Below are 57,671 nucleotides of genomic sequence, written 5' to 3'. Positions count from 1 at the left end.
GTCGTCAAAAGGTAACGAGGATGATTACGACCGATAAATCCGGCTTGCGAGAGGACGTCAAACGGCGCTGATACATTTTGCTTTTTTCCACTTTCTGATTTTTCCTCGAAAACTCATAAACGGGGCGACCGAATTGATGTGAAGCCACTTCCATACCAGCCATTTACTTGGCGTCGAGCTTGCCCACTTTCGTTGATTTTCGCCAAATAAAACCTTCTCGTCTAACGAGCCGATCCAATCAACAAAATCGTTTTTGCCGCTATCAAATTTTTTCAGCAATTCCGACAAAGATAATTGTTTATACGCATCGTAAAAACGCCGATGCAACTTCCCAATCTCGTTCCATTTCATATTAGGCGCGGGCGTTTCGACCTTTTTACCGGCTAACTCGTCCTTTTCCCAAGATAGTAGCAAATTAAGCCAACCGATTTGATACGCCAGCGCTTCAGACGGAGTTTTATCGATTCCTATAACTCTTTCGTGAATGTCTTTATTGTTTATTTCGGCAAATTCCGCAATAAACAAATTATAGGTTTTGTTAATTTCGTCTATTAAATCTTGCTTTGTTTTATAAACCTTCATCGCGTTTCCTTATAATTATTATTGCATAGTTTAGCAAATCTCAATATATGCGAGCGCGAGGCTGGGCATAATCGCGCCGATTTGCCAATAAATTATCGGCGAAGCGCAAACAAAACGGCGTCGATAGCGAGCGTCAAGAAACGCCGTTTAGCTTTTGTCCGAAGGCTTGCTTACGCGAGTCCTCTGCCCGTTTTTCATTTTGAGTTTCGCAAACTCCTGCATATCTTCCACCTGATCGTATTCGTCCATAATATCAACGTCCAGAAGTTGCTCGATCGCGTCCTCCAAAGTAACGATTCCAGCGGTCTGTCCGTAGTTGTCAATCACCAAAAACAGATGCTCTTTACGGCGTATAAATAGATCGAGCGCCTTCAAAACGGGAATGTTTTCGGAGATACGAAAGATCGGCAACATAATTTCCTCTATTTTACGATCGCTATGCTCTAGTATCTCCTCTTCCATTATCTTTTTGCTATGCACCACGCCGATTACGTCGTCGATACTCTGATCATATACGGGAACGCGCGATCGAACAAAAATATCCGGTTTTTTCGCCGCCGCGCCGACGCTTATATCTTTCTGCAGCGCAAAAACTACGCTGCGAGGCGTTAAAATATCTTTTACTTTATCCGCATCAAGCGTCATTAGGTTTTCAATTAGATCGGCTTCCTGCTCGCGCACCGCGCCGCTCTGCTCGCCAAGCTCCGTAATCGCTAATATCTCGTCGCGGCTAATTTTGTGGCTGTGAGCGCTATCCTTGCCAAAAAGCCTGCTGATTAACGTCGCAAGCAGCGTAAAAGGATAGGTGATCGTAATAAGCGCGACGATAATTTTCGCCGACGCGGGCGCAAAGGCTTTCCAATATCTCGCGCCAATCGTCTTAGGCGCGATCTCCGAAAGGTAGAGGATTAAAAGCGTTAAAATAACCGACGTAAGCGCCATATATTTGTCGCCAAAGAGCTTTTGCGCTTCCGCGCCTACTCCCGCCGCGCCGATCGTATGCGCGAACGTATTTAACGTAAGAATCGCGGAAATTGACTTATCTACGTCTTTCTTGACTCTTTTAAGCGCGGAGGCGGCGCTTGGATTGCTCTTGCTAAGCGATTGAATATAGCTGAATGTCGTCGAGAGCAAAACCGCCTCTAAAATCGAGCATATAAACGAGATAATCAGCGCCGATAACAGATATACAAGCAGAAAGGTCATCGAGGGTTAACCTCGCGCCTACTATAAGGGTCAGACAAGATTCTCCTTTAACATTGAGCGTCGCGTCCTAAACGGCACGCGTATATCATAGAAACGCAAGGCTTAAAGTTGCGAATAAAAGGCAAAAAAACGCGCAAAAACGCCTTGCTTCGACCGACCGCGCTCCGCCTTTGCCCGCAAATTTCGCCGTCTCTTTATCCTCTCTGTGATAATATCGAAAACTTTTCTTGATTTGAAAGCGTTGCATGAAAATATGTTTAATCGGTTTGGGTTACGTGGGGTTGCCGCTTGCGGCGGAGTTTGGCAAATATTACGATACGATCGGCTTTGATATAAACCAAAAACGAATCGACGAGTTACAAAACGGCTACGATCGCACCTTGGAGCTAACGAGCGATCAGCTAAAGCGCTCGGCGCGGCTTAGTTTCAGCGCCGACATCGAGGATATAAAATCCGCGAACATCTATATCGTTACCGTCCCGACGCCGATCGACAGCCACAAAAACCCCGATTTAGCGCCGCTACTCAAAGCCAGCGAAACGGTCGGCAAGGTTTTAAGCAAGGGCGATATAGTCGTCTATGAATCGACCGTATATCCGTGCTGCACCGAAGAGGAGTGCGTCCCCGTTTTGGAAAAACATAGCGGTCTGAAATTTAATCAAGATTTTTACTGCGGCTACTCGCCGGAGCGTATAAACCCGGGCGATAAGGAGCATACGGTCTCCAAAATTCGCAAAATCACGAGCGGCAGCACGCCCGAAACGGCGCAAAAGATCGACGATCTGTATAAAAGCGTTATTACCGCCGGCACCTTTAAGGCTTCGTCGATCAAGGTCGCCGAGGCGGCTAAAGTGATCGAAAACAGCCAACGCGACATAAACATCGCCTTCGCGAACGAGCTGGCGCTGATTTTTGGGCGGCTTGGAATCGATACTAACGAGGTGTTAGAGGCGGCGGGAACAAAGTGGAACTTTCTGCCCTTTCGCCCCGGGCTTGTAGGCGGGCATTGCATAGGAGTCGATCCATACTATTTAACCCACAAAGCCGAATCGGTCGGCTATCACCCGCAGGTGATCTTATCGGGACGACGCATTAACGACGGAATGGGCGCGTATGTCGCCTCGCAGACGATCAAACTGCTTATCAAAAAAGGATCGCCCGTTAAGGGCGCTACGGCGCTAATTTTAGGAATTACTTTTAAGGAAAACTGCCCGGATATTCGCAACTCCCGCGTGATCGATATTATTCGCGAGTTAGAGGAGTTTGGCGTGCGCGTTACCGTCTTCGATCCGTGGGCGGATATAGAGGAAGCCAAGCGCGAATACGGCGAAATTGAGATTTTCAAAACGCCGCCTAGCGAAAAATTTAACGCGTTAATCGCGGCGGTGGCGCATAAAGAGTTCAAAAATCTTGATCCGCGATCGTTTGTTGACGAAAACGGCGCGATCTACGACGTTAAGGGCATATATGATCGTTCGCAAATCGACGGACGATTATAATTTGGCGGCGTTTATTTACGCGATCGGCGGGTCGATCGCTCGTTAAGGTAAGGATAAAATATGCGCGTATTTGAACGGCTTAAAGCCGCCCTATCAACGCTTTGCCCAATCGCTTCCGTCCGTCTTTTCGCCATAGCGTCGCGTTATCCTAAGTTTGCCGCCGTCCAACAAACATGGCTTTCGCAAGTAAGATCTTTCGCTATAAACGCAAAAAACTTCGCAAGAACGCCTTCTAGGAGGGGGGGGGGGGGGCGAACTTTCGCCGTCAAACCCTTCAAGCCGATTTTTAGAGTTAGACTTTATAAGAGGAATAGCGGCGCTCTCGGTAGCGATCTATCATTGGCTAGGCTCTTGGCATGGTTATTCCGTAGATATGATTTTTTTTAGAGGCGCTCCGTTTGCCGTAGATATATTCTTTATCCTTTCCGGTTTTGTGATGAGTCACGCTTACGGCGCCAAGATCGAGGAGGGCAAAATTGGTTTAGGATCGTTTGCTTTGCTCAGGCTTGGCAGATTATATCCGCTTATATTTGTAAGCTCCGCGTTAGCCATAACCGCGTTTTGGATCGTTAAGGGGCGATTTTTGATTCAGGATTTGTCTATCGCGGATAGCATACTAATGAACGTCTTTATGTTTCAAGGAATATCGGGCAAACTTGACGGATTTATCGGCGTTTTTTGGAGCGTGGGTATTGAATTTTGGGTTGGATTAACGTTATTTTACGGCGTAGTTAGACATAAAGCCTATTTTGCTAATTTTTTAATTGTTTTAGCGTTGTTGTTCTATCTTTACGGCGGCAAAGACAGCCTGTTTTTCGGAATTGACGCCGGAGTCATAAACGACAATATCCGTAGAGGGCTGCTAGGCGTAGGTTTAGGCATTATCGCCTATCGAATCTATTTAACGTATAAAGATACGACGTTTTCCAAGCGAACAAATATCGCTCTTAAAAGCCTATTCTATTGCATTTTTGCCGCGACGCTTTTTTATATGATTGCGCCCCAAGAAAACGCGAACGTCGTCGGTAAAGTTTTTGTCGAAATATTAGTATGCGCGATGATAACGCTTGGCGCTTTGCTCAAAAACCAATGCAAACTATTTTGCGCCAAATGGCAAAGCTGGCTTGGCGACGTTAGCTATTCGTTATATATTTTTCATACGTTCATAATTTGGCTCGCGACGCGCTTGCTTAAGCGGTTTGATTTCGGACCCTTAAGCGGAGCGATTATTGGCGCCATATTTGTAGCGGTTGTTACCTTGATTATCTCTCATTATTCGCATAAATATATCGAAAAGCCCGCTTATAAATGGTTTAGGGCAAAAATTGGGCGGTAGAAACATCTTAGCCGCGTTTACTCGTCGAAACGTCGCGCTTAAACGCCCGACGCGGAGAACTAAAGCCGACAAGCGCGTTTTCGGCAAAAATGCGCTTTATATCGTTGTTGGGTATAATTTTACCGATTTGAACTCGCGAAAAACGGGCGAACATAATTAGGAGTTGGAACGGTGAAAGCGTTTTTTATGGACGGATCGGCGGCGTTAATCGGTTTTTGTTCGATTGCGCTTTCGTCTTTGTTTGGCGCTAAAAAGGCGTTTGATCGCGCCGCTTTAGCGCGTAATTGGAACTTCGCCGCGCGCGAGATTGTTTAACGCTTATGCAACCAAATATGCAACCAAACGATTCGCGTACGGTCGATTTCATACTCAAGCGAGGCGGCGAGATTTACGCGGCGCAAAAACGCTTCGGCGCCGATCCGTCGGCGCTGTCGAGCGATTCGGCGTATTTTAACGCGATAGCGACGGGCTTGTTGCAGATTAGTATCGCCGCTAAAAAGCTCTCTAAAACATTCCGCGACGGGCGCGAGAAGGTCGCGTGGAAGCAAATCGACGATTGGAGCGCGGCGATAATCGATCGCTTCGATACGCTGACGGCGCTCGATCTTTGGACGATGTTAGAAGACCTATCCGAACTTTACGGCGTTTGCTACGTCTATGAAGATTCGAGATAATGCCCTCGAAAATCTACGACGCGCGCGCTAAACTTAACGTCTTTTTGAAAATAATCGGCAGGCGCGAGGACGGCTATCATCTGATCGTTTCGCGTTTTGTCCGATACGACGCGCTAAGCGACAAGCTGTGGTTTGAAAAAGCGGGCGCGAACGGTTTTGACGTAACGGGGGACTTTAACTGTCCGCTTGAAAGCAACGCGATCTATCGCGCCTATACCCTTCTTATTCGCGAGTATCCGTCTAAAGAGCTTTTCTCTTTCGCCGGCGCGCACAAAGTCGTCGTGTATAAAAATATCCCAAGCGGCGCGGGGCTTGGCGGCGCGAGTAGCGACGCGGCGACTTTTTTAACGATGATTAACGAAGCCGCCGACCTGAAGCTCTCTAACGAGGAGTTATCAAACATTGGCGCGGAGGTTGGCGCGGACGTTCCGTTTTTCTTGAGCGGATACGAATCGGCTAACGTAAGCGGCATAGGCGAAAAGATCGAGCCGTTTCTCGAAACGCCGCCGCCTTTCAAGTTGAAAACAACGCCTATTCTATGCGAAACGCCAAAAGTTTATTTGACTTTCCGCAGGCATTTTAGCGACAAAATGGCGAAGAGCGAACAACTTGCCGCCGACTTGACGACAATGAACTCCCGCGATATTCTGCGCGAGTTTGAACCAGAGAGGCTAAACGATCTGCTAGAACCCGCGTTGAAAAGCTATCCGGAATTACGCGAATACGAAGAGGAAGGCTGGTTTCTTAGCGGAAGCGGCGGAACGTTTTTCAGGAGCGAAGTTTAATGACTATAGAAAACCGCAAAGCGCGTTATAGGTTTGATATACTAGAAACCTACGAGGCGGGAATAGAGCTTGCGGGCAGCGAGGTAAAAAGTATTAGAGCGGGCAAAGCGAGTTTAAACGAGGCGTTTGCGCGAGTTATACTCGAAAAAGAGATATGGCTGTTTGGCATGCATATCGCCCGATACGAAAACGCCGACCCGCGCTTTGCGCCCGACGAGAACCGATCGCGCAGACTGCTTCTGAAAAAAAAAGAGACGGCTAAGATCGCCGAGCGCGTAAGGTTGGAAAAACTCGCTATTACCGCGCTAAAACTCTATTTCAACTCCAAAAATCGCGTCAAGATATTGATCGCGCTCGCTCGCGGCAAGAAGCTCCGCGACAAACGCGAATCGATCAAAGAGCGCGATGTAAAAATAAACCTCAAACGGATTATGAAGCGAAGCGCGTAATGCGTTGCCTGCTTTGTTCCAAATTAAGCCTGCGTTTTATCTGCCGCGAATGCGAAGAGGCGATCGCGGTTTATCCGCGCGTTTATAGTTTGCGCGATCTAAACGCAATCGGTTTTTACGATTACGACGATATTGCGCCGCTGACCAACGCGAAGTATTACCCGTTTGGCGCGTTTATATTAAAACGGCTTGCGCTCAAAGCGTTTAAGCCGTTCTTTTGCGATTTAGAGTTAAAAGACAGAGCCGCCTTAATCCCCATAGACGATCGCGTCGGCGCGTGGTATTCGCATACCGCTGTTTTAGCGAAATTCGGCGCGAGCGGCGCGGTAACGCCCAGATTTGGCAGGCTTCGCGCGCGATCGCAAGAAAAATACGCGGGGCGAACGCTTGCGTTTCGCCAAAGCCGTCCGCGCCGCTTTATTTTTAAGGATTTCGCGGAGCAAAACGCGATTTTATTAGACGATCTAATCACCACCGGAACCACGCTGTTAGAAGCGCGCGAGACGCTTGAAAAAAACGGTAAAACCGTCCTCTTTGCGATAGCTTTAACCCGCGCGCTATAGCGAGCCGCCGCGCTTTTGTTTGTCTCCTTAAAGATCAACTTGGTTTTAACACTTTTGGCAGCGTGATGCCCCTCTGCGCCTGATATTTGCCTTTGCGATCTTTATACGAGATTTCGCATACCTCGTCGCCCTCGAAAAATATCACCTGCGCGATCCCTTCGTTGGCGTATATCTTCGCCGGCAGCGGCGTGGTGTTGGAGATTTCAATCGTGATATGCCCCTCGAACTCAGGCTCGAACGGCGTAACGTTGACAATAATGCCGCACCTCGCGTAGGTGCTTTTGCCAAGGCAGATCGCGAGCGCGCCGCGCGGTATTCTAAAATACTCTACGGTGCGCGCCAGCGCGAACGAGTTAGGCGGGACTATGCAAACCTTGCCGGTAAAATCCACTACGTTAGCCGTCTCGAAACGTTTAGGATCGACCACCGTCGCATTGATATTGGTAAATATCTTGAACTCGTCGCTTACGCGAATATCGTAGCCGTAACTCGATAACCCGTAGCTTACGATCCCCTCGCCTTCAAGCCGATCGACAAACGGTTCGATCATCTTCTCTTTAAGCGATTTTTCCCTAATCCAGCTATCCGCTTTCAATCCCATACTTGCCTCCGTTTCGCCATTATGCCGAATTTGATCTATATAGCGCCAAGCCGTTCGCGCCGATTAACGCGCGGAGGCAAAAGAGCGCGCTTTGAAATAAAACGTTATTCGCGCGCTTAACTGCGTTTTAGCTATTATGCCGAACTTTTATACTCGCGTAAAGGATAAGATCTTGCTAACCCTCGAAGAAATTAGATCGCTCGCGGACTATCTGGATAAAAGCTCGTTATCAAAAATCAAAATCCGGCAAGACGGTTTTAGCGTGACGTTAGAGCGCCGCGTCGCCGCCGCGCCGGTTTTCGCAAGCGCGGTCGCCGAGCGCCCGATCGCGCCGCCAAACGCCGTCGCGCTAAGCGCGATTGACTCCAAAGACGGCGAAACAATATCGAGTCCGATGGTCGGCACGTTTTACCGATCGCCAAGCCCCGATTCGCCGCCGTTCGTCAGCGCCGGCGATCAGATCGCGAAGGGCAAGCCGCTGTGCGTATTGGAGGCGATGAAGATATTCAACGAGGTTGAAGCCGAATACGACTGCGCGATCCTTGAAATTTTGGTCGAGGACGGACAGGTAGTCGAATACGATACGCCGCTTTTCAGAGTGAAGCGAAACTGATATGGCGACGATCAAACGAGTATTGATCGCCAATCGCGGCGAAATCGCCCTTCGCGCCCTTCGCACGTTCAAAGAGATGGGCAAAGAGGTCGTGTGCGTCTATTCTACCGCCGATAAAGAGGCGAGTTATTTAGAGCTTGCGGACGCGGCGGTCTGTATAGGAGCGCCCAAAAGCGCGGATAGCTATCTGAATATCCCCGCGATTATAACTACCGCGGAGGTTACCGAATGCGACGCGGTATTTCCGGGTTACGGATTTTTAAGCGAAAACGAGCATTTTGTCGAGGCGTGTTCGCGCCATAAAATAAACTTTATCGGTCCAAGTCCAGAGACGATGGCGCTGATGGCGGACAAAGCCAAAGCCAAAGCCGCCATGCAGAAGGCGGGCGTTCCCACGATTCCGGGCGTGGAAGGCACGTTAAAAGACGCGCAAGACGCGAAACAAAAAGCCAAGAGCGTCGGGTATCCCGTCATTTTGAAAGCCGCGGCGGGCGGCGGCGGGCGAGGAATGCGCGTCGTAGAGGACGAAAGCTATATTGAAAACGCCTTTTTAGCGGCGCGAGCCGAAGCCGAAAACGCCTTTGGCGACGGATCAATCTATATGGAAAAGCTGATCAAAGAGCCGCGCCATATCGAGGTGCAGATAATGGGCGACAAGCATGGAAACGCGATCCACATCGGAGAGCGCGACTGCTCGATGCAGCGACGGCATCAAAAGGTGATTGAGGAGGCGCCCGCGATCTACCTCAAACCAAAAACGCGCGAAAAACTGCTTGAAACCGCCGTGAAAGCCGCCAAAGCGCTTAAATACGAAAGCGCCGGCACGTTGGAATTTCTTGTTGATAGCGATCAGAACTTCTACTTTATGGAGATGAATACCCGCTTGCAAGTTGAACACCCCGTTAGCGAGTCGATTAGCGGTTTGGACATTATCGAGTTGATGACGCGCGTAGCCGAAGGCGAAAAACTGCCTAAACAAGAGGATATTCATTTTAGCGGACACGCGATCGAGTGCCGAATCACCGCCGAAGACCCCGTTCGTTTTCTGCCCTGCCCCGGAAAGATAAAAGAGTGGATCGTCGCGGGCGGACGTAATGTGCGCGTCGATAGCCACTGCTATGCGGGCTACATCATACCGCCTCATTACGATTCGCTGATCGCCAAGCTGATAGCTTACGCGCCGACGCGCCCGCAGGCAATCGCGAAGATGAAAGAAGCTCTGCGAGAGACGAAGATAAGCGGCGTTAAAACCACCGTTGAGTTTCACGCGAAAATGCTCGAAAATCCGGATTTTATCGCCAATAAATTCGATACAAAATACCTTGAACGCCGTCTGACCGATTTAGTTTAGCGACCGCCGCGCGCTCAAACAAAGCCCGTTTCGCCGCGGGACGAGCGCGCGTTAGACCTCTAAACAACGGCTTCAAAAACGATCGCGCCCGATGTATTGATTTGACGCGCTTACGAGGGAGTAAAAACGATCTGTTTAAGGCTTTACTCCCGCTAATTTGGCGCGACGGGCGGCTGTTTGTCCGTTTATATTGCGAGACGTCGAGAGCGCGGTTCAATATCGGCGACAAGCCGCGTTTGAAACTCTAAGCGCGGTAAAACAAAAAATTTGTATGATCTTGTAACGATTATTTTGCAAGCGGGGATTTTTTGACAAAGCGGTTTAAACTTATCGGAACGCTGTTAGCCAAAAAATTCGCTTACGTCGCGATTATGTTGCTTGCGATCTCGATTCTAAGTTTTGTCGTCGTAAACGCCGCGCCGAATAATTTCTTCTACGGCGGCGATCTTAACCCGAATATGACTCCCGAAAACATCGAAAGGCTAAAAGCGGTTTACGGGCTGGATAAAAGCGTCGCGGAGCGGTATTTTGCGTGGATAGGGGCGATTTTGCGGCTTGACTTCGGCGTTTCGTTTTCGAGCGGCAGACTTGTTCGCGACGAGATTATAGACAGGCTTGGAGTTACGATGAGCATCAGCCTAATCTCTATGGCGCTTATATTCGCGCTTTCGCTGTGGCTTGGGATCAAAGCGGCGTTAAACGGCGGGCGCGTTTTTGATCGTTTTTGCAAACAAGCGGCGCTTATCAGCTACGCGTTTCCGTCGTTTTATCTGGCGCTTTTGCTGGTTATGATTCTGTCCGTTTGGCTGGGCTGGTTTCCGATCGCGGGGCTTGAAGGCGCGGAGGCAAAGGTCGGCGTTTGGCGTTACGCGGATATGGCATGGCATTTAGCGTTGCCGATCGCGGTGGCGGTATTGGGCGGCTTTGGCAGTTTAACGCTATATATCCGCGCCTTGACGATCGAGATTGACAAAAGCGACTATATCTTTTACGCGCGCGCGAGGGGATTAAAACGAAACAAGATTGTCCGCCGTTACGTGATACCGAACCTTTACCCGCCTATCGTTACCACGCTGGGTCTGTCGCTGCCGGGCGTGATCGGCGGGAGCGTCATACTTGAAAGCGTATTTTCAATTAACGGAATGGGTCTGCTGTTTTACCAAAGCGCGTTGAGTCGCGACTATCCGACGATTATGGGCATACTGATTATTGGCGCGTTTTTAACGCTGCTTGGGAATATAATCGCCGATTTAGTTTTAATGAAATTAAATCCATACTATCGCGCCGGAGCGGCAAATGGTTGACAACGTAAGAATAGAGAGCCTTTCAAACCCGCGCTTCGTGCAACCGTTGCGCGTGTTTTACTCCGAAAACGGCGTAGAAAAAAGTTGGGAGATGATCAAAGCGCACGATAGCGTCGCGATTTTGATCTACAACCGCGATCAAAACTCGTTCGCGTTCGTTAAGCAGTTTCGCCCCGCCGTATTTTTAAAAAACAACGACGGTTTTACTTACGAGCTTTGCGCGGGCATTTTAGACAAGGACAAATCGGAGGAATTAACCGCGATCGAGGAGATCGAGGAGGAGACCGGCTATAAAATCTCCGTTGACAGAATCGAGAAAATCACCTCGTTTTACTCGTCCGTAGGTTTTGCCGGCAGTCGCCAGACGCTGTTTTTCGCCAAAGTGAGCGACAACGATCGCGTATCTCGCGGCGGCGGCGTGGATACGGAAAACATCGAGGTCGTGCATATACCTAGAGAAAAAATTACGGGGTTTGTGTTTGACGAATCGATTGCCAGAACGCCCGGTTTGGCGTTTGCGGTTTCGTGGTTTATGGAGCGCGAAAGGAACGAAAATGTTTAAGGATATTTTGCAAAAAGAGCAGAATTTGATCATAGCGCAGCTTGGTATTTTTGCGTGCGTAGTCGCTTTGTTTTTGGTGGTGGGCGCGGCGGTTTATAGCAAAACGAGCATTCACGATCGCGAAGAGGCTATAGAGCAAAAGCAGAGCATTACGGGCGGCTTTCGCAATCTTCAGCAATCGACGGAGTAAAGTTTGGAAGCCTCGCGCGATTGGCAAAGCCAAAAACGAGACGGCGTAATAACCGCCGTAAGAGCCGCGATCGCTAAGCTCGAAAAGCAAGGCGCGGCGATCAATTTTAGATCCGTCTCGCAGATAAGCGGCGTTTCGCGCAAAACGCTATACGCCGCAAGCGAAGCCAAAGCGCTGATCGCGTCCTGCCGAAGCGGCGGCGAAACCGATCTGTTTGCCAAAGTCGCCGAGTTGGAAGCGGAGAACAAACGACTGAAAGAGATTCTGCGCGCCGTTCGCGTCAGAATTAGATCGTTGGAGCTTGACTCCTAGCTCGCGCTAGAGGCGAAAGCTCATACCGCGCGCCGCCGTATTCGCTCGCGCGCGTTGATGATTTATCTCGCTGAACGCCTTTCGCGTCAGGCAAGAGCGTCGGCAAAACGTATCAAAAACCCTTTTTTGCCTTCTAAAAGCGCGATGGAGCCGCCGTGCGCCTCGATAATCTGGCGCGTTAGAATCAGCCCCAGCCCGTGCCCTTTGGTTTTGCTGGTGTAGAACGCCTCGAATAGCCGCGCGTTACTTTCAAACGGCTTTCCGTCGTCGATAATCTCCAATATATGAACGCCGCCCTCTTTCGCGTGGCTTACGGCGATCGCCCCGCTTTCGCCTTCGCGCTCCTCGATCGCGTCGATCGCGTTGAAGATCATATTCTGAAGCGCGAGTGCGATCAGATCAAAATCCGCGTTTATAGCTTCGTTCGGCAGGTTGAAATCAAACCCGATCGACTTTGAATACGAATAATTCGCTACGCCGCCCTCTAGCTCAGCGACCAACTCGCGCAAATTAAAACGCTTTGGGCTTAACGTAAAACCTTTGGAAAAAAGTAGCGTGGCTTTAACGATCCGCTCCACGCGCCATATTGATTTTTTGATTTCAAACACGATCGATTTAGCGCGAATATCTACCTTGTCAAAAAGCGTAGAAGCCAAAATCGCCGCCGCGCCGATGGGATTGCGTATCTCATGCGCCAAATGCGCCGCCATCTGACCCATCGCGATCAGCCTCTCGTTTCTTTTGTTTTTGGTGTTGTCCGTCGCGGTGATGATCGTTTTGCCGTTTTGCCGCGAAACCTGCAAGAGATAGAAGCGATCGCCTATTTCGATCTCCGTGTCGTTTTGATCGGCGCGGATCGCTTTAGGGTCTATGCTCGTCTCTCTCGCCTTTTCGTTATTGACGTATATTGAGCCGTCGGAGTTTAAAACCCAAAGCGCCGTCGGTTGAACCTCTACCACCTCTTTTAATAAGGCGCGCTGCTCCACAATATTTTTCTCAAATTCGTCGATCTTGCGGATTAGATCCGGCAACTGCTCTAACAGCTCCTGCGTTTCAGGACTGTATTCTCGCCGCTTGTTTTGGTTGTCGCCGTCTTCCGAAAAGCGCTTATGCGGCATATATAACTCCGCGATCTGGTTTATAACGCCTAAAAAAAATGTCGTATTTGGTGGGTTCTGCAGGATTCGAACCTGCGACCAGCCCGTTATGAGCGGGCGGCTCTAACCAACTGAGCTAAGAACCCTATTCAACTGAACGAGGGGCGGAAGTATATAAAAAATAAAATCTAAAAGCAAGCAGATTTTCTACGATAGCAAATAGAATGATAAAGTTTACAAACGAGCTTCCCCCGTGGCTAAAAAGCGGCAGAGGCACGCCCACGACGGGAGCCAGCCCCGTAGTCATAGCGATATTCACCGCCATATACAAAAATATCGTTATCGCCACGCCCGTAATCGTAACCGTCGTTAGATAATCGCCGTGCGCCTTGGCGTTCAAACTGAACAGATGAAGGACTATCATAGCGTATAACGCGATCAGCGCCAATGCGCCCATAAAACCAAAACGTTCCGAAAAGTAGGCAAAGATAAAATCGCTCGCGGCGATCGGCAAGAATCTTAGCTGCGTTTGCGTCGCCTCTTCGGGCTGTTTGCCGCTTATCCCTCCGCTTCCGATCGCGATTAGCGATTGTTGCACGTGATAGTTGTTGTCGTCGGATAGGAAATCGTTGATTCTCTTTTTTTGATAGTCATACATCATATCGTAGCCAAAAGCGTAAATAAAACCGCCGCCTAGCGCGAATACAAGCGCCAGCGTAGCCCAGATTTTACGTTGCAAACCCACCGCGATCATCACGCCGCCGCCGACAAGCGCTAACAGTAGCGCCGTGCCAAGATCGGGTTCTTTCAAAATAAGCGCGAACGGCAGAGCGATATAAAACAGAAGCTTTAAAAACGCCAGCCAGCCGTATCCGCCTTTTGGCGGCGGTCTTTCGTGGATCAGATAGGCAAGCATCAAAATAAAACAGGGCTTGAAAACTTCGGAAGGCTGGATCGTCAGTCCCAAAAACGGCAACTCCAGCCATCTTTGCGCGCCCATACGAGTAACGCCGATAATATCGACAAGCGCCAGCAGACCTATGCCAAGCCAATAGACAAACGGAATCATCCAGTAAAACCTGCGAAGCGGCAACAAGAAAACGACGACAAACAGACAAAACGCCACCGCCGTATAACCCATCTGCTTATACGCCAGATCAACGTTGATCTCTCGTATCAAAAAAAGCGACGCGGCTATAATCGGCGCGATCATCAGCATCAACGCCCAATCAAAGTGATTAAATACCCTGCGATCGAAAATGGAAAACTTCATTAGCGTTTCTATGTCAATATTTGTCGTGATTGTTACAAAAAAAGGATTATAAATGACGGCGATTGGTTCATTTGCGAGCGAGTTTAGCCTGCCCAATCAGGACGGCGTAGAGATAAGTTTGCGCGATCTCAAAGGCAAATGGGTAGTTTTATATTTTTACCCTAAAGATAACACAAGCGGTTGCACGAAAGAGGCGTGCGATTTTACGGCGAATTTGAGCGAGTTTGAAAAACTTGGCGCGTTTGTGATCGGCGTTAGCCCCGACAACGTCAAAAGCCATCAAAGTTTTGTCGCTAAACAAAACCTAGCGCATACGCTACTAAGCGACGTTGAGAAAACGGCGCTGGAAGCCTACGGCGTATGGAAGGAAAAGTCGATGTACGGGCGCAAATATATGGGCGTGGAGCGAACGACCTATCTAATCGATCCGCAAGGCAAAGTAGCTTTCATTTGGCAAAAGGTAGGCGTAACGGGACATAGCGAGGCGGTTTTAGCAAAACTGCGCGAGCTAACCGCCGCATAAAACGGCTTTACGGCTCCCGCCGCGTCTATAAAAAAGCGTTCGCGCGTAATTTAATCCGCAAAGAAGAGAATACGAGCGGCGGCGCTTTAAGAGGCGCGATCGCTCCGAAGCCGCGTATAAAGGAGACGATCTTGGAGCGTCTTGGAAGCGATCGAAATCGACCTAAAAACGGCGGCGGGGCGCCTCCCCTCTCCTTACAATCGTTAATCTCTTAGCCTCTTGTAATAAATGGGCGCGATCAAACAAAGGAACGCGCAATGAACGAAACGCGAGAGCCGTTAGCGGAGATCGCCGAGCGCATAAACCCGCTCAACGACTATGTATTTAAGCGGGTTATAGGCGAACAAGAGGATGAAAAATGGCTATTGGCGTTTGTAAACGCCGTGTTGGCAAAAACGGGCGGCGGCAATATTGTATCCCTAAACGTCGACAACGATAAAGAGATACCGCCCGAATATATAGCCGACAAAGGCAACTACCTAGACGTCCTCGCCGTAACCGATAAAGGCGATAAGATCAATATCGAGGTTCAGCTGATTAATGCCGGCGATATGGCGAAACGAAGCCTTTTCTATTGGAGCAGGCTATACGTCAAGAACTTCAGCAAGGGAAAGAGTTACGACGTTTTACAAAAAGCGATAACGATCAACATTCTAAACTATGAGTTTATAAAAGAGTTGGACGCTTTTCATACCAGTTTTCATATAAGAGAGGACGAGCATAAGGATTATGTCTTGACGGGAGAGCTTGAAATCCATTTTTTGGATATGGTAAAGTTCCGAAAGCAAAAAGCGGATATCGACAATCCGCTCCATCGCTGGCTGTTGTTCTTAGACAAGAATACAAAGCCGGAAGCGTTAAAGGAGGCGCTGGAAATGGACGCGATTATTGCGGAAGCGGAGGCGAAATTAGAGAGCCTTGCTAAAAACGAAAAGGATATGGGTCTTTACAGAATGCGCGAGAAGGGTCTGCTGGATATTATCAGCGGCATGCAAAGCGCAAAAGCGGAGGGAATAGCCGAGGTCGCTAAAAGCCTTAAAATATCGGGTCTCCTAACCATAGACCAGATCGCCGACGTATCGGGATTATCCAAAGAAGACGTTGAAAAACTCTGAAACAGACATGGCGGCGCTTAAGCAAGCTAACCGCAAACGGGCGATAGGGCGTAAATAATTGTCGTCGTCGCGCTTCGACGCTAAACGGGATAATTTTAGGCGGTTTGTAATCGCCGTCGCGAACTATTTTACTACGCGGCTAAACCGCCGAAAAATAAAGGTTTAGCTTCATTTTTCTTAACGAAAGCCGCGACTTTAGCGGGGGACGGCTAGGTTAGCCGATTAGAAAACGCCGCGACAGACGCTAGTAAAGCGCGCGAATCGTTAAAGTTATGACAAAAACCGAAAATCGGTAATTAACCGCGCGTCAAAACATAAGCGGGTCAAAAAAGTTTTAGCGGCGATAAAAGAACGGGCGCGCTCTATCCGACGCGCGCGAAAGAGCAAACGTTTAAATTCGCGTCTGTCGCGATCGGCGTTAAGAATCCAGAAACGACGCGCCGAGCAGATTGGCTTTATCGCCTAGCGACGATAGCCCGATCGCGATATTGGCGCAGGGCGCAAAGGCGCTTTTTAGCGCCTCTTTAGCGCGCAATAATACGCTTTCGTTAGCCATAACCGCGCCGCCGCCAAGCGCTATAACGCGCGGGTTAAAAAGCGCGGCGATTGTCTTAATAGCGCGATCGACTCCGCGATAAAAACGATCGACAATTTCGGAGGCTTTCGGATCTGTCGATTCGATTAAATCGCTTAGCTTTTGCTCTTTCAACCCGTAATATTCGCTCCATTTTGCCAAACCGCTTCCGCTCGCGCTTAATTCTAAACACTCCGCGCCTCCGCAACCGCATAGAAACGGAGCTTTTTCAAACGGGATATGCCCGATCTCGCCCGCGTTGTTATCCGCGCCGCGAATCAGCGCGCCGTTTTCGACATACGCTCCGCCGATACCCGTTCCGATAAATAACGCAAAAAGCGACGCTACGTTTGACCTTGCGGCGGCTTCGGCGAGCGCGACGCATTTTAGATCGTTGTCGATCGCGGCGTTTACAGAAAAGCGCCTTTTGATCCATACCGAAAAATCTTCGTCTTTTAACGCGCCAAGCTCCATATTGGGCGCGGACGCGATTTTGTTTCGTCGCGTTTGGGCGGCTATGCTAGCGCCGATAAAACCAATCGGGTATTCGGCAAGCGTTTCGGCTATCAGCGCTTCCAGCGCGGTTTTTAAATTGCCCGCGTTTGGGCGGCTATCTAGCAGGACAAACGCGCCGCGATCGTCCAGCACGCCGCGCCTTAAACGCGTGCCGCCAATATCAAAAACCAGCTTCATTTAATTCCAAACGTCAAAATGAGTATTTTGGAATATAGAATCCCTTCTTTCTAGCGCGCTTAGATACTCTTCGTCGATCGAAGCGTCGATCATGGAAAGCAGCTTATTAAAGTCGGCGATATGCGTTTTTGTGCGTTTGACGGCATATTCTACCGCCGTTCCCGCCGTGATCAAGAACGCCCAATCGCTCGCCTGCGCCAGTAGCAGTTCGCGGTTCATCTGATCTAACAATCTGCGAATAAGCGGATTAGTCTCTTCCGCGAAACGCCGCGCAAGCTCTTGCATTGTATCCGCCATATTGTGCAGATGACGATAGATCCAATCGTTTTGCGGGTTGATCCAGACGTCGAAATAGCCGTCTTTGCCCCAGCTAGAGGGGCTTGGATGAATCATCTGATTGGTTTGATGGATTTCAAGATATTCGCTCGGCGTAATCGGTTCGATCTCGCCGTGTTCCGCGATCGTCTTGAAAAGATGGTAGATAAACTCCGGTCCCTCAAACCACCAATGTCCAAATAGCTCCGCGTCGTATGGCGACACGATAATCGGCGGGCGATCCATAAACGCCGATAGATGTTCGACCTGTTTTAAGCGGTTGAAATGAAAGTTTTCAGCGTGTTCTTTTGCCTTCGCGGCGGCGTTGCGCGGCGCATAGACCTCTTTGTAATCGCCCCCGCCAGTTATGCGGTGATATTTAAGTCCCGTAAAAACGCGCGTTCCGTCGGGGCAGATATAGGGCTTGATATACTCGTAATCTAAATCGTAGCCTATATCGCGGTAAAAATCGCGGTAATCGGGATCGCCCGGATAGCCGCTTATACTACTCCACACCTGCCGCGAGCTTTCTGGATCGCGCCCGAAAGCAGCCGCGCCGCTTGGCGTAAAAACCGGAGCGTATAGACCAAATCGCGGAGTCGGGCGACCGTAAATCAGCCCGTGCGACTCTAAATAAAAAAACTCTACCCCAACTTCGGCGAGCAGTTTGTCCGCCCCTTCGTAATAGGCGCATTCGGGCAGCCAAATACCCTTTGGCTTTACGCCGAAATGTTTTTCGTGCGTTTGAACCGCCACGCGCAGCTGCACGCGCACCGCCTGTTCGTTTACGCTAAGAAGCGGAAAAAATCCGTGCGTCGCGCCGCAGGTAATAATCTCGATCATGCCCGCTTGCATAAACTTGCGATAGCCGTTTAGCGCGTTAGAACCTAAACTGTCCTTGAAAAAACGTTTTATGCTTTCTAGGCGATCGCGGTAAAAATAGGCGACCTCCTTATAAACGGGATCGTTTTCAAGTCTTTCGCACTCTTTGCGGCTTAACTCTATGAGCTTGTCCAAGTGAGAGGCGAATTTTTCGCGCAGATTGAAATCGGCTAGCATCTCGCATAACGTAGGAGTCAGCGATACCGTTAAGCGCGTTTTTATCCCCTCGTTTTGAAGCCGATCTAGATTCATCAGTAGCGGCAGATAGCTTTCGATTAGCGCCTCAAATAGCCAATGCTCTTCGAGAAAATACTCGTGTTCGGGATGCTTCACAAACGGCAGGTGCGAGTGAAGCGCCAATGCAAAATAGCCTTTCATCTATCGATCCTTCGCGTCGCCGCCGCTAAACTGCCGCCAGCTAATAGACGAGCTTTCGCCCAAAGAGCTAGAGGGCAGATTTAGCGACATATCGCCGATCCTAGCTTTGAGTTTCTCCTCTTTTACGACGATGTCTAAACTCGACAAATTGGCAAGCGCGCCTTGCGCCTCTAATTCGCTTGGGCGGGATTCGAGCTTTTGTTTAGCGCCGTTTTTGGTCATCCATATCTCCCAAGGGCTAGAGTGCATTCCGGACGAAGGAGTAGAGATACGATTAGAGATCATAAGTTCGCGTTCGCCGTTTTTGTCGGAAACGAACATTTGCGCTTCCATCTCTAACGTATTTGGCGTGTGATAGGCATAGTAGTTGCCGCTTGGCGAATGGCTATAAACGCTTTCGACCTCTTGTTTTCTATCGCCGACGATGTAATATAGCCGAATAATCAGTTGCGCGCCGTCTTCGCGGTTTACTATCTTGCGCTCTAAAAGCTCGTCGCCAATCTCCCAATAAAAATGCTGCGTTCCGGCGTTGACGGGCAGCAGAACGAGCTTGTTTTCGTAGTAGCGATCCGCGATAACTATATCCCCCGATTTCGCCTCCGGCGCGACGACGGTTATCCCCTCGCCGCTTGATACGGGAGATTGATCAAGTCTAGTTAGCGGGTTTTCATTCTCGCTCATGTTGTTCCTTTCTTGACGTTTATATAACGATCTCTTTTAAATACGATGCGCAGGTTTCCGGCGCGATTGAATTGATCGAGCAGCCGCTTGAAAGCTCGAATCCGTCGCTGGCTCTCGATCGCGGCAACAGCTCGATATGCCAATGAAAAAAACGATCGATATGATGAAAATAATCGGCTTTGCGATGGTTGCGCTTTGGCGGCTCGGTGAATAGCGCCAAATTTATATCGGGATTTTCCATAGCGATCCCTAACCGTTTCGCGCACCATTCCAGCGTTTCGCCTAGATCGTTTAGCGCGTCTTTGGTTAGCTGCGTGAAGGCGCTGTTATGCACGATCGGCGCGATCCACGTTTCAAACTCATAGCGCGCCGCGAACGGCGCGAAAGCGATAAAGTAACGGCTGCGAACCAAAACGCGCGATTTCTCGTTCTCCTCGCCGGCGATCTGATCGCACAACAGGCATCGCCCGACGCGGTTGTAATGCTCTCTGGAGGTTTCGATCTGCTTGGCGAGCTTAGGCGCTATAAACGGAAGCGCGACAATCTGAGAATGACTATGCCTTATGAAGTTGCCCGCTCTTATCCCCTGATTTTTAAACGCCGTTACCGACCCGATTCGCTGATCTTGGTAAAGCGCGCTAAAGCGATCGCGGAAGGTGAGCATAAGATCTCTAAACTCTTCGGCGCTAAAAAGACAGAGATGTTTGTTGGGCTTTTGCTGATCGACAATCATTTCGTGCGCGCCAAAACCGCCGATCGAGGAGTAAACGCCATTCATAGACAAAACGGGCGGGGTCTCTAGCGCTAATAGAGGAAATTTGTTTGGAAAAACCCGCGTTCTCCAGCTCGCGGCAATCGACGGATTTTCTCGGATCGCGTAGATTTCGTTAGGCGTTTTGTTTTCCGATCCCGTCATAAACGGATCGTTTATCTGCGTTTGCGGCGGCGGCTCGGATTTGTTTAGCGGTTTTCGCACGCGGTTAGGCGCGATAACTACCCACTCGTCGTAAAGCGGCTGATGGCGAAATTCGTTCATATATTTTCCTTAATTTTCAATGTCGCGTCAATCGCCGCGCCGACTTCGATCTCGCCAAAATCAAGCGCGATCGCGATCCCTTGACAGGTCAAATCCACGCCGCTCTCGCTCTGGCTAACCGTGTATAGCGGATGCGCCAAAGCTATGAAATCGCGATTGGACGCAAGCGCGATCGTTATATTTAGATAGGGATCGTAAAGCTCCAACCTATTCGCCGCCGCAAAAGCGATCGACCTATCCGCGCGTTCGCCGCCGATCGTTACGCGCGATAGATCGGCAAAATGAAAGTTATGCTCTTGGGCGTAGCGGGCGTTTTGCTTAATTTTGGTTGAAACGGTTATCGCTTCGTCTCTAACGGTAATCGTTTTATCGACGCGATCGCTTGAAAAAAATACCTCGTTTTGCGCGCCTTTAACGCTATATATCGCGTTGGCTAGCGTTTCGGTTTCTATGAAATTTTGCGAAAAGAAGCCGTCTAAATTAAACTCGCCCTCGATTATATGGTCGATAAAACCGGCGCGAACATAGCGATCGACGACAAGATGTTTTAGCGCCTCCTCGTCCGCGCTTAGCGTCTGCGCGTCGTGAATGGTTTTAGCGCCGCTTTGCCCCTCTTTTTGGCTCTTGTCCGCCTTGATTTTGCCGTGATAGGCTTCAAAGCGGCGCGTAAGCGTGTCGAGCAGGTTAAAATTAGCCGATCTAATATGCAGCCCGATTAGCGCCGCGCCCTTTGTCTGAAAGTCGACGATCAGCGAATCGGTTACGATCTTGGTTTCGAGATAACCGTCTAAGTTCCAATCCTCGTAGTAAAAACCGTTTTTGGGCTTCAGCGCGTTTTCCGCGGCGATTATATAGCGCCAAGCGGTATCTCTTAAATTAGGCAGATACAAACCGCCGAATATACCGTGCCACAGGCAGTCGTTGCATTGCGCTTTGAGAAGCGCCTCTTGAAACTCCTCGTCGTTTCGCGGGTTTTTCGCGGAAAGCGCAAGCGTTCGGCGGTGGATTCTAGCGCTCTCCTCGTATTTGACGAGAAAGTTTTTCCATGTCGCGCCGCGTATAAAACGGCGATCTTCTTCGCCTAGCCGGTTTTTTATCTCCTCCAAACGGATAGCCTCTCGCGGGTTAAGACTCCACTCGCCCATCTCCGCGTATGAAACTTCGGGCAGGTAAACCAATCCTAGCGGCGCGACGCGCGCTTTATACTCCCCGTAACGCTCGGTCTTGATCGTTTCGCATTCCAAAACGGCTTTAACGAAACTTTCCAGCCACCCTTTTTCATAGACCCACTCGTGCGTGCCGGGCCACGAACCAAATTTCTCCCCGTCGTCAAACAAAATCGCCGCGCCGCCGATTTTGGCGATATTTTCAACGACGACATGATGTTCCCAAAACGGCGCCTGATAGCGAAGCGCCTGACTAATGGGAAAAACTCCGAGCGTTTCGCCCCCGCTTTCCGTCTTATACCAGCCGTTTAACCTATCATTGGAAGCGCCCGCGCACAGCAGATGATAGTCGTCCACAATCGCGTATTCAATACCGCGTTTTGTTAGATCGCCTACGATGGAAACGTCCCACACTCGCTCGGTAAGCCATAGCCCCCTTGGTCGTTGAAAAAAGTTTTTTTCAATAAAATCGCTTAGCTTATCGATCTGCGAGATACGATCGCAAGAGGGGATCGACGCCAAAATCGGCTCGTAATAACCGCCGCCAAACCACTCTATCTGTCCGCGCTCGCTCATCGATCGCATAAGGTTAAAAAGCTCTTTATCGCGTTTTTGGATAAACTCCAAAAGCCAGCCGCTAAAATGCGCGTTAAACTTAAAGTCGGGGTATTTATTCAGCGTTTTGAAAAACGGGGCGTATGACTTATCGATCGCCTCCAGCACGACATGATCAAAATTATCGACGGGCTGGTGGGAGTGAACGCCAAGCAGCAATGCGGTTTTGCTCGTCATATATACCATTCCGCGTCGAGATCGGGCATGCCAAGCGTAAGCGTGTTGTATAACGGAATGCGCTGAATAAGCGTGTCCTGCTTGTATAGCAAAAACGCGATCTCCAAGCGATCGTCTTGCCTTGTTAGCGGCGCGTATAGCGCGATTTCCAGATTAGAACCGAACGCCGCTTTGATTCCCTCGCTCTGATAAGGTCCGCGTAGAATCTCGCCGCTTAAACGCAAACGGCGGTTATAGATAAACGCGCCCTGCGTTTCGATCGCAAGCTCGTATCCGCCCGTTTTTATAGGTTCTAGGTTGCCTTTTAACGAAAAGTAGTAAAACTTCCCGTCCGTCCCGTATTGCAAGGTCTTAAACGGCGCGGCGGAGCTGTCCATAGCGGAAAAAACTCGACTTAGATCCAGACTGCCCGCCCCGATCCACTCGTAGTAGCTACTCTTGCGCCCGTCGATCGAGGGGAAGATCGGCGCGCTTTGCGCAATCTGATCGACCGCTTCTCTAACGCGCTTAATAGGCTCGCTTAGAGCAGGATGGGGTTTCTGCCCCAAAAGCCTGTAAACCTGAACAAGATGGCTTCTAAAAATTTCGTCAAATTGGCTGGCGAGCGGCGTATAGTGATCGTCGCCATACCACCAAAACCAGTCCGATCCTTCGGCGATCATAAGCTCTTTTATCGCCAGCGCTTTGGTTTTTTCGTCGAGATCGTCAAGATACGGCTTCGCCGCTTCGCGCGTTTGCGCCAACAACTCCCAAGCGCGATTTTTTTCGCTATGCCCCATCCACGTGCTAAACGATCCGTAAATCCAACTGCCCGGCTGCAACGCCTGCAACTCGATCTTTGGCGCGGCGTCTAGCCGAAAAGCTTCCGGAATCGTTACCGTTTGGCACCAATCGGCGACGCTAATGCGTTCGTAAAGCGCGTTAAAAAAATCAAAGGCGTTGTTCTCGTAGAACTCCCAAGCGTTTTCTCCGTCTAAAAATATCGGCACGATCGCGTCGAAATCCACGAGATCGTATATGCCCTTTAATTTGGACATAAAATCGTCCGCAGCCGCCTGCGCGTCCATGCTGGAGTAGTTAAATCCGATCAGATCGCTTAAAGCCTTGTCGCGAAAGAGTAACCCTATCTCGCCGTTTTCGGTTTTCAGAAAGTAGCGCTTGTATAGATCGACGCGGTAGTGCGGGTTAGGCAGGCTTTTGAACAGCACGTCCTCGTCGGTGCAGGCAAATTTAACGCCGTGCTTGGCTAAAAGATTCAACGCCTCGACGCTTACCGATCCCTCGGCAGGCCAAAAGCCCTGCGGTTTCGCGCCGAAATTTGCCTCGTACCACTCGATAGCGCTTTGCACGTGAAGCTCCGCGTCGTCGCTAAAATCGCTCCATTTATTCGGCGCGGCGATATTTGCGTCGCTGGCTTTCGCGGAGTTCATATCTAGCAAAAGCGGCAGTATCGGGTGGTAAAACGGCGTGGTGAAAACGGCGATCTTACCTTGCTCTTGCATAGTTTTATACGCCCGTAAAATCTCGCCGCAATAGGTAATCAACGTCTCTAACAGCTCGGTCTTTTCAAGCTGACTAAAGCCTGAGCCTTTGGCTATCAAACTTTTAACGAGCGCGTTTGTCCGCCTTAGCTGATTGCCGCACCAGCTTAGCAAAAAGACGACGGAGAGATCGGTTAGCTCGTCGTCGTCGAAGTGGCGGATCGACTCGTTAGGCGAGTGAAAACGAGCGCGTTTTTGGTGCAGTTCGCTAAATCTCCAAAGGGGGGCGATCATCGTGCGCGGATTGGCGAAAAAGCCTTTCTCCAACAGATCGGCTCTCTCGTCTTCGTTAAGCTCGCGAGCCTCTTTAGCAAATAACGCTAAAAACCTATCGTCTTGCCACCCGTTTTTCACATACGCCTCAAGCTGCGTCATAAGCGACGGCACGAGATTATACGTGGCGTGGATATCCGGATAACGGCTCTGTATCCAAGGCAGTTCGGCGTAGTCTTTGATCGCGTGCAAAAACACCCAAGGCATTAGAAAGTCCCCGCTTCGCTCGTCGCGATACCACGGTTGGTGCATATGCCACAAAAAGGCGGGGCAAATTTTCTTCACGACTGCTCGCCCTGTTTCCATTTCGAGATTTTCGCGGCGTATTCGTTAAGCGTTCTGTTGCCCGAATCCTCGTTTTTAGCTTGGATATACAGATGGATCGCCTCCTCGTATTGATCGGGAATCATAACGATAAACCCGTCTTCGTTTATTATCTTCACGCCGTCGGCGAAACTGACCTCTTTGCCCATCGCCTCCTCGCTGAATTTGCGCATCATCGTCCCCTTGAGCGAAATGTCGCACGGTATCTGCTGATGCGCGAAGTGGTATCTGCCGTTTTGCACGACAAGGTTGCTTAACGTTTCGTTCGTTTTCGCCAACAGCTCTACGATCTTCGCGCTGGAATACATCGCGTCAAAGCTAAGCCCAAATCTTGTGAAGGCGTACTCGCAGTCGAGCGTCGCGATTACGTCGTAGCCGCGTAGCGTATCGGAGTTGAGGTTATGCATCTTGCCGCGCGTAATCGCCAAATTGGTCAGTTTGCCATCTAGCACGTCGGGCGCGAATACGGGCAGATATATTTTGATCTTTTCCTCCGGTTTTCCTACGGCGTTAAGCAGCTGAAGTAAAACGAGCAACGCCTCGTGCCCTTCCAAAATTTTACCTTCGTCGGTAAAAATCTCAAGCCGTTGCCCGTGCGGATAGATCAAAAATCCCGCCGTCAATTTTAGACTTTTAACGATCTGCGAGATATTAAAACGCGCGCTATCGACATAGGACGAGAGGCGCGAGAGCTTGCGATCGTCGAAATAGGCGTCGAGCATTATATTTTCAAGACCAAGATTGTTAAGCGCGGCGGGATACACCATCGAAGTGTTGCCAAAGAGCAGATCGACGGCGATCTTCGGTTTCGCCGCGCCGAGCGCTTCCGTGTCGATCGTTTCGGCAAACGCCGCTAGATATTCGCCGTTCATCGCCTGCGCCTCGTAGATATTGCCTAGCTCGTCGTTGCCCACTCTGCGGAAGTTTTCCCTGAAAAAAATCCGTTCCACGTTCTTTTCCGCGTTGGTGTTTATCGGCAGACCCAACTCGTCGTAAAAGAGTATCTCCGTTTTCTGCCCGTAATTTTCAGACTGCCTGAAATGCACGCCCGCGATAATCTCTTGGTGCTTGCTAAGGCTGTGGCGCAAAACGGCGGAAGGGACAAAATGCGGATTAAGTATATTTACGCCCGCGCTCATCATGCCGGACATAAACGCGCGTTTTAACATTCTCGACGCGCGGTGATAGTCGCGGCTGATATAGACGCGCGAATGCACGGGCAACGTGCTTGCAAACGCGCTGGCGAGCTTCGTAGCCGTTTCGCAACTAAGCTCGACGTTGGTGTATCCTTTGACCTGACCGCCCTCGAACAGCGCCTTTTTGTATTTGTCGCCCCACGCGATGTTGTTTGAGATGATCGCGCCGTTTTCCACCTCTTTTTTTGGCCAGATGATCACGTCTTTTTCTATATGGACGTTAGAGCCGATCTCGCACTCTTCGGCTATGATCGCGCCGTAGTTCGCCGTCGTTTTGTCGCCGATTATTACGTCGTTACAGAACACGGAGTTTTTAAGGCGACACCCCTCGCCGATTTTTACGTTGTTCCAAAGCGTGCAGTTTTCAAGCAACGTTTTGGCGCCTATAACGCAATTATCTCCGATGATCGCGTTGCGTATAACGGCGTCTTTGGCGATCCCGACGTTATCGCCGATCGCCGCCATGCCCTCCACGCTTACGCCTTTTGGCAGCTCCGTTCCCTCGCCGACAAACGCCACGCCGTCGCCGACTTTAATCCGTTTGCCCGCGATCGGAATAGATACGCGCTTGTTTAGAATATCCTCCATAGCCTCGCGGTAACTTAGCGGATTGCCCACGTCGCGCCAATACCCTTGCGCGTCGTAGCCCCAGAGCGCTATGCCCTCGTTCATCAGTTTTGGAAATAGGTCTTTAGAAAAATCGTAGTTGGTATTTTCGGGAATATAGGACAAAATCTCCGGTTCTAGCACATAGATCCCCGTGTTGATCGTGTCGCTAAACAATTCGCCCCAACCCGGTTTTTCTAAAAACCGCTTAATCTGCCCTTTTTTATCCGCGATCACCACGCCAAACTGCAACGGATCGGCGACGCTGGTAAGCGTGATCGTCAGCTTTGAGCGATTACTCTCGTGAAAAGCGACGATCTTCTTGAAATCAAAGTCCGTTACCAGATCGCCGCTGGCGATAATAAACGGTTCGCCCAGCAACAGCGCTTCGGCTTTTTTAACCGCGCCCGCCGTGCCGTAATCGTCGTCGGGCAGAATGTAATCTATTTTTATGCCTAGTTTGCTTCCGTCGCCGAAATAGCCTTTGATTATTTCAGGCTTAAAATAGAGCAGCACGACAAACTCCCGTATGCCTATGTCGCGAAGCTGCGTAATAATATATTCCATCATCGGACGATTGGCGACCGGAAGCGTCGGTTTAGGTCTTGAATTTGTTAGCGGCGCGATTCTCGTTCCGAATCCTCCCGCCATTACAACCGCTTTCATGGCTACTCCTTATAGTTATCTCACGTTTCAAGCTCGCGACCGTAGAGCTTGTTGTAATACTCGTTCGCCATTCGTCCGGAGTCAAACGCCGGAATAATGTCGCCGATACATGTTCGGATCATTCTTATCCACTCTTCGGGATGATCGTAATAGAGCGGAATAATCTCGTCTTCGATCATATCCATCAGATTTTTGTTGTCGATATAGTCCTGCTCCTCCGTCGGCAGTTTCGGATCGACGGGCGGAAGAGAAAAGCTGTTGCGCCTATGAACGGAAAATTCGGGGTGCCAGCCGTCGGGAATAGACAGGTGCAAACTACCGTTCATGCTAGCCGTCATACCGCTCGTTCCGCTCGCCTCGCGAGTGATGCGCGGCGTGTTAAGCCATATATCGCTCCCCTGTTTTAACCGACGCGAGAGATTAAGCTCGTAGCCGACCAAAATAGCGCAACGTTTATACTCTTTACTGAGATAGACAATCTCGTTGAAAAGGTTGATAGAGTTGCTATCCGCGGGGTGCGGTTTGCCCGCCCAGATAATCTGCACCGGTTTTTCGTCGCGGGAGACCAGATACCTAAAACGCTCGATGTTATGCGCGATCAATCTAGCGCGCTTATACTCCACAAAACGACGCGCCCAAACAATCGTCAGGACGTTCGGGTCGAATAGTTTGCCCGTTTGATCCGCCACCTCGTCAAAAAGAAGTCTTTTGAGGTGTTTTTTGCGCGCTATGATCTGATAATCCTCGCTCTCCTCGTATGCCCTTAACAGCGTTTTATCCGCCCAAAAGCGGCGGTTTTGCGCGTTCGTGATCGCGATGATCGGATTATCCTGCGAGATGTGTTCCTTCCACATATCGTTTGAAACGTCGGCGTGAATTTTGGAAACCGCGTTGGTCGTTTTCGCCATGTGCAACGCGCCGACGGTAAGGCTGAAACGTTTTTTTGGCTGCTTTGTGATCTGCTGCGCCTCCTCCTTGCTTATTTCGCCAAAGAATCCCATGCGTTCGAGCAGATCGACGTCGTGCTCCTCGTTGCCCGCTTTTTCGGGAGTATGCGTCGTAAAGACGACGCGTTTATTAACTTTGGCTATATCGCGGTCAAATTTGTTATACAGATAGAAGGTCATCGGCAGAGCGTGTCCTTCGTTCATGTGATAGATATGCGGAATCTCGCCCGCCGCCTCCAATATCTTCGCGCCTCCCAAGCCAAGCACGATCTCCTGCGCGATTCTCGTCTCCTCGCCCGCGTCGTAGAGCTTATGCGTGATCGTGCGGGCGAGAAAGTCGTTTTCGGGAATATCGGTGCTAAGCAAAAAGATAGGCGCGGAGTTAAACACTTCGGCTTTCAACAGATAGGCTTTTACGAGGATTGGCGCTTTATTGACGACGATCTGCGCCACAATGCCCGTATCCTCTAAAAAGGAGTAGTGCTTGCGTCTAAAATGCACCTCCATACTGCGATCTTCGCGTCGTTGCTGATCGTAGTAGCCGTAGCTCCATAAAATTCCGACGCCAATCACATTTTGCTTGAGATCATACACGCTTCGCATATGACTTCCAGCTAAAAAGCCAAGCCCGCCGGAGTATATTTTTAGAGCCTGATGTATCGCAAACTCCATTGAGAAGTAGGCGACCTTAGTTTTGTATTTTTCGTCGATGGCGTATGGAAACAACATCTATTTTATGCCTTAGCGTTTAATTTAGCCGATTTTTCTAGCGAGATCAGCCTCTATATTCTCTAGATCGCCAACTAACGATCCTAGCGCGTCGCCGAGTCTGGCGGTTTCAAACAAAACGTAGCCGTGTTTTACGCCGGCGGTCTTGCTTGATTTAACAAAGCTCTTCAACCCGTTTTCGCTGAAACCTTGCGAGAGAAAGTGTCCTACGCCGTCTTCGACGATCGACAGTTTCGTCGTTTTGCTTCCGTCTTTTTTGACGGAATACTCCACTACCGCCGCGCGCTGCGCGCCGTCGTCTAGCAGCGATTCTATCGCTTGCAACACGCTTGCCTTTACCTTTGGATCCAACTTGTTGGACATAACGCACTCCTTCTGAAAGTTTTGGTATAGATAGATTATAGCCCATAAATCGTTTGAACAAGGTAAAAACGCAATTTTTACGCGAAAATTTACGTTGCTGGCAATCGGAATTTTCAATTTATGCGCGCGCTTGTTTTTTTGAGTATCGAAATACGCAAACTCGCTTACGTTAAGAACGGCGGCGCGCCGAGCATATTTAAGGACGAACGCTCGCCTAGTCAAACAAGAGGTTTACGGATTAAAATCGCCGAAAACTACGCGCGGAGCGGGAGAGTAAAACTCCCCCGAACCTTAAAAACGTTTAGCGCGTTCCGATATAAGAGACCATATCGACAAGGCGATTGGTGTAGCCCCATTCGTTGTCGTACCACGCCAACACTTTGGCGAATTTATCCCCTATTACCTGCGTGGTGTCCGTAACAAAGACGGCGCTCGCGGGGCAGGTGATGAAATCGCTGGAAACGCACTTATCCTCGTCGATGACGATCAGGTCTTTGAACTCGCCTTTTGCCGCCTCTCGCACCGCGTCGTTAAGCGATTCTTTTGTAACGCTTTTGGTCAGATTGATCGTCAGATCGACTACGGACACGTCCGGCGTGGGAACGCGGATCGAAAAGCCGTTGAGCTTGCCTTTGAGTTCCGGCAACACCAACCCCACCGCTTTAGCCGCTCCGGTGGTCGTCGGAATGATATTAAGCGCGGCGGCGCGGGCGCGGCGGCGATCGGAGGGGTGTTTAACGTCGAGGATATTCTGATCGTTGGTGTAGCTATGCACCGTCGTCATCAAACCGCTCTCGATGCCGAACGCCTTATGAATCACCTTTGCCACGGGAGCGAGACAATTGGTCGTGCAGCTCGCGTTGGAAATAACGCTTTCGCCCTTGTATTGCGCGTGATTAACGCCGATCACATAGGTTGGCGTGTCGTCTTTCGCCGGTCCGCTCATCACGACTTTTTTGATATTGTTGCGCAGGTGCGCCGACGCCTTCTCTTTTGTGAGGAACTTTCCCGTGCTTTCGATCAAAACCGTAGCTTCGCCGAAATCGAGTTCGCTAGGATCGCGAGAAGAGTTGATCTTTACCGTGTTTTTACCGATCTTGATCGTCTTGTCGTCGATTAGCTTCACGTCGTTAAAGCGCCCGTGAACGCTGTCGTATTTCAGCAGATACTCGATCATATCCGGCGCGCCCGTCGCGTTGATAGCTACAAGCTCCAAGTCGTTTCGCTCGGCGATCGCCTTTGCTGCGAGCATTCCGATTCGCCCAAATCCGTTAATTGCAACCTTTACAGCCATAGTAAATCCTTTCCTGAATAATCGCGCCTATATCCTACTCCGCGATCGCTTTATGTTTGATTGATCGGGCGCTAATATGCCGTCGATGCAACGGCTAATACGACAACTTGATCTAAGCGAGCATTTTGCGGCGCTGTCCGCGTTTTTCGCCCGCGAGAAGTCTTTCGCGATCGAAGGCGACGAGGGGCAAAACGCGATCTTTCTGCGCGAGTTAAGCGAGCTGGAGATTCCCGCTTTGCCGCGCGTTCAAAACCTTGACGACGCGATCGGCAGGCTGGCTAAACGCGGGATCGCCAAACTGGACGAAATATACGATTTTGTCCGTATCGCTCGTTTTTTCGAGGCGCTAAAACTTAGAGAGTATCGGGGCAAAATCGGCGAGTTTATCGCCGCGATCGAGATCGAAAAGCCGCTGAAAAATCTAACGGCGGCGTTTGATTACGACGGCGAAATCATCGCCGACGCGGAGCTTACGCGCCTAAAAACCGCGATCGAGGGAAAAAGAAAAGAGCTAGAGCGCCTAATCGCCCGCTTAGCGAGCGACGCGAAACTAGCGGATTATCTTGTCGATCGTCAGGTTCATATCGCGAGAGGCGAAGAGACGCTGCTGCTTCGCGGCGGGTTTAACCGCGCGCTAACGGGGCGCGTCGTCGATCGCACCCAAGCGGGATTTTTCTACGTTTTGCCAAGAGCCGCGAGCGACGTCAAACGCTCGATCGAGGACTTAGAAAACGACAGGCTAAACGCTATCGCCGCGATCGAGCGCGAGTATTCCGCGTCGCTGTTTGAGCGGGTAAAACATTTGCGTTTTATCAACGCGGCGTTTGATCGCCTCGACGCGCTGACGGCGCGGGTTAATTTCGCCAAAGCGCGAGATTTGTCTATCGTCCGCTCAAGCGGCGTTAAGCGAATCGTATTGTCAAACTTTTGCCACCCCGCGCTTAAACGCCCAAAGCCGATCTCCGTAGATTTTTCCAAGCCGATCGCCGTCGTAACGGGCGTAAACGCGGGCGGCAAAACCATGCTGCTTAAATCCGCGCTAAGCGCCGCGTTGATGGCAAGAGAGCTAATACCGATGAAAATCGACGAGCATAAAAGCCTTATCGGGCGTTTTAAGGGGATAGAGGCGATCTTGAGCGATCCGCAAAACGTTAAAAACGACATATCCACCTTTGCGGGGCGAATGGCGCAGTTTGCGCCGCTGTTTGGCAAAGAAAATCTGCTGATCGGCGTCGACGAGATAGAGCTTGGCACGGACGGCGACGAGGCGGCAAGCCTGTTTAAGATCATATTGGAGCGCTTAAGCGAACGCGGTTCGTTGATTATCGCCGTTACGCACCACAAACGGCTTGCCGCTTTAACCGCCAAAGACGACCGCGTCGAGCTGATCGCCGCGCTTTACGACGAAAAAGGGCAAAAGCCGATTTTCGATTTTATGCTAGGAACAATCGGGCGCAGCTACGCCTTTGAAACGGCGTTGCGCTACGGCGTGCCGCGAACGATCGTGAGCGCCGCCGAGCGCGAATACGGCGAGGATCGCGAGCGGCTAAACGATCTGATCGAGCGCTCAAGCGAGCTAGAGCGCCAAACGCGATTAAAGATCGCCGAGTTAAACGGCGAGCAAGCGGAGCTAGAGCGTCGAAAAAACGCGCTGATCGCCGAGCGCGAGGCGCAAAAGACCGAATACGAGCGTCTGCGCGGCGAGTTAGAGCGCGAATACCGAGCCGCGATCGACGCGGCGAAACTCGCGGCGCGCGCCGCAAACGAAGCCGATCGCGCTCGCGCCCTAAACGCCGCGAACGCGCTAAAAACGGCGATAGCAAAACCGCCCGTTAAAACGGAAACGCAAACTTTCAAGGTTGGAGATAGCGTTAAATATATAGGCATGATCGGCGCCATCGCGTCGATCAAAGACGATCGCGCCGTCGTAGAGAGCGACGGCGCGCGCATATACGCCGCTTTAAGCGATCTAAAACGCGCGCCCTTCGTTCCCGCCGTCAAGACAAAAGTCGTCGTGGAAAAACCGCGAACGGCGAGTTTCAGGCTCGATCTGCACGGGCTTCGCGCGCAAGAGGCGCTTGAAAAGCTGGACAAATTTATATCCGACGCGCTGCTCGCCGGTTTCGACGAAGCTATCGTTATACACGGAATCGGAAGCGGCAAACTCGCGCGCGCCGTGCGCGAAGCGCTCAAGGTTCATCCTAGCGTGAAAAATTTCGCGGACGCGAACGCTAATATGGGCGGCGCTGGAGCGACAATCGTTAAATTATGACTAGCTTGCGCCGCTTACTTAAGCCATGAAAATTAGTTTTATTTGATATACTGCCGTCAAAATTCAAAGGCAAGGATTGTAATGAAGAAAATTCTCGCGGCCGCGATTATCGCCGTCGCCGTTATCGCAATTGTCGCCCCGATCGTTTCGGGGCTTGTTATGAGCAGAGCGCTTGATTTTGAAAAGCTCAACGCTAAATTAGCCCAACAGCTTGGTAGCGAAGGGCAACTTGAGTTTCGGCAGCTTAGCTACGACAAAAGTTTGTTTGGCGCCAAGCTCGTCTATGCGGTTACGGGCGACCTCTTTGACGGGCATAGCATGCTTGAGATTGAATCGGACGTTTCCTTTGGTTGGTATCTGACGAGCGACTCTCCGTTTGTGGCGCTTTTCAAAAGCCGCGACGCGGTTCGCATAAGCGGCGAGGCGCTTGAATCCATTCGCGACGAGTTGCCCGACGCGATCAAAGACGGCGTTTTACTGGAGGGCGAAAGCGCGGGCATTCCATACTTGCTAACTAGCGGCAAATACGCTACCCGCGATATATCCTATGAACGCGGAAGCAATTCCTTACAGATCAAACCCTTAACAATCGATATAAGCGTAAAGGGCAAATCGGATATTAGCCTTACCGCCGAGCAACCGTATATCGAGTTTAAAGAGGGTAAAGAAAACTTCAAGATAAGCGAGATCGCGCTAAAAACGAACGGGGATTTATCCGGTCGCTTAGATAAAGACAGCGAAGCCGAATTTACCATCGCCAAAATCGACATAAACGTCAACCGCAGGGGCGGCTCCGCTCATCCAAGCGTCGATAATCTGAAAATAAAAAGCGCCCAAAAGGTAAAAGGCGGTTTGATAGACAGCGTTGTGGAGTTCTCGGCTGATAAGTTCAGCCTCTTGGGCGTCAAAAACGCTCTACCCGATCAGCAAGACATAATCGTGGATAAGCCTTATTTCGCCTTTTCTATCGTAAAAGCGGACGCGAAAACGCTCGAAGAGATACAAAAGCGCATAGAGGTTATTCAGTCGCGGCAGGCAAACAATCGGAGGGCGGACGAGGAAATTTTTGGCTTAGTTCCGGATATAATTGCCGTGTTCGATAAAGGGGCGATTTTTTCAAATACGATCAGTTTTTCGCTCAACGACGCGCCGGTTAATTATTACGCGACGCTAACGACCGATCCGCAAGTAACGCTTCCGGCGTTTAACCTATCGAAGGATTACATCAATAGTCTGACGGGCAAATTGATAATCGACGTTAATCTATCCGTTCATCAAACGGCGCTAGGATTGTTAGAAGTTCCCGAGTTGTTTTTAGGCATGGCGGAGGCAAGCGGCTTCATTAAGAGAGACGGCGACGTCTGGAAGTCCGAGGCGCATTTTGAGAAAGACCAATGGAACATTCATGGCGAACCGCTTCCATTCAAAGGACTATTTCCGGAACAAACGCGTCAGTATGACGATTATGAGGACGACTACGAGGACGATTACGACGAGTTCGAGCTGGACTAACCGTCGCGCCTAAACTTCGCCCCCTCCCCCTTGCGCTTTATCCGCGCGGGGGAGCGGCGCGCGATTAGTTGATTACGAGCGGAACTTCAAGCGTGGCGCTATCCGACTCAAACGAAGCGGCTATATTGATGCCGTTTGAAAGCGCGTCGATTGTATCGTCGTAATCGGCGATTCTGGGCGCGCCGCTTACCCTAAGCTCGACTAGCTGATACTTTTCGCCTCCGGCGCGTAAAAACTCGCCCGCCTTTAGCTTGAGCGAAGTGGCGATCAGTTTACATTTTGGATCGAACCCGTCGTAGATTTTTCTTAAAATCTTTGTAAAATCATTTTGCGAGAGCTTAAACTCCGGAATCGCGGGGTCAAATTCGTTGCGGAACAAAGCCGCTTGCAAACGCCCTTTAGCAAGCGAAATCGCGATGTCGATCAGCACGTAGATATTGGTTTGATTGCAATTTTTCATCTTTTCGATAGCGCTCTCTCTAATCGCAGGCGCTTGATATAGTTTGATGCCAATCGAGTTTTCGTCCTCGTAGCCTACCGTGATCGCGAAAAAATGAAACTTGCCAAAATTAAGCGGCATAAAGGTGGTTTTATAGCCGAAATCGATCGACGCGTAAGAAAGCGCCAGATCGTTGAAGGTTCTAATCGGTTCGTAGCCGCTTAAAAGCTCGGCGGATCGGTTCAGATACGTTACGATCCCGTTTTGGTTGAACACAAAAAACGGATTGTAGTCGTATTCCATCCAGTTGCGATAGCGCGAGCCGTCTAGCTCAATCTCAGAGTTCAATTCCAAGCCCATTGATCTTCTTTCTTAGCGTGTTTCTGTTAAGTCCGAGCGCGTTTGCGAGCCTTAGCTGCGATCGGTATTTGTCAAGTCCGGCTAGAATTAGCGGTTTGTCGTATAGATAAGCGTAATCGCGGTAGATATTAACGCCGACGCCGGTTTCGTTCATTTTGCCGCGCAAAAACCGCTCCATAATCGTTAGCAACTCCTTTTCGCCAATGCCGTCGAACAGCAAATACGAATAGACCGCGCGGCGAAGCGAGTGCGCGTTATCGCTCAGATCCGCGTCTAAAGCGTCGAGATTTATATCAATATCCAGCGTTAAGATCGCCTTCGCCTCGTCTAGGAACGCCCGCGCCAGCGCGGGAACGTCTTTCGGGCGCTCTCTAAGCGGCGGCAAGCGAAGCGTAAAGCCAAAAAAGCGATCGATAACGCTCTGATCGATTGTCGCCGAAGAGGTCGCCACGATACGTTTGCCGTCTAGCTCCAACCGACCGACTTTCGAGAGGCGATCAAAGTTTTCTATAATCAGCGATTCCGACCGCGCCAATAGTTGCTCTACGTCCTCTTCGTTTTCTCCGTCCGCGATCGCCGCGTTTGGCAGAATCTCTTTCGCGAGCGTCGTTTTGCCGACGCCTCCCTCGCCCGTTATCAATACGTTAATATCTAGCGATTTGACTAAAACGGCGGTTTTAGCAATCTCTTGCGTGCTGTTTTCCGCAGCTATAAAACCGCTCATCGCCGATATCCGCGAACAAACGCCGAGATTTTTTCGATCCCCGCTTCAATGTTGGCTTCGCTTGCGGCGAAACTCATTCTGAAATAGCCCTCTTGCAAAAATCCGGCGCCCGGCACCGTAGCCACACCCGTCGTTTCAAGCAGTTTCATGCAAAATTTCATGGAATCCTTCTCAATCGCTTCGTGCGAGACGAAAAGATAAAACGCTCCTTGCGCCAAAATCGGCTTTAGCCCGTCGATTTTACCCAGCAGCCTAAGCGCCAGATCGCGGCGCTTTTCAAACCTTTGGCGCATCGCCTCTATATCGCCGTCCGCTCGTCCGTCAAGCGCGGCGATCGCCGCTTTTTGGACGATTGAACAGGCGTTTGTGGTCGATTGGCTCTGCAACTTAGCGACGGCTTTTGCGATTTCGCCGTTCGCGGCGGCAAAATAACCGAGTCGCCAGCCGGTCATAGCGACGGATTTCGACAATCCGTTGACCGTGATCGTTCTACTAAACAGATCGTCGCTCGCGGACGCGCTCGATGCGAATTTCACGCCGTAAACTAACTTTTCGTAGATTTCGTCGCTCACCACGAACGCGCCGCTACTCTTTAAGACTTCGCCCAAAGCGGCGATCTCCTCGCGGCTATAAACCGATCCGGTAGGATTCGACGGCGAGCCGATCACGACGATTTTCGTTTTATCCGTAAGCGCCGCCGCTAACTCGTCGGGGGTTATCTTGAAATCGTTTTGCGCTAACGTAGGAACTATTACAGCTTTGCCGCCGTGATAGCGCGCTATTTCGGGGTAGCTCACCCACGCTGGCGCGGGGATTATAACTTCGTCGCCGCGATCGATCAAAACCGCGAAGATCTGAAAAAGCGAATGCTTAGCGCCGCTGCTAACCACGATATTTTTAGGAGAGTAATTTAAGCCGTTGTCTCTTTTTAGTTTACCCGCGATCGCCTCTCTCAACTCGTCGATACCGGCGACGGCGGTATATTTGTTGAACGCGCCGTTAATCGCCGCGATCGCCGCCTCTTTAACGACCTGCGGCACGTCAAAATCAGGTTCGCCAGCCGAAAAGTTTATCGACTCTCGACCGGCGGCTTTAAGCTCGCGCGCTTTTTGCGCGATAGCCAGAGTCAGCGATTCCTCCATTAGGGAAATACGCTCCGATAGGATCATAACCGTCCTTTTACGCAAAGATTTAGATGAAAATATAACCAAACGCCGCTAAATCCGCCTATTTTTTAATCCACAAACGATTAAAACGCGTCTAAATTGCGGGCGACAAATTACGAAAACGCCGCGATGGTATAACCTGCGCCGCTTATGTTATCCGCGCCAATCCGCGAGGCGAAAAAAGCGGGCGCGAGCGAGTAGGATTTTGCGTATCGAGGCAAGGCTGGCAAACCGCTAAAAACGGCGTTTGAGTTTTTTTTGGCGAGGATAGTTTTGCAAAGGCGCGAAACCGCGCGCGGTTACTCAAAACGTAGCGCTAGAGCGAAAAAGCGCCGAAATAACCCGATAGGGTTGGTATCCGCGCTTTTATCATTTTCGCTTTTCCGTCATACCCAGCGCGGAGCGCGCGCTACCGCCCCTAATCGCGCAGGATTGCGGGAATTCAATAAAAACAAACGCGAACCTCCGTCATTCCCGCGAAGCGCCTGTGCGGATAGGAGCGCAAGGCGGGCGGGATTACGGAAATCCACACTCTTGTCATACCCGCTAAAGCGGGAACCCATACCAACGATCATTAAAGGATAGATGCCCGCCTTCCTCCGCAATTGAGGGCAGAAAAACCGCCCTATAGCTCCGCGCGGGTATGACGAATATCTTGCGCGGAAGCGAATAAGAGGGGCGGAAATGGCGGGGAGCATGGAATGACGAGAAGAAGCGCGAACATTGGGCGTTCCCCTGTTCGTTTTTGGTTTGGTTGATCGTTGGGTTGCTTTGAGGCTTTGGATATTAAAGCGCCGCGCGATTATTGGTCGGTCTTTTGTCTCGTATGCTTGCCGCGAAAAGCTGAAACCGCCGCCTATTCGACGACGGTTTTGCGACTAGCCATAGAGCGTCAGATAGCGTTTTATAACGATATTAACGTCAAATAGTTTTTCGGCGCGTTCGCGGGCGGCTTCGCCCATCTTTTTTCGCAAGGTTTTATCCGCGACCAATCGCTCGATCGCCTTTTCGATCGCCTCCGCGTCGCCTACGGGGACTAAAATGCCCGTTACGCCGTTTTCAATCGCGTCGCGGCAACCGATCGCGTCGGTCGTTACGACGGGCAGACTCATGGCTTGCGCCTCTAAAACGGCGCGTGGCATACCCTCCCGATAGCTTGGCAGAACAAAAATATCGGCGCGATCATAGTATGGTTTTACCTCTTTTTGCTCGCCTTCAAAAACCGCGATCGACTCGTATTCGCTAAAAGCCTCGCCGCTCGCGTTAAAAAGGTTACCCTTGTCGCCGCCGCCGACGATAATAAACTTGATCTTTTCGCCAAACTTTCTCTTTAGATTTCTCGCCGCTTCTAATAGTTCGAATATCCCTTTGTGTTTAATAAGCCGCCCTACGAATAGAACGGCGATCGCGTTATCGTTTTTCGCTTCGGGCGATTTTCGCCAGTAGTTAATATCCACGCCGCTAGAGCCGATTAGCAAAACCTTATATTTTTTGGCGATCTTTTTATCGACAAATAGATTAAGATCGTCGTTGTTTTGAAATAAAATTTTTACGCAAAGCTTCGCGCATATCTTATAGCCAAACAGGATAATAGCTCTAAGCGCTTTCGATTTTAGCGAGTTATCCGCAAAAAACGATCCAAGCCCCGTTACCGCGCAGTAAATATTCTTTACGCCAGCGATTTTGCCCGCGATCGCGCCGTAAATATTGGGTTTTGCCGTAAAACACTGCAAAATATCGGGCTTGATTTTTTTTAACGCTTTGCTAATACGAAAAATAACCGCCGCCTCCGCAAAGGGATTTAGCCCCGATCGGTTGATCTTGTAGTCGATATGCTCCACGCCAAACTCGGCGAATTTGGCGCTATATTCCCCGCTTGGAACAAGCGCTACAACCCGCCAACCAGAGCGCGCCAGAGCGCGCATAATCGGCAGGCGAAAGAGATATAGGTTGCCGTCGAAATGGCTTAAAAAGACGATAGTCTGTTTTTGTTCCATACCTCGAAACAAAAGAGCGTCCAAAGCGCTTTTGCTCTCTCCTCGCGTCCAAGCGGCGCGTTTAACGCGCTCGCGTCTAAAAAGTCGCGCCAAAAGGCGTTTGGCGAGCAAACTAGATCGCTTATTTGCTCGTTAAGATCGTTTTCGACCCACTCGGCAAGCGGAACCTCAAAGCCGCGTTTTGGCGCGTTAGCGACGCGATCGCCAAGCCGTTTTTGGGCTAGTCGGCGCAAAATATATTTAGTTTTCGTTCCTTTGATTTTAAGACGATCGTCGATTAGCGGCGCTAGATACGCCAGATCGCGGCTTAGAAACGGACTTCTCGTTTCCAAAGCGACGGACATCGCGGCGATGTCCATTTTCGGCAGCAGATCGCCAAACAGTAGCAGCGCCTGATCGCTTACCAACGCTAAAGCAAGCGGCGTAAGTTGCGGCAAGGTTTGCAGAAAATCGGCGATCTCGACCGCTACGGGATTATCGGGGTTAAACTCCAGCGGGATCGCCGATCGCGTTTTGCGCCAAAACTCCAGCGGAGTTTTCGCGTTCGCGCTATCGAGCAAACGGTATAGATAGTTATAACCGCTCAATTTTGTTCTAGGTTTTGGCAGCAGTTTCGCCAAAAAACTAAAACGGCGAGCGGAGGGAAACCAGCCGTTTGCTATCGGAACATAGCGGCGATAACCGGCGAACAGCTCGTCCGCGCCGTCGCCGTTTAGCGCGACCTTGACATGCTCTCGCGCCGCTTTCGCCACGTAGAAACTAGGGATCGCCGAGCTGTCCGAAAACGGCTCGCCATACCTCGATAGTATGCTCTCTATATCCTCCTTTAGGCTTGAGGCTACGTCGATCGTCGTATGGTTGGAGCCGATTATTTTGGCGATCGCTTCGGCTTGCGGCGATTCGTCGAAGCCGCCTTTGAAGCGGACGGTAAAGGTCTTTAGATCGGCTCGCTCCTTCGCGGCGTAGTAGCTTACAAGAGAGCTGTCGATCCCGCCGCTAAGAAACGATCCAACCTCTACGTCGCTGGATTCTAGGCGGCTTTTGACGCTTTGGCTTAGCGCCGCCTCGATCCTCTCGATCGCCTCGTTTTCGTCGGTCAGTTTAATGTCGTAAAGATCGGCGGCTACAAAGAAACGTCTCGCCTCAATATCGAAGGTATCTAGCCGCAACTTCAACCACGATCCGGCGTTTAGCTTGAAAACTTCCTTATAAACGGAGCGCTCAAAAGGGATAAATCCAAGTCCGAAATACGCCTCCGCCGCGCCGCGATCAACGCTGAAATTCGCTATCGCCGTTAGCGCGTTGATCTCGCTCGCAAACATAAACCCGTTGTGAAACGAGTAGTAAAGCGGCTTTTTGCCGTAACGATCGCGCGCTAAAAAAAGCGTTTTGTCGCGCCTATTGTAGATCGCGAAAGCGAACATTCCGTCTATCTCGTCGAGCGCTTTCGCTCCGCGATCTTCAAATAGCGCCAACAGCGTTTCGGTGTCGCTTCTGGTTTTGAAGTCCGCCTTTAGGCTTTTGCGAAGCGCTAGATGGTTGTATATTTCGCCGTTAAAGACGATCGTCAGCTCGCCCCTAGTCATCGGCTGAACGCCAAGCGCTATATCTTGAACGCTAAGGCGGCGATGAACCAGCGTAATCAGATCGCCCTCAAAAACGCCGCTGTCGTCGGGACCTCTATGCGCTAAAGCCTTGAGGAGCGTTTGCGCTTTTTGGGCGTTTGGCTCGTAAAATCCCGCTATGCCGCACACTAAATCAATACCCGATAGATTTTCATCAACGGCGATGAGACGACCAGCTCAAATAGGTTGCGATCGTAATTTTCCAGCGCGAATAGCTGAACAAAAACGCAGTTAAGCGCCCGATCGTCCACAACCCAGAAACTACCGGTCGATATGTTCGCGATAACGGAGAGAGAGCCGTTTGGGTGCGCCGTCTGCGAACGCGCGAAAGAGCGCCCGTTTTGATCGACGCCGATCGCGTAAAAGTATTTGATCGGAGCCTTTTGCGCTCCAATTTGCGCCATTCCCGTTCTCTTATCCAGCGTTACGCCGTTTGTGAGGGTAATTATGTTGTTTTGATCGGAAATCACTAAAGCGTTCATAAAAAACGGCGGCGCGAACTGTCTGCCGGTCGCGAGATCGAGCGACGAGAAGCGCGAGACGGCGCCAAATATCTCGCCCATTCTATTCGGCAAGACAAGATAAATTTCGCGGCTCTTTGGAGGAGCGGCGACGTCGGCGAGGTTTAGCAGGAAGCGATCGGGGCTAGTTTCGTTGTAATCGGCGAGCATAAGAGCCATTATGGGTCTGGAGAGGTTTCGCTCGTCTATCTGCTTTTCGGTGTATTCGACCGCAAGCCGCGCCATTTTCGCGGCGGCTAGTTGATTGTCCGTCGTTAGGATAAAGCTGGGCGCGAAATTGTCCGAGCCGCTATGTTTGCCGCCGTCCGCGAGCGTTTTCGCGTATGAGTAGTAGCGAATAGGATAGCCGTAATCCCACCAACTGATCGCGTAATCCTTTCGCGGCTCGATTCGCTCCTTTAGTTTATCCAACGCCTCGACCTCGAACGAGTAAAAGACGGTCGGCATTCTATAGTCGTAGATGTGCGCTAGATGCGGCAGGAGCGCCAAAACGCTTAGCGCCGCTATTAGCGCGTAGCGCATGCGGCGGTTTTCAACGATATTCGCGGCTAAAAAGATAAGATAGCTTAATCCAAGCGCCAGAACGGGGACGGCGTAGATGGTAAATCGCAGCCCGCCGCCGCCTATATACCCCGGTATGCCGTACGCCATAAAGCCAAGCCCGACGAACGGCAGAGCGATCAGCAAAACGGGAAATCTCGCAAACAGGACGATCGTTCCTATAACGGCGAGGATAAAAGCCGCCGTATGAGCGCTAATGCGCGAGGCAAACTCGCTAAAGGGTATCTCTCCGGCTTCTCTAACCGTTTGCGCCACGTTGAAAAAATGCAACGCTCCAACCTCGTCGTTGATCGCGGAGGTTGTATCGCGGATTATGTATCCCGAAAACTGATGCCAAAAATGAGAGATTACGCCGCTAAAATAAAGCGCCGCGATAAGCGCGATCGCTACGAGCGGTAGCAAAACCGATAATCGATCGGTCTGCTCTTTGTATTTTACAAACGCGGCGAAAACGACGGCGATCGCCGCGAAAGCGATTAAGCCGTAACGCACGGCGATTACTCCAAGCGCGAGAAAGATAAGCAGCTTGTAGTTATACGCTTCGGACCTCCTTGCCGCGGCGTCTCGTTCTTGTCGCGACGGCTTCGCTCTTACGCGAGCGACTAGGGCATAAAGCGTCAAAACGAACGCCATGCCGAAAATAAGCAGTTGCGAGTTTGGGTAATACCAGATGCTTGCAAACGCGAACAGAGCGCTTAAAAGCGGATAGATCGCCTTTTGAGAGCGTATCCCCGCGATCAGCGCGTATAGGACGAATACGGGCAGAACCAAAACTAGCATATCGTCGTCGTAATAGCCGATCATCGTGCGGTTGTAGTAGCTCCACGCGACAACGCTAAGCGCCGCCGCGACAAATCCTACAAGCGTATGATTTAGAGCGCGACCGATAAGGACGACGGGGATCGCTAACAGACTGCCTATAAACGCGGGCATATATAGGATCAGCGTCTCAAACGAGATAAACGGCAGACATTTCGCTAAGAACGCCGTGATAATCGGCAACCCCCGCGTTGTAGGGCTTAGCTCGTCTATTACGTCCGGTTTTTCCAGCAGATCGCGCGCGCCCTCCGCCCAGTAGTAGCCGTCGTTGGTGTTGATCATAAATTGACCAAGCCAGTAAAACTCGTTTGCGTCGGCGAAAACAAATATCCAAAAAAGACGGCATACCACGCCGAAAACCCAAGCGATAAAAACTAGCGCGATAAGCGTCTTGAAACCGACGCGATCCTCTTTCGCGCTCAAAAAATCGGCGACAACGTTCATAACGATCCTTTAGCGATCAAAATCGCAAGCTTAGCGACTATCCGCTTTTGCGGCTTTTGCCAAACGCCCGCTCATTTTACGCCGCTTATTTCGCCTATCATAGCCGCTTTGCGCGCGTTTATAGCTATTCGACGACTTCGGAGGGGCTTTGGTTGGAGCTGTGCCAGATGATTTTTCCGTAGCGTCTAGCGTAGAGACGCATCAGCAGTTTTTGTAGCGTCGGCTCTACGGAGGGGACAAACCAGCCGTTGTTGGAGACGGCGATCATATAGGGCGGAGCGTCGCGATACATAGCCTCGATCGCCGCCTCGTAACAGATCGCGGCGCGAAAGCGATAGCCGCCTATCGTAAAGTCCGTCGGCTCGCTCGCCTGCGCGTAATCGATCGCGTCGTCGAAAAACAGCCTATTTATAAACCTGCCCGCCCAAGACGGCAACGGGCTCGCCTCGCCAAACGGCACGAGAAAAACCTTATCGGCGATCGCGTATCGCCCGTCTTTGAAAATATACGCGCCGTTATAGGGGGTATGGTTTTTCAGGCTCAGCCCGCCCGTTACGATCGCGATCGAAAAACTTCTCGTTAGCAACGCGTCCAACATCTCCTCCTCGCGGTTTAAGAAGGCGGCAAACGCCGCTTCGGGCAGAACAATCATATCCGCTTCCCGCGCGATCGCGTCGTCGATCAGCTCGAAAACCTCGGTAATTTGCCTAGGCAGATCGCTTTTTTGCCACTTTATCGATTGATCGATATTAGTGTTGGCGAGTATAATCGACAGATTTGGCGGTTTAGGCGCCGTTGGCGTTGGCAAAAACAAAGCCGCGGCAAACCCGATCGGGGCGATCGTTAAATACAGGGCGCGTCTTTTTTTGGCGCGTATTACCAGACAATAGATCGCCAAAACAAGAAGCGGATACGCCGCGCGATGAACGGAAAAATAACCGCTTCCCAAAATCAATTCCGGTTTGAACCACGCGAAACCAAACGGCTCGATAAGCCAAAACCCAAACGCGATCGCCGCCGCGCGCGCGTAGATCGGCAGCCACGCGTATATAAGAAAGATAACGGCGTAAATAAGCGCGATTGCAATCGCCGCGATCGGCGCTAAAAACGGGTATTCGGTATATAAAAAGCTAAGCCCAATCCACCAAAACCACAAAAGCGCCGTGAAAAATCCAAGCAAGAAGGCGGTTTTCTTATCCGCAAGCAGCCATATCGCCAGCCCAAAAACGGCAAAAGCCGAGTTTATAAGCCTAGCGTTAAGATCGATAGCCTCAATGTAAATGAAAACGCTCAGACATAAAGCGCCTAGCAAAGCGCTTATTAGCGCGCTTGTGTTAGGATTGCGCTTTCTAAAACCACGCAGTTTGTAAAGGATTTTCATGGACGCTTCAACCGCGACCGCCGCGCCGGGCATATTAAGTATGTTGTTGCCGCTGTTAGCCATGTTCGCCATTTTCTACGTTCTTCTGATCTATCCGCAACAACGCCAAGCTAAGAAGCATAAAGAGATGGTCAATTCGCTTCAAAGAGGCGATCGCATCGTTACCGTCGGCGGCATTCACGCCGAAGTGGTCAGAGCGGACGAAAACGAGGAGTTTATCCAAGTTGAAATTAGCAAAAACACAACGGTTCGTCTCGATCGCGCTTCGGTGTCAAAAAAAATAGAAGCCGATGTCGTTAAAAGTTAATTCGCGCCTCGTAATATTCGCCGTCGCGCTGTTATTCGGCTTAATTTTCAGCCTGCCGACATTCCTCAATCTCGACAAGGGCGCGAAGATCAATCTGGGGCTGGACCTGCAAGGCGGGCTTTATATGCTGCTTGGCGTGCATACCGACGAGGCGATCGCCAATCGCGTTAAAAGCGTGGCTAGCGGTATCGACGCTTTCGCCGAGCAGAACGATATTTTAATCGACGGCTTGCGCTTCGACGAAACAAGCGTCTATTTTGAGCTGTTAGACGACAAGGCGAAAGGCAAAATAGACGACTATATAAAAAAGCTAAACGGGATAGTTTCAAGCGAGAGCGCCTCGCGTTACCTCCTTACGTTAAGCGACGCGGAAGCCAAGCTTGTGCGCTCCTCCTCCGTTTCGCAGGCGGTGGAGACCATCCGAAACCGCCTCGATCAATTCGGGCTTAGCGAGCCTACCGTGGCAAAACAGGGCGTCGATCAGATACTTGTGGAGTTGCCGGGTATCAAAACGGCGGAGGACGAACAGAGAGCTAGAAACCTGATCGCTCAAGCGGCGCATCTACAGATGATGGCGGTGGACGAGCAAAACATAGCCCGCGTTTCGGCGATGAGCGAAGCGGAGGCAAACGCGCTCGGCTCGACGATCTTGACGGACGTTTATGAACCGAACGTCCGCTACCTGCTCAAGCGTATTCCAATCTTAGACGGCGAGCGTCTATCCGACGCTAGAGTCGGGTTTGATCAGCAAACGAATCAGGCGGTGATTCATTTCACGCTGGACGGCGAAGGCGCGCGCGTCTTTGGCGATTTTAGCGGCAAAAACGTCGGCAAACGGCTGGCGATCGTCCTCGACGACAAGGTTTATAGCGCGCCGGTTATACGCGAAAGAATCGGCGGCGGGAGCGGACAGATCAGCGGCAGTTTTACTACGGAAACCGCAAGCGATCTAGCCATCGCGCTTAGAAGCGGATCGCTTAGCGCAAGCGTCGATATGCAAGAAAAGCGTAGCGTCGGACCATCGCTTGGCGAAGAGAGTATTAAAGCCAGCGCAATCGCGCTAATTAGCGGCTTTTTGATCGTGGCGCTGTTTATGATCTTTTACTACCGCGTCGCGGGACTAATCAGCGTGATTGCGCTATGCGTCAATCTATTTATGATCGTGGCGATTATGGCGTTTTTTGGCGCCACATTGACCCTGCCCGGCATGGTGGGCATTGTGCTTACGATCGGCATGGCGGTCGATGCGAACGTGATTATCAACGAGCGCGTAAAAGAGCTTTTGTTTGAGGGCAAAAGCGTTCTAAAGGCAATCGAACAGGGCTACGCCAACGCCTTTAGCGCGATTCTTGACGCGAATATCACGACGCTGATCGCCGCTGTCTCGTTATACGCTTACGGCACGGGACCGATCAAGGGCTTCGCGGTAACGCTTAGCGTCGGCATTTTATGCTCTATGCTCACGGCGATTGTCGGCACGAGAGGGATATTTGACGCGCTCTCAGGCAATATCAATTCAAAAAACGCGAAGTTTTATTTTTCTATTCCTAAAGGAGGGCGCGAAGCAAATGTTTAGTTTTACGCGCGTATATCCTTTTTCCAAATGGCAAAAGCCGACGCTGGTTTTTGTCTTCGCGCTTGTGATCGGCGCGATCGCGCTGATATTTCTAAAAACGCCTAATTACGGCATCGACTTTGCCGGCGGCACGGTAATTCAGGTTCGCTATCAAAGCGCGGCGCCGAAAGAGGCGATTGAATCGGCGTTAAAAGGCGGTATATTCGACGGCGCGCAGGTTCAGGAGTTCGGAAGCCCCGAAGAGATCGTTATCAAGGCTCGCGCCGCTAGCGACTCTATAGGTCTTGACGTAGGCGATCTTATGCGCGAAACCCTGAAAGACACGGGCGAGTTTGAGATTCGTAAAGCGGATATGGTAGGCGCGAAAGCGGGCGAGCAGTTAAGAACCGCCGGTATATTGGCGGTAACGGTTTCGCTAATTGGCATTCTTATCTATGTCGCGTTGCGCTTCGAGTGGCGCTTCGCGATCGCGGCTACGCTCTGCGCGATTCACGATATAACGCTTACCGTCGGCTTTATATTGCTGTTCGAGGTTCCGATCAATCTCGATATTTTAGCCGCGCTATTAACGGTGCTGGGCTATTCGTTAAACGATACGATCGTCGTGTTCGATCGCATAAGAGAGATTATGGGCAAAACGGGGGCGAGCAAACTAAGCGAAATAGTCGATCAAGCGCTCAGCCGCACAATCTCGCGCACAACGCTAACCTCGCTAACGACGCTGTTCGTGGTATTTGCCACCTACGCTTTTGGCGGCGAGGCGCTTAAGCCGCTTTCGCTCGTTCTGATCGCGGGCATTACAATCGGCACGCTTAGCTCGATATTTGTCGCGGCAAGCCTGCTTAATCCGCTGGGCGTAAGCGTCGGCGCGTGGAAAGCTAGAGAGGCTAGACGCGCGCAAATACGAGCCGAGAAAGCCAGAATGCGCGCTATGTATGAAAAAGGAGCCGTCTAAAATGGATTGGGGTAAAGTCGTATATGTATTTTTCACGCTGATGGGTCTTACCACGGCGGCAAGTTTTCTCTACTACAACGATCCGATGTATCTGTATATAGCGACGGGCGTAAATCTAATTTCCACGCTTTTGAAAGTGGGCGTGCGAAATTTGCTCGCGGCGGAGCTTATGGCGTCGTCCTTAGTGGCGGATTTGCACCTAATCCCCGCGTTTTTTACGCTGATGATCAGTCAAGATTTATCGGTCGCGATCGCGCTGACGATCGGCGCGGCGATCGCCAACGTCGTAACGGTCGTGCTGTTGCTGATCGAATCGTCGAGAGTTAAAGAAGACCTCTAATGCAACCCTATTCGCCAAGCGAGATCGAAGCCAAATGGCAAAAGCGCTGGGAGGAACAAGACGCTTTCGAGCCGATAGGCGGCGATAAACCGAAAAAATATATTCTCAGCATGTTTCCCTATCCGAGCGGGCGGATACACATGGGGCATGTGCGCAACTACGCCATCAGCGACGCTTTCGCGCGTCGTTATCGATCTAGCGGTTTTGACGTATTGCACCCGATGGGGTGGGATAGCTTCGGCATGCCCGCCGAAAACGCGGCGATCAAGCGCGGCATTCACCCCAAAAAATGGACTTACGATAATATTGATCAGATGCGCGGCGAGATGAAACGGCTAGGGCTAAGTTTCGCGTGGAAACGCGAGTTTGCCACCAGCGATCCGCTTTATACCAAGCACGAGCAGGCGCTATTTATCGATCTGTGGAATATGGGGCTAATCGAACGCAAAACGGGGTTGCTTAACTGGTGTCCTCGCGATCATACCGTGCTTGCCAACGAGCAGGTGATCGACGGCAAATGCTGGCGTTGCGACACGCCCGTCGTTTTGAAGGAGACGGGGCAGTATTATTTTAAGATTACCAAATACGCGTCAGAGCTGCTAGACGACTTAAAAAAACTTGAAGGCAAATGGCCTAATCAAGTGCTAACGATGCAAGAGAACTGGATCGGCAAAAGCGAGGGGCTGGAGTTTAGCTTCAAACTCGATCAGCCCTCGATCGACAAGTTAGGCGGCGCGATCGAAGAGTTTTCTGTTTTTACCACCCGCGCCGATACGATCTACGGCGTTACCTACTGCGCGCTCGCCCCAGAACACCCGATCGTTCGCAAACTACAGGAGCGCAAATCGCTCGAAAGTCAAGCGCTAGAGCTTGTGGCTAGGCTTCAGCGCACTCCGCCAAAGGATCGCGGCGGCGGCAAAAAAGAGGGCGTTTTTTTAGGTCTGAACGCGATCCACCCGCTCACGGGCGAAAAAACGCCGCTCTGGTGCGCCAATTTCGTTTTAAGCGAATACGGCGGCGGCGCGGTGATGAGCGTCCCCGCGCACGACTCGCGCGACTACGAGTTCGCGAAAATATACGATCTGCCGATTGTCCGCGTCGTCGCGCCGCTAAGCGGCGAAGCGCCGCTCGATACGGCTTTTACCGAAGACGGCGTATTGATAAACGGCGGCGATTTTACCAATTTGACGAGTTTTGAAGCCAGAAAGGCGATCGCCGCGCGCTTTGAGGCGCTTAACGTCGGAAAAAGCGTCGTCAATTATAAACTTAAAGACTGGGGCGTTTCGCGTCAGCGCTACTGGGGCGCGCCGATTCCGCTGATCGTATGCGATCGTTGCGGGATTGTCCCCGAAGAGAAAGTCAATCTGCCCGTTACTCTGCCCGACGACGTCGTTATCGACGGCGAAGGCAATCCGCTGGACAACCACCCGACCTTCAAAAACGCGATCTGCCCCAAATGCGGTGCGAAAGCTAGGCGCGAAACGGACACGATGGACACCTTTGTTCAGTCGAGCTGGTATTTTCTGCGCTACGCTACGCCGCCCGCGTTGTGGGAGAGCGTCGCGTTCGACGAAGCGAGCGCCGATCGCTATATGCCCGTCGATCTGTATATAGGCGGCATAGAACACGCCATTTTGCACCTCTTATACGCGCGGTTTTTTACAAAGGCGTTGCGCGACGCGGGGCATATCGCGATCGACGAGCCGTTTGGCGCGCTCTTGACGCAAGGCATGGTGCTAAAAGACGGCGCCAAGATGAGCAAATCTAAAGGCAATACGGTCGATCCCGACGATATGATTAAGCGCTTTGGCGCGGACGCGGTAAGAATGTTTATTCTCTTTGCCGCGCCGCCCGCTAAAGAGCTGGAGTGGAACGATAACGCGCTGGAAGGCTGCTTTCGTTTCCTTAACCGCCTATGGAACAACGCCCAAAAGGTTACGATCCATAATTTGCCGACAATCGATCATTTCGCGCTGACGGGCGCCGAAAAAACGGCGCGGCGCAAGGTCTATGAGGCGGCGCAAAAAAGCGAGGAGGTTTTTAGCAAAACCTACGCCTTCAACACCTTGATCGCCGCGTGCATGGAGGCGCTTAACGCGTTGCAAGATCAGGATAACAAAGAGGTTTGGAGCGAGGGCTACTTTGTGCTGACTACCCTGCTAGAGCCGATCGCGCCGCATATCTGCGCGGAGCTTTCGCAACGGCTGTTTCAGCGCGAGGTTTTTACGCCGATCGTTATTCTTAGAGAGGTTTTCGAGCTTGAGCGCGTAACCTACGCCGCGCAAATAAACGGCAAACTGCGCGGCGAGTTCGAGGTATCGGCTAGCGCCGATAACGCCGAAATTATCGACGCGGCGAAAAAAAGAGTCGGCGATCGCTTAAACGGCGAGATAGTTAAAGCGATCGTCGTGCCGAATAAACTGGTAAACTTCGTAGTCAAATGAGAGTCGCGTCGCTGATCTTATGCGCGATCTTCTCCGTTGGCTGCGGCTATAAAACCGCGTCGCATTATGCGCGCGAAACGCTAGGCGACACAATTTTCGCCGATATTCAGATCAATCGCGACGATCCGCAAAGCGCGCCTATTTTTATCGACGCTCTTAACGAGGCGATCGTCTCGCGCTTTGGTAAACGGCTGGTTTCCAGAGAGGAAGCGGATACGATCATAGAGATTACCGACGGAACTTACAGCGTTGCGTCGCTGCAAAAAGACGCCGACGGGTTTGTTATCCTGTATAGAGCGAGCGTTTCTATGAACGCGGTCGTTAATGGAGACAAGCTAAAAAACCGCCGTTTTACCGTCCAAGGCGAACGCGATTTCGCCGTAGAACCAAGTTCCGTCGTAAGCGACGCGGCAAAAAACGCGGCGGCTAGAGAAGCGGCGCTTAGAGCGCTGGATATGCTGATCGCCAATATAATGTTGCTTGGGCGCTAATGTCGTTATCGGAGACAATTAAAAATACGCTCGCCGTCTTTAGGGAGACCAAAGAGCCGATCACGCCCGATAACTACAGCCGCGTTTTTTGCGCGGAAGCTAAGAAGGCGGGGCTTGATCTGCCCGACTGCAACTTTGTCAAGCGATCGATAGCCAATCTCGCGCCGCCGCTTCAAGCGGACGCCGAAGCCTATCGCGTGCGCACAAAAGAGGAGCTTGTCATATTTTTAACTTCGCGGCTCAACCGCGCAATCGTTGCCGGCGGAGCGGACGCGTTTAGTTTAGCCTCGTCGATCATTCATAGCCTGCTAAGCGTTATAAGCGGCTTAAATATCGCTAATTTAAGCGCGGAAGCCAATTTCTCGCTAGAGCGCGATATATCCCGCCCGCTGATTTTGCAAGACGAGAAGAAACGCTGGAGCAAAATTGAAAAGCGCTTTGAGTCCGTGGACGACGGAGCGACGCCGAATCTGGCTAGAGCGGCGGGATTGTTCGCGCTCGCGTTGAGAAAAGCGACGATCGGCTCGGCTAACGAGGAGATTAAAGACGCAATCGCGCGGTTACGAAAAGACCCGTCGCTCTTAACCTCGCCCGCTTTTTTAAGCCGCGTCGAAGATCTGCTGTTTTACGCTAACGCCGAGCGCGTAGCCGGCGAGCGAACAAAAGAGCTTGAAGCGATGCTAAAAGAGTTTCAGGATAATCTAAACGCGCACAGCGTCCAAAGCGGCGAGTTAGAACAGGCGATCGCCCAAAGCGGCGAATTGGGCGAATCGCAGGGCTCGCTTAGAGCCGCGCTTACGGCGTTTGGACAGTCGCTTAAAGAGCGTTCAAAAACGATGAACGCCCTACAAAACAAAATCGCGATTTTAGAGGAACGGCTCGCAAAATCTCAAGAGGAGGCGCTAAGCGACGCGGCTACTAAAGCGCCCAACCGCCGCGCCGTCAACGCGCGGCTAGACGAATCCGAATCGTTGTTTGCCAAAAGCGGCGTCGATTACGCGGCGGCGTTTTTAGAAATCGACGGCTTCGATAACCTATTAAGCGATCTTGGTATCGGCAGCTCCGAAACGGTGCTGGGAATCGTAGCCGATTTCTTATCGCGCGCTTTGCCGCAAAACGCCTCTTACGGGCATTACGTCGGACACGCTTTTTTGGCGCTAATCTCCGCGCCGCTAAAGACGGAGCTTGAAACGGCTTTTAGCGCCCTCCTATCTAAAATGGCGTCCAAGCGGTTTATGTATGAAAGCCGTTCTTTTGCGGTAACGCTTAGCGTCGGCGCGGCGTTAAGATCCAAAAGCAAAAACGCAGCCGACTGTTTAAGCGCGGCGGACGCTTCGCTAAGGCTGGCAAAATTAAGCGGCGGCAACAACTATAAGGCGTCGTTGTGATCGGTTTGAAAGAGTTTTTGCTAAGCAAGGGCGAGGCGTATTCTAATATCGACGTAGAGCGAATGCCGCGTTTTTGGAGCGAATGCGCTCGTCTCTTTTCGCCGCCGCCGATCGTTCAGATTATCGGCACAAACGGCAAAGGCTCCACCGGCAGAATCCTAGCCGAATTTTGCCGCCAAAAACCGCTTAAGGTCGCGCACTACTCCTCGCCGCACCTTTTGAGCGTCAACGAGCGATTTTGGATCAACGGGGGGGACGCGAGCGACGCGGCGCTAAACGAAGCGCATAAAAGGCTGTTTGCCAAAATCGGCTTTAAGCGCGCCGAGCGCCTTAGCTATTTTGAATACGCGACGATTTTAGCGATAGAGCTATTTAGCGGTTGCGATCTAGCGATTATGGAGGCGGGGCTTGGCGGCGAATACGACGCGACAAGCGTTTTCCCATGCGAACTATTGCTGGTCGCGCCGATTGATTACGATCACCAACATATATTAGGCGATACGATCGAGGCGATCGCCGAAACCAAACTAAAGGCTATGCGATCTACGGCGATCTTAGCCAAGCAGAAACATAACGTAGTCTATGAGATCGCGGAGCGTATCGCGGCGCAAAAAAATCGGAAGCTACTAAGAGCGCTAGATTTAGCGCCTAGCGTCGATCATTTCGAGACCAAAGACAGCCCGCGCTTTATGGCGCTCAACCGCCAGCTCGCGTTTGCCGCCGCCGCCTATCTCAAGCTAAATCCAAGCGTAGCGCCGTTTAGAATCAATCCGTTGCGCGGCAGATTGACCAAGATCGCGCCCAATATCCATATAGACGTCGGGCATAACGCGGCGGCGGCGCGCGCGATTTTGGAGGAGTATCGCGACAAGCAAGTAACGCTTATCTATAATAGCTTTTCCGATAAAGACTACAAGGCGATTTTGCGTATTTTGAAACCTATGACGAAGCGGTGTTTATTGATAGGGCTAGATCACGCTCGCGCCGCCGAGCGCGAGGCGATCGTAAAGGCACTTGAAAGCGAAAAAATCGCGTGGGGCGAGTTTGACGGCGCGATCGACAAAAACGAGGAGTATTTAGCGTTTGGCGGTTTTAGCGTGGTAGAGGCGTTTTTGAAAGCGTGGAATGCGCGATAAAACCACGATCACCATCACCACTCTCGAGGGCTCGAAAAGCTTCACCGTAGGCGAGTTTGCCAAAAGTTTCGCGATCTACGCGCTAGCGCTCCTGCTTATCGTCGTCATAACGGGCGCGATCAGCATCTATTTTCTGCTTGGCGAAATGGAAAACTTCAATCGCCTTAAAGAGCAGCACAAAGCGCTTTTGATGACAAGCGCGAATTTTAAGGAAGCGATAGAGGAGAACAACGCCACTCTCTCGGAGCTTAGCGAAAAGATCGCCGATATAGAGCAGATCGCCGGATTAACTAACGACTTAGGCGACAAACCCTCCGCGAGTTTGGAGATGTCCGACAAACTCGATCTAGCGCGCGTTAGCTTAGCGGAAAGAATGCTTATGCTAAGAAGCGTTCCGAGCGGCATTCCGATCGAATACCGCGGCACGACAAGCGATTTCGGCTGGCGCTATCACCCGCTTAGGCGCACTCAGCGCGAGTTTCATACGGGAATCGATCTGCGCGCGCGCATGGGAACGCCGGTTTACGCCGCCGCCGACGGCGTAACGGAGCTAACTAGACAGAACCAAACCGTAGGCTACGGCAATCTAATAACGCTCGCGCACGCCTTTGGCTTCAAAACGCTATACGGGCATCTTGACCGCGTTTTGGTGCAACAGGGCGCTTTTGTAAAAAAAGGTCAACTTATCGCTTATTCAGGCAACACTGGGTATTCTAACGGACCCCATTTGCACTATGAGGTTCGTTACCTAAATAAACCGTTGGATCCTACGGCGTTTATGGAGTGGGATCTAAAAAGTTACGAAGCCATCTTCAGTAAGGAGAAAAAAGTTCAATGGGATTCGGTGGCAAAGGGAATAGCGTGGCAGTGGACACTTCTGGAACAACTATCGTCGCAAAAGGAACCAAGATTACAGGCACCGTCGAAGTCGAATGCAAACTTCACGTCGACGGACAAGTAGATGGGACAATTCGCTCGTCTAATATTGTAACCGTCGGTTCTTCGGGTAGCGTCAAAGGCGAGATTTACGCCGAAAAATTGGTCGTTAGCGGCGAATTGGAAGGCAACGCCGATTGCGCCAACGTGGAGATACTAGCCGGCGGTAAAATGAACGGCGATCTTGTATCCTCCAATCTGATCATAGAGGCGCAAGCGGTATTTGAGGGTTACAGCAAAATTCGCGTCGCCGGCGGCGCCGTTGGCAAGGGCAAAGGCGAACTTCAAAAATTAAAAGAGTAGCGCGGCTTGCATAAACCGCTTCCGCGCGCGGCGCATACCGCCGCCTCTTTATTTAGTTTCCTAAAAACCCGCCCGAACTTCGGCGGCGCGATCGTCAACGACGACAAAAGCGCCTACTGGTGCGCCGACGCGCTCAAGCTGCTTGGGCGGGAGGTTTTTGTCTTGCCCGATCTGCGCGCCAATTTCGGCGACGATCTGCGTAGCTATCAAGGCGAACTGATAGCCTTCAGCGAGGCTCTGGGCGGATTCTACGCGTCTAAAAATAACGATAAGTTTTTAATCGCGCCGATCGCCGCGATCGTCAAACCGTTGCCCGCTCCAACGCTATTTGGAAGCGCGACGCTTAACTTCGGCGACGAGATAGATATAGCTAAATTGCGGCAAAAGCTGATCGATTGGGGCTACGATATTGTCGATACGGTCGAGCAGAAAGGCGAGGCGAGCTTTCGCGGCGAGGCGATCGATATTTTCTGCGCGTCGTATGAAAACGCGATTAGAATTTTACTGGACAGAACGCAAATCGAGAGTATCCGCCGCATCGATATAGTTACGCAAAAAAGCGAGAAAAACGAACTTGAGAGCGTCGTTATCCGCCCCGCGCTTTTCGCGATCGAAGGCGATACGAGCCGCAAACTAAACGAACTGATAAAAAACGACGAATCCGACGCTTTTATCAAGGATATAATCGGCGTCGGGTTGTGGAAACTGCCCGCGCTAGGCTTATGCGTCGATTTTGCCGAAATCGCCGATTTTTGCGTCGCGGAGAATATCGACGACGAGCTAGACGAGATTTATATAAATCCGGATAATCTGCCGCCGCGCGAACGTATCGAGAAGTTGAAAAAAGCGCCGGAGATCGGAAACTATAAAGCGTTGCGCGCCGACGATCCTAAAACGTTAATAGCGTTTCATAAAAACAAGCGATCGATCGTGGCGTTGCGATACGAAACGCAGTTAAAAGCGCTCGGAATCGACGCGAAAGAGGCGACGCTGTTTTTCACCGATTCCGCGCTTTCGCTAATCGGCGCGAACGAGCTGATCGTCAGCTTAAATAAACCCTCTTGGCAAAAGAAACGGCGAAAAAATCCTACGCTGTTTTTGGACTCGCTTAGCGTCGGCGATCTAGTCGTTCATGAAAACTACGGCGTAGGGCGCTTTCTTGGGCTTGAGCAGGTTAATCTCTTGGGCGGCGCGCGCGATTTTGCGGCGATCGCCTATGCCGGCGACGATAAACTCTTACTGCCCGTCGAAAACCTGTATCTAATCGATCGTTTTGTGGCGCAAAGCGGCGCGGCGCCGATTCTCGATCGGCTTGGCAAAGGCGGTTTTGCGCGCATTAAAGAGGGCGCAAGAGCTAAGCTCTACGAGATTGCGAACGAAATTATTAGACGCGCGGCTACGCGAGAGGTGATCGACGCGCCAATTATCGAGATCGACGAAGGAGCTATCGAGCGTTTTCAAAACGACGCCGGTTTTGATTATACGGCGGATCAGGCGCGATCGATCGAGGAGATTTTTTCGGACTTGAAAAGCGGCAGACCGATGGATAGGCTGCTTAGCGGCGACGTGGGTTTTGGCAAAACCGAAGCGGCGATGAACGCGATCTTAGCGACGTATCAAGCCGGTTTTCAGGCGGCTATGATAGTCCCGACCACGTTGCTTAGCCATCAGCATCACGAGAGTTTGAAAAGCCGTTTCGCGCCGCAAGGAATCGAGGTTTATAGACTCGATCGCTTTGTTGACGCAAAAGAGAAAAAGGAGATTTTAGCGGGGCTAAAAAGCGGCGCGATCGGCGTCGTGGTAGGCACGCACGCGCTACTATCGGCGGAATTTAACCGCCTCGCGCTGATGGTGATCGACGAGGAACATAAATTCGGCGTCAAGCAAAAGGAGGCGCTAAAAGATAAATCCGCGCATATACATCTGCTCTCTATGTCCGCCACGCCGATTCCAAGAAGCCTTAATATGGCGCTTAGCCAAATCAAACAGATGAGTTCCATTCTTACGCCGCCGCTTGATCGCGAAGACGTGCGCACCATAGTGAAAAATTACGACGAAAAGGTCGTCAAAGAGGCGATCTTGCGTGAAATTAAGCGCGGCGGGCAGGTTTTTTACATATTCAACCGCATTGCCGGCATAGAGGGCAAAAAACGCGCGTTATTAGAGATTTTGCCAAACTTGAAAATCTTAGTTCTGCACTCAAAAGTCGCCGAAGAGGTAACGGAAAACGAGTTGCTGCGCTTTGAAAAAGGCGAATACGACGCGCTACTTTGCACGACGATTGTCGAATCTGGCATTCATCTGCCAAACGCCAACACGATTATTATCGACGGCGCGGATCGATTCGGCGTAGCCGATCTGCATCAGCTTCGCGGCAGAGTCGGGCGCTCCCGCAGGCAAGGTTACTGCTATTTTTTGATCGAGGACGAGGAAAGTTTGACTAGCGAGGCGAAAAAACGGCTTTTAGCGCTGGAAAACGCCTCGTATCTTGGAAGCGGATCGGCGCTGGCGTTTCACGATCTAGAGATTCGCGGCGGAGGCAATATCTTGGGCGCGGATCAGAGCGGGCATATCAAACAAATAGGCTACGGGCTATATCTCAAAATGCTAGAAGAGGCGCTTAGCGATCTAAACGGCGTTAAAAAAGAGAGTAAAAAAAACGCGGAAATTCGGCTGACGATCAAAGCCTATATCAGCAAAGAGCTAGTCGAGCAGGAACGTTTAAGACTCGATCTATACCGCCGCTTCGCGCAAGCGGATACGATCGAGGCGGTTTACGAGCTTGGCGGCGAGATTGCCGATCGCTTCGGCGCGGCGGACGCGCCAACGCGACGCTTTATCGATCTAATGGCAATCAAAACGCTTGCCGCCAAACGCGGCGTGTCGGTCGTCCAAAACTATCGGCATACTATAGCCTTCACGTTCCTTGACGGCGCGAAGCAGACCTTTTTAGCGCCTAGCGCGGACGACGACGATATAATCGCCGCCGCTATAAATCGTCTGCGATCGCAAACGGCGAGCCGAGATTTATGCGCGTAAGGGCGCTAACCGGTTTTTCCGCGCCAACGACGAGTTGCTAGAGGCGCAAAGCCTGCTCGCCAAAACCGAAGGGCTGTTTGTCTGTCCCGAAGGCGCGGCTACGCTTGCGGCGGCTTGGAAACTGCTTGAAAACGGCTGTTTGCTCAACGCGGGCAGCGGTCTGAAATATCCCGATACGATCGCAATCAACACGCCGCTGCTAAGCAAAGACGCTTAGCGTTTTACTGGGCAAGAAAAACTAATTTAAGCGGAGACGATCTGGCATTCGCTAATTTTGATTTCATCAAGAAAGGAGATTGCTTCAATGCGATTCGCTCAGTTTGGATCGATCCTTAATCCGTTATCGGAGGTCAAAAAAAAAGATTCCTCTCTCTCTCTCTACCAATAAACATACTCCTATGCCCGTCGAAGTAAAAAACGCTTCGGCTTCCGATCTGAAGATCG

General features: G+C 51.1%; 51 protein-coding genes and 1 tRNA gene. 29 read left to right on the top strand and 23 right to left on the bottom strand.

Annotated features, from left to right (window positions below; all coding sequences use genetic code 11):
• Positions 1-57: 57 nt before the first annotated feature.
• Together LBF86_05670 and LBF86_05665 are read right to left on the bottom strand one after the other, a co-directional pair.
• Positions 58-582: a ClbS/DfsB family four-helix bundle protein gene (locus LBF86_05670; protein MDR0664993.1), complete on the bottom strand. Its 525-nt coding sequence runs from the start codon at positions 580-582 to the stop codon at positions 58-60.
• A 147-nt stretch (positions 583-729) separates the two neighbouring features.
• A complete protein-coding gene (locus LBF86_05665; GenBank protein ID MDR0664992.1) occupies positions 730-1,788 on the bottom strand; it encodes a hemolysin family protein in 1,059 nt (352 codons plus the stop codon).
• 245 nt (positions 1,789-2,033) lie between these two features.
• Here LBF86_05665 and tviB point away from each other — a divergent pair, with 245 nt between their 5' ends.
• The 7 genes from tviB to LBF86_05630 all read left to right on the top strand — a co-directional run bounded on the left by tviB (position 2,034) and on the right by LBF86_05630 (position 7,094).
• Positions 2,034-3,287, top strand: coding sequence for a Vi polysaccharide biosynthesis UDP-N-acetylglucosamine C-6 dehydrogenase TviB (tviB, locus tag LBF86_05660; protein ID MDR0664991.1), 1,254 nt, complete (start codon positions 2,034-2,036; stop codon positions 3,285-3,287).
• Between the two features lie 301 nt (positions 3,288-3,588).
• On the top strand, positions 3,589-4,623 hold the full coding sequence (locus LBF86_05655; protein ID MDR0664990.1) for an acyltransferase: 1,035 nt from the start codon (positions 3,589-3,591) through the stop codon (positions 4,621-4,623).
• 171 nt (positions 4,624-4,794) lie between these two features.
• Positions 4,795-4,938, top strand: coding sequence for a hypothetical protein (locus LBF86_05650; GenBank protein ID MDR0664989.1), 144 nt, complete (start codon positions 4,795-4,797; stop codon positions 4,936-4,938).
• A 5-nt stretch (positions 4,939-4,943) separates the two neighbouring features.
• Positions 4,944-5,297, top strand: coding sequence for a hypothetical protein (locus LBF86_05645; protein MDR0664988.1), 354 nt, complete (start codon positions 4,944-4,946; stop codon positions 5,295-5,297).
• The gene (locus LBF86_05640; GenBank protein MDR0664987.1) at positions 5,297-6,082 is read left to right on the top strand and encodes a 4-(cytidine 5'-diphospho)-2-C-methyl-D-erythritol kinase; all 786 of its coding nucleotides are present in this window, start codon (positions 5,297-5,299) and stop codon (positions 6,080-6,082) included. The genes LBF86_05645 and LBF86_05640 overlap by 1 nt, the downstream gene beginning before the upstream one ends.
• Positions 6,082-6,531 carry an SsrA-binding protein SmpB gene (smpB, locus tag LBF86_05635; GenBank protein MDR0664986.1) on the top strand — a complete coding sequence of 150 codons (450 nt, stop codon included), beginning with the start codon at positions 6,082-6,084 and terminating at the stop codon, positions 6,529-6,531. Before LBF86_05640 ends, smpB begins: the two co-directional genes overlap by 1 nt.
• Positions 6,531-7,094, top strand: a complete 564-nt coding sequence (locus LBF86_05630; GenBank protein MDR0664985.1) for a ComF family protein — start codon at positions 6,531-6,533, stop codon at positions 7,092-7,094. Before smpB ends, LBF86_05630 begins: the two co-directional genes overlap by 1 nt.
• Before the next feature lie 34 nt (positions 7,095-7,128).
• Here the strand turns inward: LBF86_05630 and dcd are convergent, their stop codons facing one another.
• Positions 7,129-7,695 (bottom strand): dCTP deaminase, encoded by a 567-nt coding sequence (gene dcd / locus LBF86_05625; GenBank protein MDR0664984.1) that lies wholly within the window; start codon positions 7,693-7,695, stop codon positions 7,129-7,131.
• A gap of 172 nt (positions 7,696-7,867) precedes the next feature.
• Here dcd and accB point away from each other — a divergent pair, with 172 nt between their 5' ends.
• From accB to LBF86_05595, 6 genes are all read left to right on the top strand, one after another.
• Positions 7,868-8,308: an acetyl-CoA carboxylase biotin carboxyl carrier protein gene (gene accB / locus LBF86_05620; protein ID MDR0664983.1), complete on the top strand. Its 441-nt coding sequence runs from the start codon at positions 7,868-7,870 to the stop codon at positions 8,306-8,308.
• A gap of 1 nt (position 8,309) precedes the next feature.
• Complete coding sequence (locus LBF86_05615) at positions 8,310-9,659, top strand: acetyl-CoA carboxylase biotin carboxylase subunit (protein MDR0664982.1); 1,350 nt, start codon at positions 8,310-8,312, stop codon at positions 9,657-9,659.
• A gap of 308 nt (positions 9,660-9,967) precedes the next feature.
• Positions 9,968-10,963, top strand: coding sequence for an ABC transporter permease (locus LBF86_05610; protein ID MDR0664981.1), 996 nt, complete (start codon positions 9,968-9,970; stop codon positions 10,961-10,963).
• Positions 10,956-11,525: an NUDIX domain-containing protein gene (locus LBF86_05605; protein MDR0664980.1), complete on the top strand. Its 570-nt coding sequence runs from the start codon at positions 10,956-10,958 to the stop codon at positions 11,523-11,525. The genes LBF86_05610 and LBF86_05605 overlap by 8 nt, the downstream gene beginning before the upstream one ends.
• Positions 11,518-11,715 (top strand): hypothetical protein, encoded by a 198-nt coding sequence (locus LBF86_05600; protein ID MDR0664979.1) that lies wholly within the window; start codon positions 11,518-11,520, stop codon positions 11,713-11,715. Before LBF86_05605 ends, LBF86_05600 begins: the two co-directional genes overlap by 8 nt.
• A 3-nt stretch (positions 11,716-11,718) precedes the next feature.
• A complete protein-coding gene (locus LBF86_05595; protein MDR0664978.1) occupies positions 11,719-12,027 on the top strand; it encodes a hypothetical protein in 309 nt (102 codons plus the stop codon).
• 86 nt (positions 12,028-12,113) lie between these two features.
• Here LBF86_05595 and LBF86_05590 read toward each other — a convergent pair whose 3' ends face one another.
• From LBF86_05590 to LBF86_05580, 3 genes are all read right to left on the bottom strand, one after another.
• Positions 12,114-13,145, bottom strand: coding sequence for a two-component sensor histidine kinase (locus tag LBF86_05590; GenBank protein MDR0664977.1), 1,032 nt, complete (start codon positions 13,143-13,145; stop codon positions 12,114-12,116).
• Positions 13,146-13,193: 48 nt separating this feature from the next.
• Positions 13,194-13,270: transfer RNA gene (locus LBF86_05585), tRNA-Ile, on the bottom strand.
• Positions 13,270-14,397, bottom strand: coding sequence for a rod shape-determining protein RodA (locus tag LBF86_05580; GenBank protein ID MDR0664976.1), 1,128 nt, complete (start codon positions 14,395-14,397; stop codon positions 13,270-13,272). Before LBF86_05580 ends, LBF86_05585 begins: the two co-directional genes overlap by 1 nt.
• A 52-nt stretch (positions 14,398-14,449) precedes the next feature.
• Between LBF86_05580 and bcp the strand changes: the two genes are divergently transcribed.
• Both bcp and LBF86_05570 read left to right on the top strand, forming a co-directional pair.
• The gene (gene bcp / locus LBF86_05575) at positions 14,450-14,920 is read left to right on the top strand and encodes a thioredoxin-dependent thiol peroxidase (protein MDR0664975.1); all 471 of its coding nucleotides are present in this window, start codon (positions 14,450-14,452) and stop codon (positions 14,918-14,920) included.
• 257 nt (positions 14,921-15,177) lie between these two features.
• Entirely contained in the window at positions 15,178-16,035 is an 858-nt protein-coding gene (locus LBF86_05570; protein ID MDR0664974.1) for an Rpn family recombination-promoting nuclease/putative transposase, read from the top strand.
• A gap of 418 nt (positions 16,036-16,453) precedes the next feature.
• Here LBF86_05570 and LBF86_05565 read toward each other — a convergent pair whose 3' ends face one another.
• The 10 genes from LBF86_05565 to gap all read right to left on the bottom strand — a co-directional run bounded on the left by LBF86_05565 (position 16,454) and on the right by gap (position 30,491).
• Positions 16,454-17,302 (bottom strand): ROK family protein, encoded by an 849-nt coding sequence (locus LBF86_05565; protein ID MDR0664973.1) that lies wholly within the window; start codon positions 17,300-17,302, stop codon positions 16,454-16,456.
• The gene (locus LBF86_05560) at positions 17,303-18,877 is read right to left on the bottom strand and encodes a DUF1957 domain-containing protein (GenBank protein ID MDR0664972.1); all 1,575 of its coding nucleotides are present in this window, start codon (positions 18,875-18,877) and stop codon (positions 17,303-17,305) included.
• Positions 18,878-19,558 carry a DUF4912 domain-containing protein gene (locus tag LBF86_05555; protein MDR0664971.1) on the bottom strand — a complete coding sequence of 227 codons (681 nt, stop codon included), beginning with the start codon at positions 19,556-19,558 and terminating at the stop codon, positions 18,878-18,880.
• A 19-nt stretch (positions 19,559-19,577) separates the two neighbouring features.
• Positions 19,578-20,594 (bottom strand): hypothetical protein, encoded by a 1,017-nt coding sequence (locus tag LBF86_05550; protein MDR0664970.1) that lies wholly within the window; start codon positions 20,592-20,594, stop codon positions 19,578-19,580.
• Positions 20,591-22,561 carry a DUF1926 domain-containing protein gene (locus LBF86_05545; protein MDR0664969.1) on the bottom strand — a complete coding sequence of 657 codons (1,971 nt, stop codon included), beginning with the start codon at positions 22,559-22,561 and terminating at the stop codon, positions 20,591-20,593. Before LBF86_05545 ends, LBF86_05550 begins: the two co-directional genes overlap by 4 nt.
• On the bottom strand, positions 22,549-24,651 hold the full coding sequence (locus tag LBF86_05540; protein ID MDR0664968.1) for a glycoside hydrolase: 2,103 nt from the start codon (positions 24,649-24,651) through the stop codon (positions 22,549-22,551). Before LBF86_05540 ends, LBF86_05545 begins: the two co-directional genes overlap by 13 nt.
• On the bottom strand, positions 24,648-27,158 hold the full coding sequence (locus LBF86_05535) for an NTP transferase domain-containing protein (GenBank protein ID MDR0664967.1): 2,511 nt from the start codon (positions 27,156-27,158) through the stop codon (positions 24,648-24,650). The genes LBF86_05540 and LBF86_05535 overlap by 4 nt, the downstream gene beginning before the upstream one ends.
• Positions 27,159-27,178: 20 nt before the next feature.
• Entirely contained in the window at positions 27,179-28,834 is a 1,656-nt protein-coding gene (glgP, locus tag LBF86_05530; GenBank protein ID MDR0664966.1) for an alpha-glucan family phosphorylase, read from the bottom strand.
• Positions 28,835-28,858: 24 nt separating this feature from the next.
• On the bottom strand, positions 28,859-29,197 hold the full coding sequence (locus tag LBF86_05525; protein MDR0664965.1) for a hypothetical protein: 339 nt from the start codon (positions 29,195-29,197) through the stop codon (positions 28,859-28,861).
• A gap of 301 nt (positions 29,198-29,498) precedes the next feature.
• A complete protein-coding gene (gene gap / locus LBF86_05520) occupies positions 29,499-30,491 on the bottom strand; it encodes a type I glyceraldehyde-3-phosphate dehydrogenase (protein MDR0664964.1) in 993 nt (330 codons plus the stop codon).
• 76 nt (positions 30,492-30,567) lie between these two features.
• Between gap and LBF86_05515 the strand changes: the two genes are divergently transcribed.
• Positions 30,568-32,763 (top strand): Smr/MutS family protein, encoded by a 2,196-nt coding sequence (locus tag LBF86_05515; GenBank protein MDR0664963.1) that lies wholly within the window; start codon positions 30,568-30,570, stop codon positions 32,761-32,763.
• A gap of 81 nt (positions 32,764-32,844) precedes the next feature.
• Entirely contained in the window at positions 32,845-34,275 is a 1,431-nt protein-coding gene (locus LBF86_05510) for a YdgA family protein (protein MDR0664962.1), read from the top strand.
• Positions 34,276-34,339: 64 nt separating this feature from the next.
• Here LBF86_05510 and LBF86_05505 read toward each other — a convergent pair whose 3' ends face one another.
• The 7 genes from LBF86_05505 to lnt form a co-directional block, all read right to left on the bottom strand.
• Positions 34,340-35,062, bottom strand: a complete 723-nt coding sequence (locus tag LBF86_05505) for a PAS domain-containing protein (protein ID MDR0664961.1) — start codon at positions 35,060-35,062, stop codon at positions 34,340-34,342.
• Positions 35,052-35,798 (bottom strand): sigma 54-interacting transcriptional regulator, encoded by a 747-nt coding sequence (locus LBF86_05500; GenBank protein ID MDR0664960.1) that lies wholly within the window; start codon positions 35,796-35,798, stop codon positions 35,052-35,054. The genes LBF86_05505 and LBF86_05500 overlap by 11 nt, the downstream gene beginning before the upstream one ends.
• Positions 35,795-36,964 (bottom strand): pyridoxal phosphate-dependent aminotransferase, encoded by a 1,170-nt coding sequence (locus tag LBF86_05495; GenBank protein ID MDR0664959.1) that lies wholly within the window; start codon positions 36,962-36,964, stop codon positions 35,795-35,797. Before LBF86_05495 ends, LBF86_05500 begins: the two co-directional genes overlap by 4 nt.
• An 878-nt stretch (positions 36,965-37,842) precedes the next feature.
• Positions 37,843-38,961 (bottom strand): glycosyltransferase family 4 protein, encoded by a 1,119-nt coding sequence (locus tag LBF86_05490; protein ID MDR0664958.1) that lies wholly within the window; start codon positions 38,959-38,961, stop codon positions 37,843-37,845.
• Positions 38,931-40,715, bottom strand: coding sequence for an asparagine synthase (glutamine-hydrolyzing) (gene asnB / locus LBF86_05485; GenBank protein MDR0664957.1), 1,785 nt, complete (start codon positions 40,713-40,715; stop codon positions 38,931-38,933). Before asnB ends, LBF86_05490 begins: the two co-directional genes overlap by 31 nt.
• Complete coding sequence (locus tag LBF86_05480; GenBank protein ID MDR0664956.1) at positions 40,715-42,931, bottom strand: peptide transporter; 2,217 nt, start codon at positions 42,929-42,931, stop codon at positions 40,715-40,717. The genes asnB and LBF86_05480 overlap by 1 nt, the downstream gene beginning before the upstream one ends.
• 124 nt (positions 42,932-43,055) lie before the next feature.
• Positions 43,056-44,312 (bottom strand): apolipoprotein N-acyltransferase, encoded by a 1,257-nt coding sequence (gene lnt / locus LBF86_05475; protein MDR0664955.1) that lies wholly within the window; start codon positions 44,310-44,312, stop codon positions 43,056-43,058.
• Between lnt and yajC the strand changes: the two genes are divergently transcribed.
• The 12 genes from yajC to LBF86_05415 are packed head-to-tail and all read left to right on the top strand — an operon-like array spanning position 44,311 to position 57,444.
• On the top strand, positions 44,311-44,619 hold the full coding sequence (gene yajC / locus LBF86_05470) for a preprotein translocase subunit YajC (protein ID MDR0664954.1): 309 nt from the start codon (positions 44,311-44,313) through the stop codon (positions 44,617-44,619). The genes lnt and yajC overlap by 2 nt on opposite strands.
• Positions 44,603-46,195 (top strand): protein translocase subunit SecD, encoded by a 1,593-nt coding sequence (gene secD, locus LBF86_05465; GenBank protein MDR0664953.1) that lies wholly within the window; start codon positions 44,603-44,605, stop codon positions 46,193-46,195. Before yajC ends, secD begins: the two co-directional genes overlap by 17 nt.
• Positions 46,188-47,150: a protein translocase subunit SecF gene (gene secF / locus LBF86_05460; protein MDR0664952.1), complete on the top strand. Its 963-nt coding sequence runs from the start codon at positions 46,188-46,190 to the stop codon at positions 47,148-47,150. The genes secD and secF overlap by 8 nt, the downstream gene beginning before the upstream one ends.
• A 1-nt stretch (position 47,151) precedes the next feature.
• Positions 47,152-47,490 (top strand): DUF6394 family protein, encoded by a 339-nt coding sequence (locus LBF86_05455; protein ID MDR0664951.1) that lies wholly within the window; start codon positions 47,152-47,154, stop codon positions 47,488-47,490.
• On the top strand, positions 47,490-49,934 hold the full coding sequence (gene leuS / locus LBF86_05450) for a leucine--tRNA ligase (protein ID MDR0664950.1): 2,445 nt from the start codon (positions 47,490-47,492) through the stop codon (positions 49,932-49,934). The genes LBF86_05455 and leuS overlap by 1 nt, the downstream gene beginning before the upstream one ends.
• The gene (gene lptE / locus LBF86_05445; GenBank protein MDR0664949.1) at positions 49,931-50,425 is read left to right on the top strand and encodes an LPS assembly lipoprotein LptE; all 495 of its coding nucleotides are present in this window, start codon (positions 49,931-49,933) and stop codon (positions 50,423-50,425) included. Before leuS ends, lptE begins: the two co-directional genes overlap by 4 nt.
• Complete coding sequence (locus LBF86_05440; protein MDR0664948.1) at positions 50,425-51,813, top strand: diguanylate cyclase; 1,389 nt, start codon at positions 50,425-50,427, stop codon at positions 51,811-51,813. The genes lptE and LBF86_05440 overlap by 1 nt, the downstream gene beginning before the upstream one ends.
• A complete protein-coding gene (locus LBF86_05435) occupies positions 51,810-52,949 on the top strand; it encodes a bifunctional folylpolyglutamate synthase/dihydrofolate synthase (protein ID MDR0664947.1) in 1,140 nt (379 codons plus the stop codon). The genes LBF86_05440 and LBF86_05435 overlap by 4 nt, the downstream gene beginning before the upstream one ends.
• Positions 52,939-53,910: a M23 family metallopeptidase gene (locus LBF86_05430; GenBank protein MDR0664946.1), complete on the top strand. Its 972-nt coding sequence runs from the start codon at positions 52,939-52,941 to the stop codon at positions 53,908-53,910. The genes LBF86_05435 and LBF86_05430 overlap by 11 nt, the downstream gene beginning before the upstream one ends.
• Positions 53,811-54,188 (top strand): polymer-forming cytoskeletal protein, encoded by a 378-nt coding sequence (locus LBF86_05425; GenBank protein ID MDR0664945.1) that lies wholly within the window; start codon positions 53,811-53,813, stop codon positions 54,186-54,188. Before LBF86_05430 ends, LBF86_05425 begins: the two co-directional genes overlap by 100 nt.
• Before the next feature lie 6 nt (positions 54,189-54,194).
• Positions 54,195-57,227 carry a DEAD/DEAH box helicase gene (locus tag LBF86_05420; protein MDR0664944.1) on the top strand — a complete coding sequence of 1,011 codons (3,033 nt, stop codon included), beginning with the start codon at positions 54,195-54,197 and terminating at the stop codon, positions 57,225-57,227.
• 34 nt (positions 57,228-57,261) lie between these two features.
• Positions 57,262-57,444 (top strand): hypothetical protein, encoded by a 183-nt coding sequence (locus LBF86_05415; GenBank protein MDR0664943.1) that lies wholly within the window; start codon positions 57,262-57,264, stop codon positions 57,442-57,444.
• The last annotated feature ends 227 nt before the right edge of the window (positions 57,445-57,671 follow it).

The sequence above is a fragment of the Helicobacteraceae bacterium genome (assembly GCA_031258155.1).
Classification (GTDB): domain Bacteria; phylum Campylobacterota; class Campylobacteria; order Campylobacterales; family SZUA-545; genus JAIRNH01.
The sequence above is the reverse complement of the archived record's forward strand: the minus strand, read 5'-3'. Positions and strand labels throughout refer to the sequence as shown.

Bases quoted from the DNA above. Each gene is read 5' to 3' on its own strand.
- LBF86_05545 (MDR0664969.1), bottom strand. From the start codon at position 22,561: ATGGTATATATGACGAGCAAAACCGCATTGCTGCTTGGCGTTCACTCC.
- yajC (MDR0664954.1), top strand. From the start codon at position 44,311: ATGGACGCTTCAACCGCGACCGCCGCGCCGGGCATATTAAGTATGTTG.
- LBF86_05605 (MDR0664980.1), top strand. From the start codon at position 10,956: ATGGTTGACAACGTAAGAATAGAGAGCCTTTCAAACCCGCGCTTCGTG.
- LBF86_05535 (MDR0664967.1), bottom strand. From the start codon at position 27,158: ATGAAAGCGGTTGTAATGGCGGGAGGATTCGGAACGAGAATCGCGCCG.
- LBF86_05490 (MDR0664958.1), bottom strand. From the start codon at position 38,961: ATGGAACAAAAACAGACTATCGTCTTTTTAAGCCATTTCGACGGCAAC.
- LBF86_05580 (MDR0664976.1), bottom strand. From the start codon at position 14,397: ATGAAGTTTTCCATTTTCGATCGCAGGGTATTTAATCACTTTGATTGG.
- LBF86_05455 (MDR0664951.1), top strand. From the start codon at position 47,152: ATGGATTGGGGTAAAGTCGTATATGTATTTTTCACGCTGATGGGTCTT.
- lptE (MDR0664949.1), top strand. From the start codon at position 49,931: ATGAGAGTCGCGTCGCTGATCTTATGCGCGATCTTCTCCGTTGGCTGC.
- bcp (MDR0664975.1), top strand. From the start codon at position 14,450: ATGACGGCGATTGGTTCATTTGCGAGCGAGTTTAGCCTGCCCAATCAG.
- glgP (MDR0664966.1), bottom strand. From the start codon at position 28,834: ATGTTGTTTCCATACGCCATCGACGAAAAATACAAAACTAAGGTCGCC.
- LBF86_05560 (MDR0664972.1), bottom strand. From the start codon at position 18,877: ATGAAAGGCTATTTTGCATTGGCGCTTCACTCGCACCTGCCGTTTGTG.
- LBF86_05430 (MDR0664946.1), top strand. From the start codon at position 52,939: ATGCGCGATAAAACCACGATCACCATCACCACTCTCGAGGGCTCGAAA.
- LBF86_05550 (MDR0664970.1), bottom strand. From the start codon at position 20,594: ATGAACGAATTTCGCCATCAGCCGCTTTACGACGAGTGGGTAGTTATC.
- secD (MDR0664953.1), top strand. From the start codon at position 44,603: ATGTCGTTAAAAGTTAATTCGCGCCTCGTAATATTCGCCGTCGCGCTG.
- LBF86_05570 (MDR0664974.1), top strand. From the start codon at position 15,178: ATGAACGAAACGCGAGAGCCGTTAGCGGAGATCGCCGAGCGCATAAAC.
- LBF86_05630 (MDR0664985.1), top strand. From the start codon at position 6,531: ATGCGTTGCCTGCTTTGTTCCAAATTAAGCCTGCGTTTTATCTGCCGC.
- LBF86_05440 (MDR0664948.1), top strand. From the start codon at position 50,425: ATGTCGTTATCGGAGACAATTAAAAATACGCTCGCCGTCTTTAGGGAG.
- LBF86_05480 (MDR0664956.1), bottom strand. From the start codon at position 42,931: ATGAACGTTGTCGCCGATTTTTTGAGCGCGAAAGAGGATCGCGTCGGT.
- secF (MDR0664952.1), top strand. From the start codon at position 46,188: ATGTTTAGTTTTACGCGCGTATATCCTTTTTCCAAATGGCAAAAGCCG.
- LBF86_05515 (MDR0664963.1), top strand. From the start codon at position 30,568: ATGCCGTCGATGCAACGGCTAATACGACAACTTGATCTAAGCGAGCAT.
- LBF86_05590 (MDR0664977.1), bottom strand. From the start codon at position 13,145: ATGCCGCATAAGCGCTTTTCGGAAGACGGCGACAACCAAAACAAGCGG.
- LBF86_05615 (MDR0664982.1), top strand. From the start codon at position 8,310: ATGGCGACGATCAAACGAGTATTGATCGCCAATCGCGGCGAAATCGCC.
- LBF86_05645 (MDR0664988.1), top strand. From the start codon at position 4,944: ATGCAACCAAATATGCAACCAAACGATTCGCGTACGGTCGATTTCATA.
- LBF86_05670 (MDR0664993.1), bottom strand. From the start codon at position 582: ATGAAGGTTTATAAAACAAAGCAAGATTTAATAGACGAAATTAACAAA.
- lnt (MDR0664955.1), bottom strand. From the start codon at position 44,312: ATGAAAATCCTTTACAAACTGCGTGGTTTTAGAAAGCGCAATCCTAAC.
- LBF86_05555 (MDR0664971.1), bottom strand. From the start codon at position 19,558: ATGAGCGAGAATGAAAACCCGCTAACTAGACTTGATCAATCTCCCGTA.
- LBF86_05565 (MDR0664973.1), bottom strand. From the start codon at position 17,302: ATGAAGCTGGTTTTTGATATTGGCGGCACGCGTTTAAGGCGCGGCGTG.
- tviB (MDR0664991.1), top strand. From the start codon at position 2,034: ATGAAAATATGTTTAATCGGTTTGGGTTACGTGGGGTTGCCGCTTGCG.
- gap (MDR0664964.1), bottom strand. From the start codon at position 30,491: ATGGCTGTAAAGGTTGCAATTAACGGATTTGGGCGAATCGGAATGCTC.
- LBF86_05500 (MDR0664960.1), bottom strand. From the start codon at position 35,798: ATGAGCGGTTTTATAGCTGCGGAAAACAGCACGCAAGAGATTGCTAAA.
- LBF86_05665 (MDR0664992.1), bottom strand. From the start codon at position 1,788: ATGACCTTTCTGCTTGTATATCTGTTATCGGCGCTGATTATCTCGTTT.
- LBF86_05600 (MDR0664979.1), top strand. From the start codon at position 11,518: ATGTTTAAGGATATTTTGCAAAAAGAGCAGAATTTGATCATAGCGCAG.
- LBF86_05525 (MDR0664965.1), bottom strand. From the start codon at position 29,197: ATGTCCAACAAGTTGGATCCAAAGGTAAAGGCAAGCGTGTTGCAAGCG.
- LBF86_05510 (MDR0664962.1), top strand. From the start codon at position 32,845: ATGAAGAAAATTCTCGCGGCCGCGATTATCGCCGTCGCCGTTATCGCA.
- leuS (MDR0664950.1), top strand. From the start codon at position 47,490: ATGCAACCCTATTCGCCAAGCGAGATCGAAGCCAAATGGCAAAAGCGC.
- smpB (MDR0664986.1), top strand. From the start codon at position 6,082: ATGACTATAGAAAACCGCAAAGCGCGTTATAGGTTTGATATACTAGAA.
- dcd (MDR0664984.1), bottom strand. From the start codon at position 7,695: ATGGGATTGAAAGCGGATAGCTGGATTAGGGAAAAATCGCTTAAAGAG.
- LBF86_05640 (MDR0664987.1), top strand. From the start codon at position 5,297: ATGCCCTCGAAAATCTACGACGCGCGCGCTAAACTTAACGTCTTTTTG.